The following is a 56,394-nucleotide window of genomic DNA, read 5'->3' on the forward strand; positions in this document are numbered from 1 at the left end:
GGCCCAGGGGGGCATCGTCCAGCGGTCGTCAGCGCGCAGATACACGAGCGTGCCCGAAGGCTCGCCGGTTCCCATGCTAGCGCGGGCACCGGTTAGCCTCTCGGCGCCGCGCTCCCCGCTGTCGGACGCATCACTCGTCCGGGGCACGCGGGCCCTGCCCGTCGAGCTCCAGGAGTTGCCGTGCCACCGGTGGAGAACACGGCCGTCGCCGACCTGCTCGGGGTGCTCGCCTACGCCGAGCTCACCGCGTTCGACCGGCTCGCCGAGGACGCCAGGATGGCACCGACGCTCGCCGGCCGGGCGGCGCTGGCCCGCATGGCGGCCGCCGAGATCGCCCACCACGTGCAGCTCACCGCCCGGCTGTCCGAACTGGGTGTGGACCCGGCCACGGCCATGGCGCCGTTCGTGTCGGCGCTGGACACCTTCCACGAGAGCACCCGGCCCAGCACCTGGCTGGAGGGCCTGGTGAAGGCCTACGTCGGTGACGGGTTGGCCGCCGACTTCTACCGTGAGATCGCGGGCTTCCTGCCCGAGCCCGACCGCGGTCTCGTGCTCGAGGTGCTCGCCGACACCGGCTACGCGGACTTCGCGGTCCGGGAGGTGCGCGCCGCGATCGCCGCCGACCGCACGGTCGCCGGCCGCCTGGCGCTGTGGGGCCGCCGGCTGGTCGGGGAGGCCATGACGCGCTCCCAGGCGGTCATCGCCGAGCACGACCGGCTGGCCGACCTCATCGTCTCCGGAACCGGGGACCTGTCCGGCGTCGGCCGGCTGATCGAGCGGATCACCACGGCCCACACCGAACGGATGAAGGCCCTCGGGCTGAACCCCTGAAGCGGTGACGTCGTCGGCCTCCGGCCGGACCGCGGGCAACGGCCGCCCCCGTGGTGCGTGGAGCGGGTCCGTCGTGCCTGCGCGGACGCCTCCGGGGCCCACTCGGCACGGCTCTGCAGACGACGACGGGGCGCCACCGCGAGTGCGGTGACGCCCCGTCTCGGAGCCTGGTGTCAGGAGCTGGTGCCGGCGATGAACCCGACGCGGCGCTGATCGGCCGCCGCGATCTCCACGTAGGCGATGCGGTCGACGGGGACGAGGACCTGGCGGCCCCGCTCGTCGACCAGGGTGAGCAGGCCGTCCTTGGTCGAGCCCGACATGGCCTTGGCCACCTCGGCCGCGATCTCGTCAGGGGTCTTGGGGCTGTCGATGACCAGCTCCCGGGGCGAGTGCTGGACGCCGATCTTGACTTCCACGTGGGCGATGCCTCCTCGTTCGCGACTGCCCCCAACGCTAGTGCAGGGACCGGTGGGCGGACCGGTCGAGTGGATGCGCCGTCAGCGAAACGGCCCGTCAGGGAGGCGGCGGGTCGCCGTCCACCCGGGGGAAGCCGGAGATGCCACGCCAGGCCAGGGAGGCCATGAGGGCGACCGCCTCGTCGCGGGACACCGTGCCCTTGCGCGGCAGCCACCACCGCGCGCTGCTCTCCGCCAGCCCGGACAGGCCGGAGGCCAGCAGCAGGGCGCGCTCGGGGTCGGCGCCGGTGTCCGCGGCGATGACGCCGGCGATCGCCTCGACGCAGACGGCCGTGCCGCGGTCGACGATGGCCCGGACGTCCTCGTCGTTGCGCAGGTCGGACTCGAAGACCAGCCGGAAGGCCTCGCCGTCGGCGTCGATGAAGTCGAAGTACGCCCCGACGGCGGCGTTCACCCGGGCGCGGTTGTCCGCGGTGCCGCCCATCGCCTGGCCGACCCGGTCGGCCAGCTCCGACACGTGCTCCTCGAGCAGCGCCAGGTACAGCTCCCGCTTGCCGGGGAAGTGCTGGTACAGCACCGGCTTGCTGACCCCCGCCCGCACGGCGATGTCGTCCATCGCCGCGGCGTGGAAACCCTGGGCCACGAAGACGTCCTGGGCGGCGCGCAGCAGCTGCAGGCGGCGGGCGCCGCGCGGCAGTCGGGCCGTGCGCCGGTTGGCTGCGGCGGGCGATGAGGGCTGCATGGCAGGGGGATGCTACCGGCGGGCTCCTGACCAGGAAGACCAGTGGCAGGCAGCGATACCGTCGCAGGCGATGTCCGACGCAGTCCTGTCCACCACCCCGCTGCCGACGACGGGCCGCGCGGTGCCGCCCTGGCCGGGGGAGGAGGTCGCCGTCCGTGGCGGAGCGGTCTTCGTCCGGCGCACCCCGTGGACGGGGCCGGTCGACCGCGACGACGCCGACGGGCACCGGCCGTCGGCCCCGGCCAGGGAGCGGGCGCTCTACGTCCACGGCCTGGGCGGCGCCTCCACCAACTGGACCGATCTCGCCGCGCTGCTCGCGGTGCGGTTCGACGGCTGGTCGGTGGACCTCCCCGGGTTCGGCCGGTCGCGGCCCCCGTCGCGCGGGCGGTACTCGATCCGGAGCCACGTGCGTGCCGTCGTCGACGTGCTGGAGCACGTCGCCGCGCAACCGGGGGAGGGCGCAGGCCGCCCCGTGCACCTGGTCGGCAACTCCCTCGGTGGGCTGGTCAGCCTCCTGGTGGCTGCGCTGCGGCCCGACCTGGTGGCCACGCTGACGCTCGTGTCGCCGGCCATGCCGGTGTACCGGGTGCCCCCGGCGTTCAGCCGGGCGCTGCTGCTCCTCCTGGTGCCCGGAGTACCGACGCTGGCCGAGCGCCGGCTGGCCGCCGTCCCCCCGGAGCAGAGCGTCCGGTCGATGGTGCGCATGTGCTTCGGGAACCCGGGCGCGGTGCCGCCCGAGCGCATCGAGCAGGCCGTGCGGGAGATGCACGAGCGGGCGGAGCAGCCGTGGGCCGACCGGGCGCTGGCCCGGAGCATGCGCGGCCTGATCACCTCCTACCTGCGCCTCGGCCCGGCGAACGCCTGGCGGGCGGCCCGCGGGCTGCGCATGCCCGTGCTGGTCGTCTGGGGCGGCCGCGACCGGCTGGTCGACCCGGCGCTGGCCCCGCGGCTGGCCGCGACCGTGCCCGACGGCCGGCTCCTCCTGCTCGACGGCGTCGGGCACGTGGCGATGCTGGAGGCGCCGGAGCCGACGGCCCGCGCGGTGCTCGGGATGGTCGAGGGCCGACCCGCCGGACCGAGCGCGGCGAACCCCGAGGCCGTCGCGGACGCGCCACGCAGCGTGAGACGCTGAGTCCACCGGGGGGCGGAGCGACGATCAGGAGGGCGGCCGGTGGGCGGACGTCTGACCGACCGCCGGCCCGCGTCGCGTCGAGGGCCGCTGGTCGCGCAGGAACGGCCCCGTCCGGCGCCCGGGCGTCGCGGCGCCGAGCGGTCCGGGAGCGGGCTGGCGCGGTTCGTGCGGCGGCACGGCTGGCGGGCCTATGCCATCCCCGTCCTCGCGCTCGCCACCCTCGCCGTCGTGGTCGACCTGGTGCTGAACCCGCCCGGCTCGGCGTCGACGGCCGCCGGTCCGGTCCCCGCGACGACGGCGCCCGCCGCCCCGTCGGCCGAGGCGCCGACCGGACCCTCGGTCGAGTCCGCAGCGCCCGCGGAGGGCGACGCCGGACCGGCCCAGACCCCCGCGCCGGTGACCGCCGAGCAGTACGTGGAGCAGGGGACGGGTGACCTCGTGCTGGTCGACGGCGGCTCGGACGTCCTCGGCACCGGTCCGCTGCAGCGCTTCGTCGTGGAGGTCGAGGACGGCATCGGGGTGGACGGCGTGGTCTTCGCCGAGGCCGTGACGACGACGCTGGCCGACCCACGGTCCTGGGGCAACGGTGGGCGGATGTCGTTCCAGCGCGTCGGGATCGGGGCCGAGCACGACTTCAGGGTCAGCCTGGTCAGCCCGGGGAGCATGGAGACGTACTGCCCCGGCGTCGGCACGGGCGGCTACACGTCCTGCCGGTACGGGGATCGCGCGGTCATCAACCTGGCCCGCTGGGCCACGGCCGTGCCGCACTACGACGGGGACCTGGCGACCTACCGCCGCTACGTGGTCAACCACGAGGTCGGCCACGTGCTCGGCAACGGGCACGAGCAGTGCCCCGGCCCCGGCCGGCTCGCCCCCGTCATGCAGCAGCAGACGCTCGACCTCGGCGACTGCGTGCGGAACGCGTGGCCCCATCCCTGACCCGGGGGCCGGCCGGGCCACGGGGACGGGTGGGAACACGGCGGCCTGGCACGCTGTTATGCCCACGATCGTCGGCCCCGGTGCGGGCCGCTGTCCGCGACCAAGAGGAGCAAGCGTGACCCTGCCACCCCTGGTGGAGCCTGCGACCGACCTGTCCATCGACGAGGTCCGCCGGTACAGCCGCCACCTGATCATCCCCGACGTCGGGATGGACGGGCAGAAGCGGCTCAAGAACGCCAAGGTGCTCGCCGTCGGCGCCGGAGGCCTCGGCTCGCCGGTGCTGATGTACCTCGCCGCGGCCGGTGTCGGAACCCTGGGCATCGTCGAGTTCGACACCGTCGACGAGTCCAACCTGCAGCGCCAGATCATCCACGGGCAGTCCGACGTCGGCCGGTCCAAGGCCGAGAGCGCGCGCGACTCCATCAAGGAGATCAACCCGCTGATCGACGTCCGGCTGCACGAGACGCGCCTGGACAGCGAGAACGTGCTCGACATCTTCCGCGAGTACGACCTCATCGTCGACGGCACCGACAACTTCGCCACCCGCTACCTGGTCAACGACGCCTGCGTGCTCCTGGACAAGCCCTACGTCTGGGGCTCGATCTACCGGTTCGACGGCCAGGTGTCGGTCTTCTGGAACGAGCACGGCCCGAACTACCGCGACCTCTACCCGGTTCCCCCGCCGCCCGGCATGGTGCCCTCGTGCGCCGAGGGCGGCGTGCTCGGTGTCCTGTGCGCCACCGTCGGGGCCATCCAGGCGACCGAGGCGGTCAAGCTGATCACCGGCATCGGCGAGACGCTGCTGGGCCGGCTCATGGTCTACGACGCCCTGGAGATGACCTTCCGCACGATCAAGGTGCGCAAGGACCCCGAGGGCGAGCCGATCACCGGCCTCATCGACTACGAGGCCTTCTGCGGCGTGGTTTCCGAGGAGGCGCAGCTGGCGGCCGCGGGCTCGACGATCACCGTCGACGAGCTCAAGGACATGATGGACGCCGGCAAGGACTTCGAGCTGATCGACGTCCGGGAGCCGAACGAGTACGAGATCGTCTCGATCCCCGGCGCCACGCTGATCCCCAAGGACGAGATCCTCTCCGGCCGGGCGCTGGCGTCGCTGCCGCAGGACAAGCCGATCGTGCTGCACTGCAAGACGGGTGTCCGCTCGGCCGAGGCGCTCGCCGCGGTCAAGAACGCCGGCTTCCGGGACGCCGTGCACGTCCAGGGCGGCGTGACGGCGTGGGCGACGCGGATCGACAAGGCGCTGCCCACCTACTGAGGCCACCCCGCCCCTCGCTCCGCTCGGGCCGGGCCCCTGCGATGGGGCCTCTCCAGCACGTCGCCGAGGGCCCGGTCCGCCTCTCCTCGGGGAGGCGGGCCGGGCCCTCGGCATGTTCACTGACGCCATGGCCGACTTCTCGCCCGTCGAGCTCCTGGAGCTCTTCCAGCGCGCTCAGAACCAGTTCACCGACCGGGTCGACGCGGTGGAGCCGGACCGCTGGGAGGACCAGGCGCTGCCCGGGTGGACGGTGTCCGACCTCGTCGCGCACCTGGTGAGCGAGCAGCTGTGGGTGCCGCCGCTGATGGCCGGGGAACCGTACGCGGAAGGACGCTTCCCCGACGGACGCAGCGACCTGCTGGGGGCCGACCCGCTGCTCGGCTGGGAGTCGGCCGCGGACGCGGCGCTGTCGGCGTTCGCCGAGGACGAGGGCCTGATCCGCACCGTGCACCTCTCCCGTGGTCCCACGCCCAGTGCCGAGTACATCCTCGAGATGACCGCCGACCTCACCGTGCACGCCTGGGACCTCGCGCAGGCCACGGACGGCGACACGGAGCTGGACGGCGAGCTGGTGACCGCCGCGCTGGTCTACGCCGAGCGGCTGCCGGAGGACGGCGTGCCCGGACTCTTCGACGCGCCTCTCGACGTCTCCGCGGCCGCACCGCCGCAGACCCGTCTGCTGGCCCGTTTCGGGCGCAAGGACTTCTGACCCGTCGGTCCGGGGAGTCACCATGAGCCGGTGACCGATGCCGCGCTCGACGTCGACGAGGCCGTCTTCGACGTGGTGGAGCGGATCCCGCGCGGGCGGGTGAGCACCTACGGCGCCATCGGCCGGCTGGTGGGCGTCGGCCCGCGCCGGGTGGCGCGGGCGCTGAGCTCCGGTGGAGGAGCGGTGCCCTGGTACCGGGTGGTGCGTGCCGACGGCTCGGCCGCCGAACCGGTGCGCGCCCGGCAGCTGGAGCTGCTGGCCGGCGAGGGCGTGCCGGTCCGCAACGGAAGGGTCCAGCTGGCAGCGGTCGGCTGGCCCGACTGATCCGGCGCAGCCGTCCGGCGCCGGTGTCCGGCGTGTGTCGATCCGACCCATGCGGACCATTTCCGCGCATCGCCTTCAGCTGCGGCGATCACGTGCCGATCCCAGGTGCATGAACACGATGGCGTGCCGGGCGGTCGCCCAGGCCGGGCTGGTCGCCGGAACCGCGTCGCTGGACCGCGAGCAGGCGTGGCCGCTGCTCCTGGTCGCCGGCTGGCTGACCACCGCGACCGACCTCATGCTCGAAGCGGCGCTGGCCGACTCCCTCGCCTGACCGGTCGGTCCTCCCACCCGTCACGCCCGTCCCCGGATCGTCGTACCCCCGTGATTCCATCGGGGGGTGGCACAGCGCGGGGGTGAGAGCGGTCCGGTCTACCGGCTGCTCCCGGGGGAGCCGCCACGCACCACGGCTCCGCGGCTCGACCCGACCCAGCAGGCGGTCGTCGACCACCCGGGCGGGCCGCTGCTGGTGCTCGCCGGCCCCGGTACGGGCAAGACCACGACGATCGTCGAGGCCGTCGCCCACCGGATCGACGCCGGGATCGACCCCGAGCAGATCCTCGTCCTCACCTTCAGCCGCAAGGCCGCGGCCGAGCTGCGCACCCGCATCACCTCGCGGGTGGCGCGCACCATCCGCGAACCACTGGCCCGCACCTTCCACTCCTACGCCTACGGCGTGCTGCGCCGCGCCGCCGTGCTGCGGGGCGACCCGCCGCCGCGGCTGCTCACCTCCGCGGAGCAGGACGCGGTCGTCGCCGAGCTGCTGCGCGGCGACGCCGAAGGCGTGGGCACCGTCCGCTGGCCCGACGACCTCACGCCGGCGCTGGGCACCGAGGGCTTCCGGGCGGAGCTGCGCGAGCTGCTGCTGCGCGCGACCGAGCGGGGTGTCGGTCCCGCGCGCCTGGCCGCCTGGGGCCGCGAGACCGGCCGTGACCACTGGGTGCACGCCGCCGCGTTCCAGCAGCAGTACGAGAACGTCAGCGACTTCTGGGTCGCCTCCCGCGGTGACGCCTCCGGTTACGACCCGGCGGAGCTGGTCCGCCAGGCCATCCTCGAGCTGAGCGAGGACCCGGAGCTGCTGCGCCAGGAGCGCGAGCGCGCCCGCTGGCTGTTCGTCGACGAGTACCAGGACACCGATCCGGCGCAGGTCGAGCTGCTCGCGCTGCTCGCCGGGGGTGGTGGGAACCTGGTCGCGGTCGGCGACCCGGACCAGTCCATCTACGCCTTCCGCGGCGCCGAGCCCCGCGGCATCGTGGAGTTCCCCGACCGGTTCCGGCACACCGACGGCCGCGCGGCCGGCCGGCTGTCGCTGGGCGTCTGCCGGCGGTCGGGGGAGGAGCTGCTGCGGATCAGCCGCGCGGTGGCCGAGGGGCTGCCCGGCCCCTGGGAGCACCGCCGGCTGACGGCGGGGGAGTCGGCACCCCCCGGCGAGGCGGAGGTGCACGTCTTCGGGTCTGCCGCGGTGGAGGCGGCCTACGTCGCCGACGTCCTACGCCGGGCGCACCTGCTCGACGGCGTCCCGTGGTCGCAGATGGCCGTCGTCGTGCGGACCACCGGGGTGCTCGGTCCGTTCCGCCGGGCGCTGGCCTCCGCCGGCGTGCCGGTCACCGTCTCCACCGACGACCTGCCGCTGGCCGCGCAGCCCGCCGTCGCCCCCTTCCTGCACGCGCTCTCCGCGCTGCTGCCGCGTCCCGACGGCGAGCCCACCGGTCTCGACGAGCCGGGAGCGGAGGCGCTGCTGGCCTCCCCGCTCGGCGGCGCGACGGTGCTCGACCTGCGCCGGCTGCGCCGGGCGGTACGGGTCGCCCTGGCCAAGCAGGGCATCGACGCCGCCGAACGGGGGACGCCGCTGGCCGACGCGCTCACCGACGAGGCGCTGCTGGAGGCGCTGCCCGAGCACCTGGCCCGCCCGGCCGCCCGGGTCGGCGCGGTCATGGCCGCCGGCCGGCTGGCGCTCGCGCAGGACGGCACCGCCGAGGACGTGCTGTGGGCGATGTGGCAGCGCAGCGGGCTCGGCCCCCGCTGGGCCCGGGCCAGCGCCGCCGGCGGCCCGCCGGGAGCTGTCGCCGACCGCGACCTGGACGCCGTCGTCGCGCTGTTCGACGCCGCCGCGGGGTTCGTCGACCGGCTGCCGTCGGCCGACGTCCGGGCGTTCGTCGCCCACCTGTCGGCGCAGCAGCTGCCGGGCGACACCGGCGCCGCCCGGACGGCCACCGGCGAGACGGTCCGGCTGCTGACCGCGCACGCCGCCAAGGGCCTGGAGTGGGACGTGGTCTGCGTGTCCGGCGTGCAGGAGGGCGTCTGGCCGGACCTGCGGGAGCGGGCGTCGCTGCTCGGTGCGGAGGTGCTGGTCGAGAAGGCCGCGGGTGTCGACGCCGCGGGCACCGACCGGCGCGCGCTGGCGCTGGCCGAGGAGCGGCGGCTGTTCTACGTCGCCACCACCCGCGCCCGCCGGCGGCTCGTCGTCACCGCCATCGAGGGCGCACTGGACGGCGCGGACGCGGGCGCCACCGCCTCCCGGTTCCTCGACCTGGTCGAGCCACCCCCCGCCGACGGTCGTCCGCTCACCGAGCTGCCCCGGGCGCTCACCCTGCCGGCGCTGGTCGCCGAGCTGCGCCGGGCGGTCACCGATCCGCACACGTCCCCCGCCCGCCGCTCGGCAGCGGCGGCGCTGCTCCGCCGACTGGCCGACGAGGGCGTGGCCGGTGCCGCGCCCGCCCGCTGGTGGGGGCTCGCGCCCCTGTCGGACGACGCGCCGCTGGTGCCCGCGGAGGAGCCGGTGCGGGTGCGGCCCTCGGCCATCGAGACCTTCCAGCGCTGCCCGCTGCGCTGGGTCCTGGGTGCGGTCGGCGCCGAGGCCTCGCCCGACGCCACCCGCACCGTCGGGACGGCGGTGCACGCGGTCGCCCAGCAGGTCGCCGAGGGGTTGCCGCCGGTCGATGCGCGCCCGGTGCTCGATGCCGAGCTGGACCAACTCGACCTCGGCCCCGGCTGGGCCGACCAGCGGCAGCGCCTCCAGGCCCACGACATGCTCGACCGCTTTCTCCGCTGGCACGCCGCCAACGGCCGGGAGCTGCTCTCCGCGGAGGGCAACGTCGACGTCGTGGTCGGCCGGGCGCGCATCCGCGGTCAGGTGGACCGGCTGGAGCGGGACGCCGAGGGCCGCCTGGTCGTCGTCGACCTCAAGACGGGGAAGACAGCGGCCAAGAACACCGAGGAGCACGGCCAGCTGGCCGCCTACCAGGTGGCGATCGCCGCCGGCGGGTTCGCCGAGCACGGCACGGTGCCCGGCGGTGCGGCCCTGCTCCAGGTCGGCACCGGGGCGAAGGCCAAGGAGCAGCACCAGGAGCCGCTGCCCGCCGACGTGCCGCTGGACCAGACGTGGGCCGGACAGCTGGTGGCCGAGGTCGGGAACGGGATGGGCGCCGGCACGTTCGAGGTGCGCACCGGCGCCCACTGCTCGCGGTGCCCGGCCCGGCGCAGCTGCCCGCTGCAGGAGCGCGGACGGCAGGTGACCGGATGAGCCACGACGGGCAGCTCTCCTTCGACGACCTCCTGGCGGAGGCCCCGGCACTGCAGCAGGCGCCGCGCCGCCTGCTGACGCCGGCGGAGGTGGCCGAGCGCTGCGGGCTGTCCTACGCCCCCTCCGACGAGCAGGCGGGCGTCGTCCGCGCCCCCACGGACCGACCGCTGGTGGTGGTCGCCGGCGCCGGCTCGGGCAAGACCGAGACGATGGCCGCCCGGGTGTCCTACCTGGTCGCCAACCGGATCGTGGAGCCCGAGGCCGTCCTCGGTCTCACCTTCACCCGCAAGGCCGCCAGCGAGCTGAACGAGCGGATCCGGCTCCGCCTGGGCGCACTGGCCCGGCACCCGGAGACCGAGGACGACCTCCGCGAGCGTCTCGCCATCGCCCAGCCGACGGTCTCGACCTACCACGGGTACGCCGCGTCACTGGTCGCCGAGCACGGGCTGCGGATCGGTGTGGAACCCGGCGCGGGGGTGCTCGGGCCGGCCATGTGCTGGGGGCAGGCGGCGACGGTGGTGGCGGCCTGGACCGGCGACATGTCCGACGTGCCGCTGACGCTGCTCACCACGGTGGAGGACGTGCTCGCCCTCGCCGGCGAGATGGGGGAGCACGACGTCACCCCGGCTGCGCTGCGCACCTGGACGGCGCGGCTGGAGGCGCAGATCGCCGGGTATCCGGACGCGCCCAAGAAGAAGGGGCCCTACGCCGCGGTCACCGAGATGCTCGCCCGGCAGCGGGCGCGGGTGGCCCTGCTGCCGCTGGTCGAGGCGTTCGAGGCCCGCAAACGGGCGATGGGCTCCATCGACTACGCCGACCAGGTGTCCTATGCCGCGCGGATCGCCGTCGCCTCGCCCGAGGTGGGCCGCCGCGAGCGGGCGCGGTGGCAGGTGGTGCTGCTGGACGAGTACCAGGACACCAGCGTCGGGCAGCTGCGCATGCTGGAGGCGCTCTTCGGTGGTGACACCGGCCACCCCGTGCTGGCCGTCGGCGACCCGCGCCAGTCGATCTACGGCTGGCGCGGCGCGTCCGCCGGCACGATCGAGCGGTTCGCCCGCACGTTCCCGGGGCGTCCCGGCCGCGGTGCCGAGCGGCTGACGCTGGCCACCAGCTGGCGCAACGACGAGGCGGTGCTCGCCGTCGCCAACGCCGTCTCGGCGATGCTGCCCGAGCCCGCCCAGCCGCTGCCCGATCTGACCCCCGCACCCACGGCCGGCCGCGGCGCGGTCACCGTCGGGCTGTACGACACGGTCGCCGACGAGACGACGGCGCTGGCCGACCGCCTGGCCGCGGCCTGGTACGGCAAACGGCTCGAGACCGGTCGTCCCGAGTGGGCCCCGGAGGGGTCCGCGCAGGGACGACGCATCGGCTCCGCCGAGCAGGGGGACGGCAACGGGTCGCGGGGTCGTCCGGAGGACGACGAGGCGCACCGCCCGCCGTCGATGGCGGTGCTCGTGCGCACCCGCAAGCAGCTGCCGGGCATCGCCGCCGCGCTGCGCGAGCGCGGGCTGCCCGTCGAGGTCGTCGGGCTGGGCGGGCTGCTGGAGGTGCCCGAGGTCTCCGACGTCGTCGCGACCCTCACCGTGCTGGTCGACCCCACCGCGGGAGACGCGATGGGCCGGCTGCTCACCGGTGCCCGCTGGCGGATCGGCCCACGCGACCTCGCCGCGTTGGAGGCCCGCGCCCGGGCGCTCGTGCACTCGCGCCGCCCGGCGCGCCCGGACGACAGCCAGCAGCCGGCCGAGGGGCCGGGCGCCGTCGAGCCCCCGCAGGAGCGCGGCAGCATCGTCGAGGCGCTGGACGACCTCGGCGATGCCACCCAGTACTCGCCGACCGGCTACCGGCGGCTGCGCCGGCTGGGTGGCGAGCTCGCCCATCTGCGCACGCGGATCGGCGACTCGCTGCCCGACCTGGTCGACGAGGTGGCCCGCACCCTCGGGCTGGAGACCGAGCTCGCCAGCGCGCCCGGGGTCAGCCCGGCCGGTGCGCGGGCGCACCTGGACGCGCTGCACGGCGTCGCCGCGGAGTTCACCGAGCTGGCCGAGTTGCCGTCGCTACCGGCGTTCCTGGGCTACCTGCGCGACGCAGAGGAGCGCGAGCGAGGGCTGGAACCCGGTGAGGTGGCGGTCAATCACGAAGCGGTGCAGCTGCTCACCGGCCACTCGGCGAAGGGGCTGGAGTGGGACGTCGTCGCCGTGCCCGGGATGACCGTCGACCAGTTCCCCGCGCGCAGCAACGCCAGCGACTCCTGGATCAAGGATCCCGGCGCCGTTCCGGTCGACCTGCGGCTCACCGACCGCGCCGAGCTGCCCCGCCTGAAGCTGCCCGTGCCCGGATCCGGCGACCAGGCGGTGGTCCGGGATGCCTTGGAGGAGTACGTCCAGGACTGGAAGGACTTCGGCCGCGACGAGGAGATCCGGCTCGGCTACGTCGCCGTCACCCGCGCCAAGCGGCTGCTGCTGTGCTCGGGCAGCTGGTGGCGCGACGGCATCAGGCCGTGCGGGCCGTCGTCCCTGCTGCACACCGCCAAGGAGGCGTGCGAGGCCGGCGCCGGCACCGTCCTGCACTGGGCCCCCGCACCGGAGGACGGCGCCACCAACCCGGCGCTCGAGGAGTGGCCGGTCGGGGTGTGGCCGGCCGATCCGCTGTCGGAGCCGCGCCGACGCGCGCTGACCGCCGCCGCCCAGCTGGTCGAGGGAGCTGCGCCGCACCCGCTGAACCCTGATCGCAGCCTGGGCGAGGCCGACGAGCTGGTCGAGCAGTGGGTCCGCGACGCCGACCTGCTGCTCCGCGAGCGCGCCGCTGCGGCCAGCCCGACCGTCGAGGTGCCGCTGCCCTCGCACCTGTCGGTGTCGGCGCTGGTCACGCTCCGCCGCGACCCGGCTGAGCTGGCCCGCCGGCTGCGCCGCCCGATGCCGGCCGCGCCGGCGCCGCAGGCCCGCCGGGGGACCGCCTTCCACGCCTGGCTGGAGGAGCGCTTCGGAGCCGCGCGCCTGGTCGACCTGGACGAGTTGCCCGGCTCCGGTGACGAGCTCGCCGTGCCCGACGACCAGCTCGAGGAGCTGCGCCAGGCCTTCCTCGCCAGCGAGTGGGCCGACCGGCAGCCGGTCGAGGTCGAGGTGCCGTTCGAGACCCCGCTGGGCCCGCTGACCCTGCGGGGGCGGATCGACGCGGTGTTCCAGCGCGAGGACGGCGGCTACGAGGTGATCGACTGGAAGACCGGTCCTCCGCCGTCCGGCGCGGAGCTGGCCGCGGTCGGCGTGCAGCTGGCCGCCTACCGGCTCGGCTGGTCACGGCTGACCGGGGTGCCGGTGCAGCGGGTCAGCGCCGGCTTCCACCACGTGGCCGCCAAGGAGACGATCCGTCCGGTGGACCTGCTCGACGAGGCCGGACTGCTCGCCCTCGTCACCGGGACGGGCTGACCGCTCCCGGCCTCCCGGGGAGGGAGGAACCGGTCAGCCCTGCGGCGGGGCCGGAGGTGGTGGGGCCGGGGGCGGCGCGGCCGCCGCGGGCGTTCCTCGCCGCGCCCGGCGGACCGGCACCAGGACCGCTCCGGCCACCAGCGCGGCGACGGCCCCCCATGGGAGGAGGATGCCGAGGACGACGACGATGGAACCCGCGGTGGACGCCAGGGCCCGCCATCCGGTACCCAGTCCGTCGAGGAAGCCGTCGGGTCCACCGGGCGGCGCCACGCCGAACGGCTCCAGGATGACGCGCAGCGTCGACAGCTCCACCCGGTCGGCCAGGAGCGCCCGCCGGGACAGCAGCGACTCCAGCTCCTCCTGCCGCTCGGAGAGGGCCTCCTCGGCCGCCAGCAGGGCCTCGGTGCTGGCGGCGTCGTCCATCAGGGCCTGCAGCCGCGCCACCGCGGTCCGCAGCGCCGAGATCCGCGCGTCCAGATCCACCGCCGTGGTCGTCACGTCGGAGTGGGACACCGACACGTTCGCGACGTCGCCGAGATCCTCCAGGTCGGTCAGGACGCCGGTGAGCGCGGCCGCCGGCACGCGCACCACGAGCTCGGCGACGGCGCCCTCGACCCCGTCCGCCCCGGACGCGGCCTGCTCGGTGCGCTCCTCGACCCGCCCACCGACGGATTCCACCAGCTCGCTCACCCGCTGGGCGCCCTCGGCCGGGTCCTCGACGGCGAGGGCTGCGGTGGCGGTCGTGACCACCTGCCGGTCGGCGCCGGTGGCGTCGTCGGCCGGCGCGGCCCCAGGAGTGGCGAACTCGGGAACGACCGCGCCGCCGCCGGCACCGCCGTCCGCGCTCCCGGACTCCGCGCCCGACGAGCCCGTGCAGCCGACCAGCAGCGCCAGGGCCAGCGTCGCGGCTGCCGTGCCGAGGAAGCGGCTCACGGCGCGGACAGTAGGCCGTTGGGTCGCCGCCGACCAGCGGCGATGCCCGATCGTGACGCCGATGGGTGGTACGACGCTCGCGCGTGCCCGTCGTCCGATCATGCCGGTCTGGTCCTTCCGCTGGGTGCCTCCCCGAAGGGATGACGGCACGGCGCGCCCGGCACGTTCCCACGGGAGCGTGCCGGGCGACCGGCTCCTGGGCGGAGAGCGGAGGGGGAGCCGGTACCACTGCCGACATGTCGACTCATCGACGAGTCGACATGTCGGCAGAGGGCGCGCTCGGGCCAGCGTCGGGCCGGATCCCTGGACAGGAGCGCGGTCGGGGGACGGTGCAGTCGGTCGGCGTCATGAAGAGTCACCACCACCGCCACCGGCGGGGGCCCGGTGAACGACGTGCCCGCGGGTCGTCGAGCAGCTCGCCTCAGTCGCCGGCGTCCTCGGCCACCGGAACACGCAGCCGCGGGCCCGGCGCGCTCACGACGAGGCGACGCGGTCCAGGACCGCCGCGGCCAGCTGCTCGGGTGCCTGCTCGGGGACCCAGTGGGTCACGCCGGGCAGCTCCACGAATCGGTAGTCCCCGGTCACGAACTCCGCGCAGGCCTCTGCGGCGGTCCGGCCGATGGCGACGTCACCGTCGCTCCAGACGTAGGTGGTGGGCACCTCGACCTTGTCCACCCGGATGTCGGAGCTCATCGCGCGGTACCAGTTGAGCGCCGCGGTGAGCGCTCCCGGCGCCGAGAGCACCGCCACGTACTCGGCGGCGGCCTCCGGGGAGACGCCCGTGTCGCCCTCGGTGCCCAGCAGCATCCGGCGCAGCCGACGCCCGTCGTCGGCCAGCAGCACCTCCTCGGCCTTGCCGGGCTGCCAGAACAGCCGGATGTACGCCGAGCGCTCCTTCTGCTCCGGGTCGATGCGGAAGGCCGCGGTGTAGGCGGCCGGGTGCGGCACCGACACCGCCGTCAGCGACCGCACCCGGTCGCTGTGCCAGGCGGCGAGGGTCCACGCCACGTTCGCGCCCCAGTCGTGCCCGACGACGTCGGCGACCGGGATCTCCAGCGCCGTCATGAGGTCCGCCGTCACCTGCGCCAGGTTCTGCATGGCGTAGGCCTCGACCTCGGCAGGCCGAGCGCCGGGGGAGTAGCCGAGCTGGTCGGGTGCGTAGGTGCGCAGCCCCGCCTGCGTGAGCAGCGGTGTCACCGCCGCCCACGAGGCGGACGTCTGCGGGAAGCCGTGCAGCAGCAGCACCGGGCGGCCGTCCTCGGGGCCGTCGACGCGCACGTCGAAGGTCAGGTCGCCGACGTCGGTCCGCAGCAGCTCTCCGGGCATGACCCGGACGCTAGCCGGGCCGGGGGCGCCGCGCTGACGGCACTACCGTCGATGCCGTGACCAGCGCCGAACGGAACTTCGTCCTCGACCACCTCGACGACCTGCACGCCGATCTGGACGCCTGGCTGCGCATCCCGTCGATCTCGGCCGACCCCGCGCACGCGCGCGACGTCGCCGCGAGCGCCACGTGGCTGGCCGACGCGCTGCGCCGCGTCGGCTTCCCGACCGTGGAGATCTGGCCGACCGCCGGCGCGCCCGCGGTCTTCGCCGAGTGGCCCTCGGCCGACGCCCACGCCCCCGTCGCCCTGGTCTACGGCCACCACGACGTCCAGCCGGTCGACCCCCTGGAGCTGTGGGAGCACCCGCCGTTCGAGCCGACCCGGGTGCAGGGCCCCGACGGGCCGGAGCTGCACGCCCGGGGCGCGATCGACGACAAGGGCAACGTCGCCTTCCACCTGCTCGGCATCCGCGCGCACCTCGCCGCGACCGGCCGGGACACCCCCGCGGTCACCGTCAAGCTGCTGGTCGAGGGCGAGGAGGAGTCGGGGTCGCCGCACTTCCGCCGGCTGCTGGAGGACCGGCGGGACCGGCTGGCCTGCGACGTCGTCGTGGTCAGCGACACCGGCATGGCCGCACCCGACGTGCCCAGCGTCGTGACGGCGATGCGCGGTCTGGCCGACGCCGAGATCACCCTGCGCGGCCCGGCGGTGGACCTGCACTCCGGCTCGTTCGGCGGCGCCGTTCCCAATCCGCTGCACGCCCTCGCCGAGCTGGTGGCGGAGCTGCACGACGAGCGGGGCCGGGTGACCCTGCCCGGGTTCTACGACCAGGTGCGGCCCCTGACCGACCGCGAGCGCGAGCTGATGAGCCGGGTCCCGTTCGACGAACAGGCGTGGCTGGCCGGACCGGCCGCCTCTCGCGCGACGTACGGCGAGGCGGGCTTCAGCACGCTGGAGCGCACCGGTGCCCGGCCCACCGCCGAGGTCAACGGCATGTGGGGCGGTTACACCGGCCCCGGCCACAAGACGATCATCCCGGCCGAGGCGCACGCCAAGATCACCTTCCGGCTGGTCTCCGACCAGCGCCCGGAGGACATCGGGCCGAGGCTGCGCGACTGGGTGGCGGCCCACATGCCCGACGGCATCGAGGCCGAGGTGCACACCCCGCCCGGTGGCGTCGCGCCCTGCGCCAGCGACCTGGACTCCCCGGCGATGGATGCGCTGCTGGCGGCGATCGGCCAGGCCTTCGACACCGCGCCGGAGGACGTGCTGTTCACCCGGGAGGGCGGCAGCGGCCCGGAGGCCGACCTCGTCGAGGCGCTCGGGGCCCCGTTGCTGTTCCTGGGCGCCGGCCTGCCCACCGACCGCATCCACTCGCCGAACGAGCGGGTGCTGCTGCCGATGCTGTACCGCGGCGCAGAGGCCGCCGCGCACCTGTGGCGCGAGCTGGCGACCGCGCGGCTGCGTTAGGGGAGCCTGCCGACGACGACGGTGCCGCCGAGGTCGTCGTCGATCACCGGCCGGGCTGCCAGGCCCGCCGCCGTGACGACGTCGACGGCCGCTCCGGTCTGGCCCTCGCCGCACTCGAAGAGCACCGCGCCACCCCGGGCGAGCCAGGCCGGGGCGTCGGCGACCACGCGGCGGACGAGTGCGAGCCCGTCCTCGCCGCCGTCGAGGGCGGTTCGCGGCTCGTGGTCGCGCGCCTCCGGCGGCATCAGCGGGATCGCCGCGGTGGGCACGTACGGCACGTTGGCGGTGAGGACGGCGATCCGCCCGGCGAGCGCCCCGGGGAGCGCGGCGAACAGGTCACCCTCGTGCACCGCCACACCCGGCAGGTTCCGCCGCGCGCAGCGCACCGCCGCGGGGTCGACGTCGGCGGCGTGCAGGTCGATCCCCGGAACGGCGGTGGCCAGCGCCGCCCCCACCGCGCCGGTGCCGCAGCACAGGTCGACGACGACGTCGCCCCGACGGGCCAGCGCGACCGCCTCGCGGACCACCAGCCCGGTCCGCCGGCGGGGGACGAAGACGCCGGGCGCCACCACGATCCGCAGCCCGCAGAACTCCGCCCACCCCACCAGTTGCTCCAGCGGGGTCCCGGCCACCCGCCGGTCGACCAGCAGGGAGAGCTCCTCGGCGTCGCGGGCCGCCGCCGCGAGGAGGGCGGCCTCCTCCTCGGCGAACACGCACCCGGCGCCGCGCAGCCGCCCGACGACCCCCTGGCCCGGCGGTGCTGCTCCCGGGCGCACGGCGACCTCCTGGACGGCCACCGCTTGCGGTGACGGGGACGGGGGACGCCCTAGGCTGCGGGCGTGACCGGAGTGGAGCAGGGCGCCGCCCCGGGGTGGTACCCCGACCCGAGCGGCGTCCCGGACACGGTCCGCTGGTGGAACGGCGCGGGCTGGTCCGACGTCATGATGCCCGCCGGTCCCGGCGTCACCGTGCACCGCGCTCCCACCGGCCCGGACACGGAGCGGCCGGCAGCGGTCGTCCCGCCCGTGGCGCCGGCCGCGGCGCGCCCGTGGTTCCGCCCGCTGGTGGCGGCCGGCTCGGTGGTCGCGCTCGTCGTGGCCGTCGTCGTCGCCGTGCTGGTGCTGCGCCCGGACGACGGCCGGGGGACCGCCACGACCACCGCGCAGGACCTGGGGGCGGGGCCGCCACCGGCCGCCGGGCGGGCATTCCCACCGGGCACCGTCCGGATCGTCGACGAGGCCTCGGGCATCTCCTACCCCTATCTGGGCGAGGGCTGGTCGGAGTTCGACCTCGGCCTCCAGCTGGAGACGACGACGACCGCCGGCCAGTACTTCACCACCCAGGAGGGCACGCCCGACGGCGGCATCTTCATCTCCCAGTGCACCTCCGGCCCGGTGGCGGAGGGGTACGGCTGGGCCGGCCCGTCGACCCTGCAGACGACGACGCGGGCGCTGGCCGAGAGCGTGCGGGCCAACTACTACCCCGGCCCGAACGAACGCGAGGTGCTGCGCGACGAGCCCCGCACGGTCGACGGGCACGCCGCCCACCTCTACGAGTTCGCGCTGAGCTGGGACGTCGAGGGGTACGACGCCTCGGGGGAGCGTGCCGCGCTGCTGCTCGTCGACGTCGGCCGCCCGGCGCCCGCGCTGCTCTACGTGTCGATCCCCAACACCCACGCCGAGCTCTACGGCGTCATCGACCAGGTGCTCGACGCCGTCGACGTCCTGGAGTGACCAGGGACGCGGCGGCAGGGCTCACCACGGGTGGGGACGGCCAGTGGCCGCGGTGTCACCCGGCGGGTGACGTCGTCGTAGTGTCGGGCGCGTGACTGCAGCTGGGACCGAACTGACCCTGCGGCACCCGATCGAACGATTCACGCTGGACAACGGTCTGCGGGTGGTCCTCGCCCCCGACCGCAGCGTGCCCGTGGTGGCGGTGAGCGTCTACTACGACGTCGGGATGCGCAACGAACCCGAGGGGCGGACCGGCTTCGCCCACCTCTTCGAGCACATGATGTTCCAGGGGTCGGCCAACGTCGCGAAGATGGAGCACGCCCGGCTGGTGCAGGCCGCGGGCGGCACCTTCAACGGCTCGACCCACCAGGACTACACGAACTACTTCCAGGCGCTGCCCGCCGAGGCGCTGGAGCGCGCGCTGTTCCTCGAGGCCGACCGGATGGCCGCCCCGGCGATCACCGAGGAGAACCTCCGCAACCAGATCGACGTGGTGAAGGAGGAGATCCGGGTCAACGTGCTGAACCGGCCCTACGGCGCCTTTCCCTGGCTGCAGCTGCCGCAGGTCGCCTTCGAGACCTTCGCCAACACCCACGACGGGTACGGCTCCTTCGTCGACCTGGAGTCCTCCACGGTCGACGACGCCACCGACTTCTTCTCCCGCTACTACGCGCCCGGCAACGCCGTGCTGTGCATCGGCGGGGACCTCGACGTCGCCGAGACCGAGCAGCTGGTGCGCCGCTGGTTCGGGCCGGTCCCGGCCCGCGACGTCCCGCCGCTGCCGTACACCGGGGAGCCGTCGCCCGCCACGGTGCGCTCGGCGGTCGTCGAGGACGCCCTGGCCCCGGCGCCCGCGCTGGCCATCGGCTGGCGGGTCCCCGACCCGGTCGGTGACTTCGACACCTACCTGGGCAGCGTGCTGCTGGCCGAGCTGCTCAGCGAGGGCGACGCCTCCCGGCTCGAGCGCCGGCTGGTGCACGACGACCGGATCGCCATCGCGCAGAGCAGCTACGTGGGCCTGTTCGGCGACCCCTTCGACGTCCGCGACGCGACGCTGCTGACCACCCAGGTGCACCACCCGGCCGCGGTGCCGGCCGACCGGGTGATGGCCGCGGTGCACGAGGAGATCGGCCGCGTCGCCGAGGACGGCGTCGACGCCGCCGAGCTGCGCCGGGTGCAGGCCCGCGTCGAGGCCCAGCTGCTCCAGCAGGCCGACTCCGTGCTCGGCCGCACGCTCGCCTTCGCCGCCGCCGAGCTGGTCCACGGGCGCGCCGAGCTCGCCGGCGAGCTGGCCGCGCGCCTCGCCGCCGTGACGCCCGAGGCGGTCCAGGTGGCAGCGCGCGGGCTCGACCCGGGCACCGCCGCGGTGCTGGAGCTGCGACCGGCGGGGGGCGCCCGATGACCACGATCCAGGAGAGCCCGTTGATCCCGCCGCTGGGCGAGCCCCGGCCGCACCCGACGCCGGTCGCGGAGGAGACCACGCTGGCCAACGGGCTGCGCGTGGTCGTCGTGCCCCGGCCCGGCGTCCCGCTGGTGGAGCTGCGGCTGCGGGTGCCGTTCGCCGCGCCCAGCGCCCGCAACGCCGGCGTGCACGCCGCGCGGGGCGCGGTCCTGTCCGGTGCGGTGCTGCTCGGCACTGCGCGGCACGACCAGACCGCCATCGCCCAGCTGCTGCAGACCCACGGCGCCGAGCTGTCGGTGAGCACCGACGCCGACCGGCTGCTGTTCGGCACCACGCTGCTGCCCGGTGGGCTCGGCCCGGTGCTGGAGCTGGTCGCCGAGCTGCTGACCGGCGCGAGCTACCCGGCCGGCCAGGTCGACGGCGAACGCGACCGGCTGGCCGAGCGGATCGCGATCGCGCGCACCCAGCCGGGCACGATCGCCCGCACGGCGCTGGCCGCCCGGCGGTACGGCACCCATCCGTACGCCATCCAGCTGCCCGACGCCGGGCTGGTCTCCGCCGTCCGCGCGCCGGCGCTGCGCCGGCTGCACCGCGAGCGCGTGCTGCCGGCCGGCAGCATCCTCGTGCTCGTCGGCGACCTCGACCCGCGGGCCGCGGTCGACACCGTGGCCGCCGCCCTCGAGAGGTGGGACGGCACGGGCAAGGCGGTGGAGGCCCCGCCGGTCGCCGAGCAGCGCGCCGACGGCATCGAGCTGGTCGACCGGCCGGGCGCGGTGCAGTCGAACCTCCGCCTGGGCGGGCCGGCGCCCAGCCGCACCGACCCCGACCTGCCCGCGGCCCGGCTGGCCGCGATGGTCTACGGCGGCTACTTCTCCTCCCGGCTGGTCGAGAACATCCGCGAGCGCCGCGGCTACAGCTACAGCCCCCGAAGCGGCATCGAGCACCAGCGGGCGTCGTCGTCGTTCCTGGTCGAGGCCGACGTCGCCACGGAGGTCACCGGTCCGGCGCTGCTGGAGACCCTCTACGAGCTGGGGCGCATGGCGCTGACGCCGGTGACCGAGGCGGAGCTCGACGCCGCCCGGCGGTACATCCTGGGCAGCATGGCGCTGTCGACGTCCACCCACGCGGGCCTGGCCAGCACCCTCTCGGCCCTGCTGGGCACCGGCCTGCCGGCCGACTGGCTGACCACCCACCAACGCGACCTCACCGCCGTCACGGCCGACGAGGTGCAGGCCGCGGCCGCGCGCTACCTGGCGCCCGAGGCGCTGACCGCCGTCGTCGTCGGCGACGCCGGCCGGGTGGCCGCCGAGCTCGGCGTCCTGGCGCCGGTTACCGTCAACCGGAGCGGCGAGCAGGCATGACCTCCGGTTCCCGCGCCGGCGACGACAGCCGCCCGGTCCTCTCCCGAAGCGGGCACGACCGGGCGCACCTGGCCCGGCTGCTGCCCGACCCGACGGGTGGCCGTCCGGTGCGGGTCCTGACCGTCGACGCCCAGCGCGCGGTACCGGTGCAGGAAGGCCCGTGGGGTCCGGTCCTGGTCTGGGACGAGCGCCCCGGGCTGCCCCCGGGCGCGGTCTACCTCGGCGAGGACGGCGGCGTGCCCTACGCCGCCGTCCGCGGTGAGCGGTCGCTGACGGTGAACGGCCGCCCGGTCGACCGGTGGGCCGGCCTGCGCGACCTCGGCACCGCGCTCGGCGACCTGGACGCCGGCCTCCTCGTCGAGGCCATCGGCATCCTGGAGTGGCACGAGCGGCACCGCTTCAGCCCGCTCACCGGTGCCGCCACGACCGTGGAGCGGGCCGGCTGGACGCAGCGCGACCCGACCACCGGCGTCGAGTTCTTCCCGCGCGTCGACCCGGCCGTGATCATGCTGGTGCACGACGGGGCCGACCGCGTGGTGCTCGGCCGGCAGGCGGCCTGGCCGCCCGGGCGGTTCTCCATCCTGGCCGGCTTCGTCGAGCCGGGGGAGTCGGCCGAGGCGGCGGTCGCGCGCGAGGTGGAGGAGGAGGTGGGCCTGCGGGTCACCGACGTCCGCTACGTCGCCAGCCAGCCGTGGCCGTTCCCGCAGTCGCTGATGCTGGGCTTCGTGGCCCGGGTCCACGGCGACCAGGAGATCCGCGTCGATCCCACCGAGATCGAGGAGGCGCGCTGGTTCACCCGGGAGGAGCTCCGGACGCCGGAGGGGCAGCTCGCGGTGCCGCCGTCGATCTCGATCGCCCGCCACATCCTCGACCGGTGGATCAAGGACGAGTTTCCCCCCACCCCTCGCTGAGAGGGCCCGACTGCCCCCCACCACTCGCAGGCTCGCGGCGGGACCGTGCAGGCCGGCCGCTAAGCCCAGCGGCCGCCGAGCACCAGCGCCGGGCGGTCGGCGTGATCGGCCAGCACGACGGCGTCGGCGAGCGCCGCGGGGTCCACCTCGTCGTCGTAGCGGTCGTAGGCCGGTAACGCCCACGCCTCGTCGGGCGGGGTGCGCCGCCGCCGCGCGGCGGGGGCCACCCGGAGGTGCACCACGACGTCCAAGGCCAGGCCGGCGCCCTGCAGGAGCGCGCCGGCGACCAGCAGCACGGCACCGGCCGGCACCGGCCGTCGCGGGGCCCGAGCGGCGCGGTCCCGCTCCAGGTCCCAGAGCACCGGCAGGTACTCGCCCGACCCGCCGGGCCCGACCGGGGCGAGGACCTCGCGGTTGAGCGCGCCCACGTCGAGCCAGTCGGTGTAGCGGGCATCCGGATCCGTCCGGCCGTGCTCCAGCCGCAGCGAGGCGGGCCGGTAGAAGCCTGTGGCGGGCACGACGACGGCCCCGCGGCCCAGCGCCGGCAGGCGATCGGCGACCGCGGCGGCGAGCGCCTCGGGCGCGGCGAGCTCGGGTCCGTCCACGGCCACCCGCAGCGCGGTGGCGCCCGGCTCGGCGGGCACGTCCGCCAGCAGCGCGGCGAGGCGGTCGGCGAGGGCGTCGGGGGAGAGCGGCTCCGGCTGGGTCAGGGCCGACCGTCCGCGGTGGCGACGGCACCGGTGGGCACCGGGACCGGACGCGGGGCGGGCGCGGGCGCCGCGGTGACCGGGGCGGAGGCGGCGGGGGCATCGGGCGCCAGGCCGTCGAGCACCTCGCGGGCGAGCTCGACGACGGGCCGGCCCTGCGTGCGCGCGTCGCGGCGCAGCCCCTCGAACGCCGTCCGGAGGCTGGTGCCGTGCCGTTCGGCGAGGACGCCGATGGCGCGCTCGGTGGACACCCGGGAAGCCAGCGCGTGTTCCAGCTGGGCGACGGTGCGCTCCAGGGCGGCGATCCGCGCGTCCACCGGGCCCGTCCCAGCGGGCGCGCCGGCCGGGCCGCGCGCCGAACGCCGGGCGGTGCGGTCGGGCTCGGGCAGGGCGCCCAGCTCGTCGGCCACGAGGTCGGCCAGGGTCATGCCCTCGACGAGACCGTCGACCGGGTCACCGGCGACCGCCCCGGCGGACAGCGGGACGACGACCCAGCCGCGGGTGACCCGGGTCAGGGCTATCCGGGGCCGGTCGTCGTCCAGCGGGCCCCCGGCGCCGCCCGCACGGAGGGGTGCCGCACCGGGGCGCACGGGCCCGTCGAGTTCGTCGGAGTGCCGGGGGCCGGGGACCACGGAGCTCACGCCTCCGGAAGCCGTGCGAGCTGGGCCTTGACCGCGTCGATGCTGGGGTTGGTCAGCGCGCTGCCGTCGGGAAAGACCAGCGTGGGAACCGTGCGGTTGCCCCCGTTGGCCTGCATGACCAGATCCGCGGCCTGCGGATCGGTCTCGATGTCGACCTCGGCGAACTCGATGCCCTCGCGCTGCATCAGCTTCTTGAGGCGCACGCAGTACCCGCACCACGTGGTGGTGTACATGGTGACGGCGGTGCCGGGGGTCGTGGTCATCGCGGGGAGTCTCCCTGTTCGTGCCTGGCGGGTCCAGCCCCGGGACGGGGTGGCGCGTGCGTGGGTGTCAACGAGTGGCTCCTGGGGATGCTTCCCGCCGCCGTCGACGCCGGCTGGGAGGATCGTGGCCGGGGGCCGACGGCTCCTGCGGGACGGGTGGGCGAGGAACGCGGAGGGACGCCGGCGATGGCGCATGCGGACGCGGAGGCCGTGCTCGACGGCCTCGACGACGAGCAGCGCACGGCGGCGCAGGCGGTGTCCGGGCCGGTCTGCATCCTGGCCGGTGCCGGTACGGGGAAGACCCGCACCATCACCCACCGCATCGCCTACGGCGTGCACACCGGCACCTACGTCCCCGAGCAGGTGCTGGCGGTGACCTTCACCGCCCGGGCGGCCGGTGAGCTGCGCGCCCGACTGGCCGCGCTCGCGGTGGGTGGGGTCCAGGCCCGCACCTTCCACGCCGCCGCGATGCGGCAGCTGCGCTACTTCGCCCCCCGGGTGCTCGGCGGCCCGATGCCCGGGCTCATCGAGAACAAGCTGCGGGTGGTCGCCTCGGCCGCCACGCGCAACCGGCTCACCACCGACCGGGCCAGCCTCCGCGACCTCGCCAGCGAGATCGAGTGGGCGAAGACCACCCTCGCCACGCCCGAGGACTACCCGGCCCGCGCGAAGGCGGCCGGCCGCGAGGCGCCGTTCGAGCCCGCCGCCGTCGCCGCCGTCTACGCCAGCTACGAGCAGGCCAAGCAGCGCGACGGGGCGCTGGACTTCGAGGACCTGCTGCTGGTCACCGCCTACGCCCTCGAGGAGCACCCGGACGTCGCCCGGCAGGTGCGTGCGCAGTACCGGCACTTCGTCGTCGACGAGTACCAGGACGTCAACCCGTTGCAGCAGCGGCTGCTCGACGCCTGGCTGGGCGGCCGGGCCGAGATCTGCGTGGTGGGCGACCCCAACCAGACCATCTACTCCTTCACCGGCGCCGACCCCGACTACCTGCTGGGGTTCGCCGACCGCTACGGCGACGCCGCCGTGGTGAAGCTCGAGCGGGACTACCGCTCCACCCCGCAGGTCGTGGGCCTGGCCAACCGGCTGATCGGTCAGGCGCCGCCGCGCAAGGGCCTGCCGGGGCTCCGCCTGCTGGGGCAGCGGCCCCAGGGCCCCGAGCCGGCGTTCGTCGAGCACCCCGACGAGCCGGCCGAGGCCGCCGCGGTCGCCGCACGGTGCAAGTCCCTGATCGGCGACGGGACGCCCGCCGCCGAGATCGCCGTGCTGTTCCGGATCAACGCGCAGTCGCAGGTGTACGAGTCGGCGCTGGCCGACGCCGGGGTGCCCTACGTGCTCAAGGGTGGCGAGCGCTTCTTCGAGCGGCCCGAGGTCCGCGAGGCGGTGCTGCTGCTCCGCGGGGCCGCGGCAGGGGGGAACGAGCCGGGCATGCTGGTGCCCGCCGTCCGTGACGTGCTGGCCTCCACGGGCTGGGTGGAGCACCGGCCGCCGGCTGGGGGAGCGGCGCGGGACCGTTGGCAGTCCCTCGCCGCGCTGGTCGACCTCGCCGTCGACCTGGTCGCCGAGAACCCGTCGCTGGACCTCGCCGGCTTCGTCACCCACCTCGCCGAGCGGGCCGACGCCCAGCACGCACCCACCGTCCAGGGCGTCACCCTCGCGTCGATGCACGCGGCCAAGGGGCTGGAGTGGGACGCCGTCTTCGTCGTCGGCCTGGTCGACGGCGTGCTGCCGATCGCGCAGTCGCTGAGCCGGCCGGTCGCCGTCGAGGAGGAGCGGCGGCTGCTGTACGTCGCCGTCACCCGTGCCCGCGAGCAGCTCACCCTGTCCTGGTCGCTGGCCCGCAACCCCGGCGGCCGGCGCTCGCGGCCGCGCAGCCGGTTCCTCGACGGCCTCGCGCCGGATTCCGGCCCCACCGCGCCGCCGGCCCGCCGCGCGGCCAAGCGCCCCAAGGTGGTCCTGGAGGGCGAGGCCGGCGAGCTGTTCGAGCGGTTGCGCGCGTGGCGCAGCCAGGCCGCCCAGTCGGCGTCGGTGCCGGCCTACGTGGTCTTCACCGACGCCACGCTGCAGGCCATCGCCGAGACCCGCCCCGCCAGCCTGCGGGAGCTCTCCGGGCTGCCCGGCATCGGGGCCCGGAAGCTGGAGCTCTACGGCGAGGACGTGCTCGCCGCCGTCACCGGCTGATCCGGTGAGGATGCCGTCGCCGAGGGCGACGGCAGGCGGTTCCGACACCGGCGGGAACTCCGTTCGGAGACACCACGATCAATTCGATTGACCCCGGTTCCGGCGGGGTCCTAGTGTCCCGTCGCACACGAGCTGCACCCCGTTGCGCGCCCGGCCGACCGGCCGGGGCGCGGGCCCAGGAAGGAGGGGGAGCTTCGATGACCAGCATGGCCTGGGCCGCCGCCTCCGACCTCCTCGTGCGGGGTGGCGCCGACGTGCGCGAGGGTGGCCTGAGCACGACCGGTGCCACCCTCCTCATCCAGGGCACCGGTCCGTCCGTCGCCGCCGGCACCCGCGGGAACGTGGCCACCGGCCTGATCGGGTCGACCGCCGGCACGGGCCCGTCCCGCGTCGCCCCGGTCGCCATCCGGCGCCCCGCGTCGCAGCACGTCGTCGAGCGCTTTCTCGCACCCACGTACCTGCCCCAGAACGACGCCACCACCCCCGGGCTCCGAGTCCCCGGGAGACCGCTGAGCTAGCCGCTCACCGGTCCTCCTCGAGGCCGCGGAACCCGAACCCCGGGATCCGCGGCCTTCTTCTTTCCTCCGCGGCTCCCGGCCCCGACGTCGGTCGGCGGACCCCCGCCGGCCGTGCCCGACGAGTACGAGGAGGAGCGGCAGTGCAGCAGACGATCGACCCCCCGACGTCCCACCGCCGGCCCGGGCTCCCCTGGACCGACGGCGCCACGCCGACCGGTTCCCGCCCACCCCACCGGCGGCGGCCACGCCCACCGCTGCCACCCGCGCCGGTCCGGCGTCCGCTGCCCTGCCGGGTGGAGGACCCCGAGCTGTGGTTCGCCGAGGCACCGGCCCAGCTGGAGCTCGCCAAGAGCTTCTGCGGGGACTGCCCGGTCCGGGAGTCCTGCCTGGCCGGCGCGCTGTCGCGCGCCGAGCCGTGGGGCGTCTGGGGCGGCGAGATCTTCGAGCGGGGGGCTGTCATCGCCCGGAAGCGGCCCCGCGGCCGCCCCCGCAAGGTGGTCGCCGCATGAGCCCCGCGGCGTCCGTCAGCAGCACCACGACATCCAGCATCCCGGCGGCCAGACCGCCGACTCCGTCGAAGGAAGCAGCCGTGTACATGCTCGAACACGAGATGGCCCGCAGCCGCATGCACGAGCTCCGGGCCGAGGCGATGGCCGCCAGCCGCGCCCGTCGTCTCTACCTGGCGCGCCGGGCCGCCCGTCGCGCCGAGCGTGCGGTCCGCCGGGCCGCCCGCGCCAGCGCCGCCGTGCACTGAGCACATCGCGGTCCTCCCGACCGCCCCGCGGCCCGGGCCCGCCAAGGTGCCCGGGCCGCGCCGTCACTCCGCGAAGCCGGGGAGCCACTCCTCCAGGATGGCCCGCCAGTCGGCCGCTGCGTCCAGCTGGCAGAGCACGCCGATGGAACCCATCGAGACCCGGTGGATGAGCAGGTAGGCCGGTGGCAGGTTCAGCTGCCGGCCCAGGCGGTTGGCCTCGGTCCGCGGGTCCCCGATCCGCATCGCCTGCTCCTGCATCCAGGCGCGGGTGAAGCGGAAGTGATGGCCGGTGACCGGCTCCAGCAGGGGGCGCAGGTAGTCGAGCACCGCCTCGGGATCGACGTCCACCCCCGGCCGCACGAACCCCTCCGTGCGCAGGTCGGCGAGCACCTCCGCCGCGCGACCGGCCAGCGCCCAGTTCAGCAGCCGCCCGATCGGCTCGGGATGCCCGTCGGGCAGCCGGGCGACCGCGCCGAAGTCGATGACGCCCAGCCGGCCGTCGGGCAGGATCCGGAAGTTGCCCGGGTGCGGATCGGCGTGCAGCAACCCGGCGCGCTGCGGCGCGGAGAAGTGCAGCGTGGCCAGCAGCCGACCGGCGCGGTCGCGCTCCTCCCGGCTCCCTGCGGCGATGATCCGCGACAGGGGGTTGCCCTCGATCCACTCGGAGACGACGACCTTGGGGGCGCTGGCCACCACCCGGGGGACGGCGATCTCCGGGTCGCCGGCGTAGGCGGCGGCGAACGCCCGCTGGGCGTCGGCCTCGAGCCCGTAGTCGAGCTCCTCGACCACGCGGGCCTTGAGCTCGGCGATGAGCGGCTTGACGTCCAGGCCGGGGAAGACCGCCGCGAACAGGCGGGCGAACCGGGCCAGCTGGTTGAGGTCGCTCATCAGCGCCGTCGCCGCGCCCGGGTACTGGATCTTGACCGCGACGTCGCGGCCGTCCCGCCACGTGGCCCGGTGCACCTGCCCGATGCTGGCCGCCGCGGCCGGCGCGTCGTCGAACTCGGCGAAGCGCTGCCGCCACGTGCCGCCCAGCTGCTGGGCCAGCACCCCGTGCACGGTCCGCACCGGCATCGGCGGCGCCGCCTCCTGCAGCTTGGTGAGGGCCTCCCGATAGGGCGCCGCCATCTCCTCGGGCACGGCCGCCTCGAACACCGAGAGCGTCTGGCCGAGCTTCATGGCGCCGCCCTTGAGCTGCCCCAGCACGGCGAAGAGCTGCTCGGCGGTGCGCTGCTGCAGCTCGGCGTTCACCGTGTCGGCGGACTGGCCCGACAAGCGTCTGCCGAAACCCAGCGTGGCTCGGCCGGCGGCGCCCAGGGGCAGGGACGCCAGGCGCGCGGTCCGCGCGACCGACCCCCGTGGCATCACCGGTCGCTCGTCACTCACGCATCCTCCTCGCCGGCGCCAGGTCGTGGCGGCGCCGTGTCGTGCCCGGTGAGCCCGTGAGCTCGCTCAGCGGCCATTGTCGCCTGTTCCACCGGGGTCCTGCCGGGGAGAGGGCCGAACGTCGTGCCCGGAGGGGGAGCCGTCGGCAGCGGCAGCGCCGCAGGCGCAGGCCGGGTGGGGCGGCCATCGCCGCAGGCGGGGGAGCAGATCGGGTGGCCGCAGCTCGAGGGTGGCGCCGAGCGTCACCGGCGCACCGGAGTCGTCGAGGAAGGCCAGTACCTGACCGGCGGCCAGGAGCGCGGTCAGCAGGCAGGTGAGGGTGGCGCCGCTCGGGGGTGGCTCCGTGGCGGTCAGCTGGGCGGCGAGGCGGGGCCAGCGCGCGTCGGCGTCCCGGCGGTGGAGGTCGGCGCAGCGCAGGCAGCTGGTGGAGCCCGGCACGACCAGCGGTCCGACGACGCCCGTCTCGCCCCGCACGGTGGCGACCAGGTGAGGCCCGTCGACGACGGCGACCAGCGGGTCGGAGGCGGCCCACGGCCGGGTGAGGACGGTCAGGTCGGGCAGCAGTCCGGCGGGCAGAGGCCCGAGGTCGGTCAGCGGGCTGGCCCGGCGGATCGCGTCGGCGGCTGCGACCGACCGGGGCCGGCCCTCGTCGGCGGCGGTCAGCCCGCCCACCACCGCGTCGGCCGCCCTGACCACGCCGGGGTCCCGGACGACGACCCGGCCGATGCCGCTAGCGGCCAGGATCGCCGCGAGCGGGGTGCCGGCGCGGGTCGCACCCTCGACCACCACGGTGGCCAGCCGCCGGGCCCGCCACGCCGAGGAGCGGGGGGCAGCGGCCGCCGACGGCAGCTCCACCGCTGCGCGCGCGGCCGCCGCGGGGCCCGCACCCATCGCGATCAGGTCGGCCGCGTCCAGGTCGGTCAGCAGGCCGCCGGCACGCAGGGCGTCCAGCACCGCGTCCACGAGGCCGGGGTCCAGGCCGTCGCGCACGGCGTCGGCCCGGACGGCCCGCTGCGAGCGACGCCCGTCGAGGCCGCGCAGCAACGGCGCCATTCCCGCGGCCGGCTCCAGGAGCAGCCCGTCGGTGGAGTCGACGCCGCCCACCTGCACGCTCGCGCCGTCGCCGAGGAGCAGGGGTGTCGCCGGGGGCAGGAGGGGATGGGCGTTGTCGCTCACCCCGGCAGGGTCGCAGCCGGGCGGCGCTCGCGGGTCCGTCGTCCACAGGACGACGAACGGCGGCGCCCCCGAGGGGACGCCGCCGTGGTGACGTGCCGGTGGTCCTAGGCCTTGCCGAGGATCCGGTTCATCTTGGTGCCGCACACGGGGCAGGTGCCCTGCGCCATGCGGCGGCCCGACTCGCTGACCTTGACCTCGCCGTCGAAGTCGCGCTTCTCCTTGCACTTCACGCAGTAGCCGTTGTAGCTCTCCGCCACGGGATCTCCTCGTCTCCGGGGCGCCTCGGCTCGCACGCCGGGCGCCGTTGCGCGAGAACGCTACCCGCGCGGGCGTCCCGTGACGCCGTCGGCGGGCGCCGGGAGGCGCGGAGCGGCGGCCGGCCACCCACAGCTGTGGACAACCCTGTGGACCCCATGGGGACGACCAGGCGTGTCGCTGTGCGGAACCGGGGGACGGGTCGGGGACGCCGCACCCGATGTGGTTGCCCGCACGGCTGCGAGCTGGGCGGATGCTCTCGTCCGGGTGTGGACGGCGCACCGCTCGCGGGCCTCGTCACCGGGTGGAGCGGCCGCCATGTCCACCGTCCGTGCGACCTGCACCCGAGCGGGTGCCTCCGGGCAGGCGCCACGTCGGGACGGTGTCCTACCGTCTCCCTCGTGCCCGGAACGACTCGCGATGCGACCGCCCTTCCCGAGCCGGCGGACGACGGCGTCGTGGAGGTCCGCCGGAGCACGCGCCGCCGCCGCACGGTCACCGCCTACCGGGAGATGGGCCGCACCGTGGTGCTCATCCCGGCGGCCTTCAGCCCGGCCGAGGAGCAGCGCTGGGTCGCCCAGATGGTCGCCAAGCTGCGCACCCGGGAGGAGCGGCGGAAGCGGTCCCTCGGCGGCGACACCGAACTGCTGGCGCGGGCCCGTGCGCTCTCGGCCGCGCACCTCGACGGGCTCGCCGAACCGGCCAGCGTCCGGTGGGTGGAGAACCAGCACCGTCGCTGGGGGTCCTGCACGCCGGCCGACCGCACCATCCGGCTGTCCAGCCGGCTGCGGTCGATGCCCGAGTACGTCGTCGACTACGTGCTGGTGCACGAGTTGGTGCACCTGCTCGAGCCCGGCCACGACGAGCGCTTCTGGGCGCTGGTCGCCCGGTACCCGCGGGCCGAGCGGGCCCGCGGGTTCCTCGAGGGCGTCGAGCTGGCCAGCACCGCCGGTGCGGCCGGCGAGGGCCCGGCGCCCGACCTCGTGGACTAGCCGCGCCGGTCCTCGCCGGGACCGTCGCCGGGTTCGTCGGAGGGCTCGTCGTCGGTCGACGGCTCCTCGGTCGCCGGGCGGTCGGCGTCGTCGGCGGTCAGCGCGGCGAGCTCGTCGTCGAGCCCCTGGCGGGCGACGAAGTCCAGCGGCTCGTCGAGGTCCTCCGACGTCGGCAGCAGGTCCGGGTGCGACCACAGCCGGTCCCGGTCGGCGCTGCCGTGCTGCTGACCCATCGCACCCCAGACGGTGGCGGCGTCGCGCAGCCGGCGAGGCCGCAGCTGCAGCCCCACGAGGGTGGCGAAGGTCTGCTCGGCGGGCCCGCCGGAGGCCCGGCGGCGGCGCATCGTCTCGGCGAGGGCGGCGTGCCCGGGCAGCCGGTCGGCCGCGGCCGCCGCCACGACGGCGTCCACCCAGCCCTCGACGAGGGCCAGCAGGGTCTCCAGGCGGCGCAGCGCCATCTGCTGCTCGGGGGTCTCCTCGGGCTCGAGGACGCCGCTGCCGAGCAGGCGCTGGATGCTCTCGGGGTCGCTGGGGTCCAGCCCGGCGCCCATGCCGCCGGACATCGCCTCGTTGATGCCCCGCTCGATCGCCTCGCGGTCGATGGTGATGCCGCGGGCGTAGGCGTGCACGGCGTCCTGGAGCTGCTGGCGCAGCCAGGGGACGTGCGCGAACAGCCGCTGCGAGGCGGCCTCGCGCAGCGCCACGAACAGCCGCACCTCGTCGGCGGGGCGGTCGAGCCCCTCGGCGAACGAGGCGAGGTTCTGCGGCACGAGCACCCCGGTGCCGGCGGGGGCCAGCGGAAGGCCCACGTCGGTGCTGGTCAGCACCTCCTCGGCCAGCCTGCCCAGCGCCTGCCCCACCTGGGCGCCGAACATCATCCCGCCCATGCGGCCCATGATCCCGGCGATCGGCCCGAAGGACATGGCCGCCTCCTCGGGGAGGGCGCTGGTCATGGCCGCAACCACGCGCTCGGCGAGCGGGTCGATCAGCGCGCCCCACGCCGGCTGCGTCTGCTCCACCCACTCGACCCGGGACCACGCCGCGGTCCGCTCGATGCCGGAGGGCAGCTCGGTCACCTGGTCCAGCCACAGGTCGGCGAGCCGGAGGGCCTCGGCGGTCGCCGAGCGCTCCTGCTCCGACGACGGCTGGTGCCCGGCCGCGAGCTGGCTGATGGCGCCCTGGCGGGCGAGGTCCCAGTTGACCGGCCCGCCCGACCAGTTCATGAGCTTCTGCAGCTCGGCGAACAGCGGCATCTTGCCGAGCACGTCCTCGGGCGAGCCCCCGCCGGTCATGCCGCCGAAGAGGGCGCCGAGACCGAACGGGTCGCCGCCCTGGTCGCCGCGGCCGGGGTCGCGGCGCTCGGGGTCACGGTCGGGAGGGCCGAAGCCGAACGGCACGTCGCTCATGCGTCCACGGTAGACGCGCGATCTTCGGCCGGGGGCATGCGTTCGCTCGGAGTGGACGGCTCCCTGCAGGGGCCGCCGTGCGCGTGCGAGCGGTGGGGGGCGGGGGGCCTTCACCTAGGCTCGCCCCTCGTGACCCGTCGGAGCGCCGTCCTCAGCGTCGGCGCCGTGCTGCTGCTGCTGTTCGGCCTCCTGGGCACGAGCGTGCCGGTGCCCTACGTCGCGCAGGTGCCCGGCCCGACCTTCGACACCCTGGGCGAGATCGACGGTGAGCCGATCATCGCGGTCGAGGGCAGGGAGCGCAACGAGGTCGAGGGTGCCCTGAACCTGACCACCGTGGGTGTCAGCCGCGGCGGGCTCAGCCTCGTCCAGGCCGTGCGGGGGTGGTTCGACGACGAGGTCAGCGTCGTCCCCGAGGAGTCGGTGTACCCGCCCGACCGCAGCGAGGAGGAGACGCGGCAGGTCAACCGCCAGGCGTTCCTCACCTCGGAGCAGGCGGCCGAGAGCCTGGCGCTCGGCGAGCTCGGCTACCCGCAGAAGGTGGTCGTGCGCGAGGTGCCGGAGGGGTCGCAGTCGGAGGGGCGGCTCGAGGAGGGCGACGCGCTGGAGTCGGTCGACGGGCAGCCCGTTCCGAACACCGACGTGCTGGCCGACGTCCTGACCGGCATCCCGGCCGGCACCTCGGTCCCGGTCACCTACACCCGGCTCGGCGAGCCGGGCACGACCGAGGTGACCACCGGGGCCGCGGAGGGCCGGGAGGGATCACTGCTCGGGATCTCCGTGCTCGACCAGCCCGCGGCGCCGTTCGACGTGGACATCCAGGTCGCCGACGTGGGCGGGCCCTCGGCCGGCCTGATGCTCACCCTCGGGATCCTCGATCTCGTGGGGGAGGAGGACCTCACCGGCGGCGCCGTCATCGCCGGCACCGGCACGATCGACCTCGAGGGCGACGTCGGGCCGATCGGCGGCATCGCGCTGAAGATGGTGGCGGCGCGCGACATCGGCGCCGAGGTCTTCCTGGTCCCCGAGGGCAACTGCGCCGAGGCCGTGGCGGCGCCCGACACCGGCGTCCCGACGGCCAGGGTCGCGACCCTGGACGACGCCCTGGAGGCCCTCGCCGACGTGCGCGCCGGCCGGACCCCGGAGAGCTGCTGATCCCACCCGGACCCCTCTGACCGGCGTTACGGTGCCGCCGGGAACCCCGCGCCGTCCGGTGCGTTGTCCTTGAGGCCGGGCCTCGCCCCGGCGCCGCACCACCCGACCTCCCGGTCGGTCGTCCCGTGGTCTGCGAGGCCACGCCTGCAAATCGAAGGAGCCCGCTCGTGGCCATGCGGCCCCCCGTGCCGGTACCGACCATGTCGCGGCGCGCGAAGCTGGTCATCGGCGCCATCGCCGTGCTGCTGGTGCTGTTCACCGTCGTCGGGACGCTCACCAACGTCTACGTCGACTACTTGTGGTTCGACTCCACCGGGTTCACCGAGGTCTTCTGGACCGAGCTGCAGACCCGTGCCCTGCTCTTCGCCGTCGCCGGCGTGGCCACCGGCGGCCTGACCGCGCTGGCCATGTACCTGGCCTACCGGTTCCGGCCGACGTTCCGGCCCATGTCGCTGGAGCAGCAGAACCTCGAGCGCTACCGCCAGTCGCTGGAGCCGCGCCGCGGCCTGGTGCTGACCGGCATCGCGGTCGTGCTCGGCCTGTTCGCCGGGTTCACCGCGCAGAGCAGCTGGGAGACCTGGCTGTCGTTCCGCAACAGCACCGACTTCCGCCGGACCGACCCGCAGTTCGGCATCGATCTGTCGTTCTTCGTCTTCGACTACCCCTTCTACCGGCTGCTGCTCGGCTTCGGGTTCGCGATCGTCATCCTCGCGCTGATCGGCTCGCTCCTGACGCACTACGTGTTCGGCGGGCTGCGGCTGCAGACCCCTGGCCAGAAGCTGACCGCCGCCGCGCGGGTGCAGCTGTCGGTGCTGCTGGGCGTCTTCCTGGCACTCAAGGCCGTCGCCTACTGGCTGGACCGGTACGGGCTGGTCTACTCCAACCGCGGCGACGTGTTCACCGGTGCCAGCTACACCGACGTCAACGCGCTGCTGACCCCCAAGACGATCCTGGTCTTCGTCGCTGCCGTGTGCGCGCTGGCGTTCTTCGCCAACATCGTCGTCCGCAACTTCCTGCTGCCGGCGGCGGCCCTGGTGCTGCTGCTGGTCTCCAGCCTGGTCATCGGCGTCGCCTACCCGGCGATCGTGCAGCAGTTCGTCGTCGGTCCCAGCGCGAACGAGAAGGAGGCGCCCTACATCGAGCGGGCGATCGCGGCGACGCGGGACGCCTACGACCTCGCCGACATCGACTACGTGAACTACGCGCAGGACACCACGGGCGACGAGGTCGACCCCGAGGCCGCGCTGGCCGACCTGCGGCAGGACTCCGAGACGATCCCGAACGCCCGCTTGCTGGACCCGAACGTCCTCTCGGACACGTTCACCGCTCGGCAGCAGATCCGCAACGTGTACGGCTTCCCCGAGAAGCTGGACATCGACCGGTACACGATCGACGGCGAGACCCGCGACTACGTGGTGGCGGTCCGGGAGCTCAACAGCGCCGGTCTGTCGGAGAACCAGGACACCTGGATCAACCGGCACACCGTCTACACCCACGGCAACGGGTTCGTGGCGGCGCCGGCGAACGAGGTCGTCGCCGGCCAGGAGGGCGGCGAGCCGCGGTTCACCACCCGCGACCTGCCCACCCGCGGAACCATCGACGTCGACCAGAGCCGGATCTACTACGGCGAGCTGATCCAGGACCGGACCGGGCAGGACGTCTACTCCGTGGTCGGGGCGCCGGAGGGCGCCGCGCCGCGTGAGTTCGACCTGCCCGAGGGCGGCTCCGACGAGCGGCAGGTCAACAACACCTACGACGGCGAGGGCGGCGTCGCGATCGGCAGCTTCTTCCGGCAGCTGACCTACGCGATCCACTACCGGGAGCGGAACTTCCTGCTCTCCAGCGCGGTCAACGAGGAGTCCAAGGTCCTCTACGTCCGCAACCCGAGGGACCGCGTGGAGAAGGTGGCGCCGTTCCTCGAGATCGACGGCGACCCGTACCCGGCGGTCATCGACGGCGAGATCACGTGGATCCTCGACGGCTACACCACGTCGAACGCATACCCCTACGCCGAGCAGACCCAGCTGGGCGAGGTCGCAGCCGACGCGCTGACCGGGACGGGCACGACGGCGCTGCCGAACGAGACCGTCAACTACATCCGCAACTCGGTGAAGGCCACCGTCGACGCCTACGACGGCACGGTGACGCTGTACGCCTGGGACGAGGAGGACCCGGTTCTCCAGACCTTCATGAAGGCGTTCCCCGGCGTCGTGCAGCCGCAGAGCGCGATGTCCGACGAGCTGGTCAGCCACGTCCGCTACCCCGAGGACCTGTTCAAGGTGCAGCGGGACATCCTGACCCGCTACCACGTGGACGAGCCGATCACGTTCTACGAGGGCAGCGACCGGTGGCAGGTGCCGGACGACCCGACGCAGAACACCGACCAGCCCCAGCCGGCGTACTACATCCTCGCCGAGCGGCCTGGTGAGGAGGGCGCCTCGTTCCAGCTGACGAGCGCGCTGAACGCCTTCAACCGGCAGAACCTCTCGGCCTTCGTGTCGGCGTCCAGCGATGCGGACACCTACGGGCAGCTGCAGGTGCTCACGCTCCCGGGGAACACACCGTTCCGCGGCCCGCAGCAGGTGCAGCAGTCGTTCAACACCAACGACGAGGTCGCCCGCGACCTGAACCTGTTCCGGAGCGCGGACTCCACGCCGGTGTTCGGCAACCTGCTCACCCTGCCGATCGGTGACGGTGGCCTGCTCTACGTCGAGCCGCTCTACGTCGAGGGCACCGGCGAGAACTCGTTCCCGCTGCTGCGGAAGGTGCTGGTCAACTACGGCGACCGGGTGGGTTACGCCGACACGCTCGCCGAGGCGCTCGACCAGGTCTTCGGGCCGGGTGCTGGCGAGTCGGCCGTCGACAACGACGACACCGGTGCCGACGGCGACGCGTCCGCGGACCTGCCGGAGACGGCGGATCCGGAGATTCCGGCACCGACGGCCCCCCCTGCAGACGGCGGCGGGGACTCCTCCGAGGCGCTCGGGCTCGAGCAGGCGGTCGCCGACATGAACGCGGCGCTGGCGGCGCTCGCGGACGCGCAGCGGGCGGGCGACTTCGCCGCCCAGGGGCAGGCGCTGGCCGACCTGCAGGAGGCCGTGACGGCCTACCAGCAGGCTCAGCAGGCGGCCGCCGGGGGCGACTGACCGGAGTTCCGCGGGCGGGCGGGGCCGACCCCGGCGTCCACCCGCCCGCGGAGCTGCTATGCTGGTCCTACCGACGCGGGGTGGAGCAGCTCGGTAGCTCGCTGGGCTCATAACCCAGAGGTCGCAGGTTCGAATCCTGTCCCCGCTACCACCACGAAGGCCCGGCCCCTCAGGGGCCGGGCCTTCGTCGTTCGCGGGTGGTCGTGCACCGGAGCGGCGCGCTGCCCGTCCGTGGTGCAGGCGTGCGGCGCAGGCTCAGCGCGAGCTCAGCCCCTCCCGGCAGCGCGTGCGTCGGTCCGGTCGCGCGACCACTCGTCGGCCTGCCGGGGCGTCCGCCGGTACGGCGTGGGACGCAGTCCCGCCGGCGCTGCCGCCGGGTGCGTGTGTGCCGTCGGCAGGGGGCGCAGCTCCGCCGCCGGGGGAGGGGTCACCGCGTGCGCGGGCGGCCGTGGCCGGCTGGTGTGGGCAGCGAGCAGCGTGTGCGGTCGCGTGCGGTCCTCCTCCGGCACGGTGTCCCCGGCCACGGTCGGCCGGGCAGGCGGCGCGGGGAAGGGCTCCCGCCGGGGAGGGTGCGCCGGGTCGGGCAGCCGGAGCTCGGTGAGGTCCTTCCACGTCGAGTGCCGCAGCCCGTCGATGGTGCACCGCACGCGGGCCGAGACGCGGCCTCCGTCGGTGTGTCGCCAGCCGAGGAGCTCTCCGGAGTACCAGATGCCGCCGTGGTGGATCTCCACCGGCTGCGGGGCACCGACGAACCTGCTCACCGCCACGTCCCCCGCCACGAAACGGACTGTAGGTCGGCCGGCAGGGCCGTCCGGGAAGGCGCGCTCCGGTGCAGACCGTCCGTGGTCCGGTGCGTCACACGCTCCCCACGGGCACGTGCCGACGCCACCGGCCGGCGCCGGTCACACCCGCGCGGCGCTCCGCCGGCTCCGGCGGTCGGGCCGCGCCTGCAGCAGGCCGGTGAGCCGGCGCTCCGCCGGGACCGCGCTGCGGCGCAGCGCCTGGCCGACGTACTCGCCCAGCAGCGCACCGGCGGCCAGGGCCAGCCCGACCGTCGCCGCGGTGCCCAGGAGCGTGATGCCCCCGAGCGTGTCGCCCTCGGTCAGCTGGCGCAGCCCGCGGTAGATGGCGAGCCCGGGCAGCAGCGGAATGATGCCCGCGGACACGTAGACCACGGCGGGCACCTGCTGCTGACGGGCCAGGGCGTAGCTGCCCAGGCCGATGACCACGGCGGCGGTCGCCGACGCCAGGGTCGGGGACAGCCGCAGGCCGTCGTCGAGCCCGAGCAGGACCCCCCAGCCGAGGGCGCCCGCGGCGGCGGCGGGCAGCAGGGTCCGCCGCGGAGCGTGGTTGGACACCGCGAAGGCGGCCGACGCGAGGGCGGCGCCGAGGAGCTGCAGCGGGACGTCGTCCAGGCCGCCGACCGGCCGATCCCACATGCGCACCGGGATGCCCAGGCGCACGCCGACCGACAGGGCCACGGCGACGCCGCTGATGATCCCGGCCGTGAGCAGGAGCGTCTCGAACGCCCGGGCGCTCGCCGTCACGTAGAAGCCGGTGATCGCGTCGTGCACCGCGCCGACCAGGGTGACCCCGGGCAGCAGCAGCACGATGCCGCCGGCGACCACGAGCGAGGGGCGCACGCCGAGGTCGGCGGCGACGAGCGCCAGCGCCACCGACGTGGCGACGAACCCGCCCGCGGCGTTCTGGAAGAAGGCCGGCAGCCCACGGCGGTCCAGCGCGTCGAGGGCCGAGCCGACCAGGACGGTGGCCCCGAACGCGGCGGCCGTGACCAGCGGGCCGGCGCCCAGCAGGAGGGCCACCGCGGCGGCGAGCACCGCCCGGGCAGCGGTGACGACCGCGCGGCGGTAGGTGTGCCGGGCCCGCGACACGGCTAGCAGGCGGTCGTCTGCCTCGGCCGGGGTGATCCGGCCCTCGCTCAGCGCGCCGACGACGTCGTGCACGGCCGTCGCGCGGGAGTAGTCGAGCGCTCGCTGCTGCACCAGCCGCAGGCCGCTGACCGGACCTGCGTCGTCGGCCGCGTGCCCGGAGACGGTGATCGAGGTGAAGGTGATGTCGCACTGGACCCGGCGCAGGCCGCCGGCGCGGGCGGCGGCGATGCATGTCGCGGTCACCTCGGCAGCGCTCGCCCCGGCCGACAGGAGCAGCTCGCCGGCCTCCAGGGCGAGCTCCAGGGCGCGGTAGGCGTCCAGCGGTCCGGTGGGCGGGGTCGGCACGCGACCACCATCCCCGACCGGGAACGGCGCCAGCGCGTGGGTCTTCTCACCCCGTGCGACGTGCGCTCCGCAGGGTCACCCTGCATGCTGGGGAGTCGGTTCGAGGGCTGTCCGCCCTCCGTCTCGTCGTGCCCGGCACCGCCGGCCACTCCCAACAGGAGGACTCGCTCACCCGTGCGCAGGACATCCGCTGTCTTCTGGGCCTCATTGGCCGTCGTGCTCCCGTTCGTGGTCTGGGGTGCGGTCGCCCCCGATGCGCTCGCCTCCGCCGCCGCCGCCACGCAGTCGTTCGTCGTCGACCGGTTCGGCTGGTTCTACCTGCTGACCGCGACCACGGTCCTGGTGGCGGTGATCGCCGTGGCCGCATCCCGCTGGGGCCGGGTCCGGCTCGGCCGGGACGGCGACGTGCCGGAGTACAGCACGACGGCCTGGTTCGCCATGCTCTTCAGCGCCGGGATGGGTATCGGGCTGGTGTTCTGGGGCGTGGCCGAGCCGGTGTCGCACTTCCTGTCGCCCCCCACGGCCGACCCCGCCAGCACCGAGGCGGCCCGCGACGCGCTGCGCTACTCGTTCTTCCACTGGGGGCTGCACCCCTGGGGCATCTACGCGGTTCTCGCGCTGGCGCTGGCCTACGCCCGCTTCCGGCGCGGCTGGAAGGCCACGATCAGCGGCGCGCTCCGGCCGGTGCTGGGTGACCGCGTCGACGGTCCGCTGGGTGTCGTGGTCGACACCGTCGCCGTGGTCGCCACCGTGTTCGGCGTGGCGACGTCCCTCGGCCTGGGCGCCGCGCAGATCAACGGCGGCCTGGCCGCGCTCGACGGCGGCATCGCGATCGGCCCGGGCGTGCAGCTCGGCATCATCGCGGTGGTCACGGTCCTCTTCCTCGTCTCCGCGCTCTCGGGCATCCACCGCGGGATCAAGTGGCTGTCGACGGCCAACGTCGTGCTCGCGGTGGGGCTCTTCGCCTTCGTGCTGCTCACGGCCTCGTCGGGCCGGCTGGTGGGTGCCTTCACCACCACGCTGGGCAGCTACCTCACCGAGCTGCCCACGATGAGCCTGCAGACCGGGCCCTTCGACACCCAGCGCGCCGAGTGGATCAACGGCTGGACGGTCTTCTACTGGGCCTGGTGGATCTCCTGGTCGCCGTTCGTGGCCACCTTCATCGCCCGCATCTCGCGTGGGCGCACCATCCGCGAGTTCGTCGTCGGCGTGCTCGGCGTTCCGACGCTGGTCAGCGGCCTGTGGTTCTCGGTCTTCGGCGGCGCGGGCATCGTCGCCGAGCAGGACGGGGCCGGGCTGGCGGACCAGCCGACGGAGTCCCAGCTCTTCGCCCTGCTCGACACGCTGCCGGGCGGCCTGGTGGCCGCCGTCGGCGCGATGATCCTCATCGTCACGTTCTTCATCACCAGTGCCGACTCCGCCACCTTCGTGCTCGGGTCGCTCAGCACCCGTGAGGGGCAGGACCCGGCGCGCGTGGTGAGCGTGACGTGGGGCCTGGTGATCTCGGCGTCGGCGGCGGTGCTGCTGGTCAGCGGTGGGCTGGCCGGGGTGCAGACCGCATCGATCGTGGCGGCGTTCCCGTTCGCGATCGTGCTGCTGCTGGTGCTGGTGTCGCTGGTGAAGGGCCTTCGGCAGGAACCGCGGGTTCCCGTGCCGTCGGCGGCCGGCCAGCCGGAGCGGTCGGACGACGGGGTGGGCGGCGCAACCCGCGTCGAGAGTGGTACGGTGGTTTCACCGACGCGGGGTGGAGCAGCTCGGTAGCTCGCTGGGCTCATAACCCAGAGGTCGCAGGTTCGAATCCTGTCCCCGCTACCACGACGAAGGCCCGGTCACGGATGTGACCGGGCCTTCGTGCTTCCGTCCCGGCGATATCGCCGCGGTGTGTTGTGCGGCACCACCGACCTCTCTAACGTGCGGAGCACGACCGCCGCTCAGGGAGGACCGGACGTGTCCGTCGACGCCGAACCAGCACCGGAGACCGTTCCGCCGCGCACGGTGGGCGCCGCCGACCTCGGCATCGACCTGTCCGACCGGGACATGGCCCGCCGGGAGCCGGCGGTGACCTTTCCCGAGGTCTTCGAGCAACCGCCCGGCCTGGAGATCCCCGGCCCGCCGGCTCGCCTCCGGTCGTCGTCCGGCGACGGGCTCACGCGGCTCCCGGCCCGGCTCACGGGCGCCCGGTGAGCCGGCTGGAGGCCGACCTCGAGCGCTGCATGGGGGCGGGGGCCTGCGAGGCGTTGGCACCGGACCTGTTCGAGGTGGGCGACGAGGGGACGGTCGTGGTGCTGCGCCCCCACCCGGAGGGCGGCGACGTGCGCGACGCCGAGGAGGCGGTCCAGCAGTGCCCGACGAAGGCCCTCCGGCTGGTACCGGAACAGTCGGCTCCCGCGGCCGGTTGACCCGTTTCATGGAGACCACCGTCACCGACGTCCCCGAGTCCGACCGCTTCGAGATCCGCGACGGCGACCGCGTGCTGGGCGTGGCCGCCTACGAGCGTCGCGGCGACACACTGGTGTTCACCCACACCGAGGTCGACCCCGACGCCGGCCAGTCGGGGCTCGGCAGCACGCTGGTGCGGGCCGCCCTCGACGAGGTGCGTTCGCGCGGCGGGTCCGTCGTCCCGCGCTGCTCGTTCGTCGCGGGCTGGCTCGAGCGGCACCCCGACTACGCCGACCTCGTCGCCGACACCGACCGCTGAGCCCGGCACCGGTGGGGCGGCCCGGCGCCCCACCGGTCCGCGTCACAGGACCTTCGAGCCGTACATCTCCCCGAGCGGGTCGGCGATCAGCTCGATCCGGGCGCCGTCGGGATCGCGAAAGTAGACCGAGACGCCGCTGTGCACCTCGTGCGCGACGCCGGCCTCGATCAGCCGCTGCACCAGTTGCTCCCACCGCTGGGGATCCACGCTGATCGCCATGTGGTGCAGGCCGCCGAGCACCTCCGCGTACGGACCGACGTCCAGGCCCGGGAAGTCGAAGAAGGCCAGCAGGTTGCCGTTGCCGATGTCGAAGAAGAAGTGCGAGGAGCCGGGGTAGTCGCGGTTCTCGATCAGCTCGGTCAGCGGGAAGCCGAGGACGTCCTGGTAGAAGCGCACCGTCCGCTCGACGTCGCTGCTGATCAGGGCGGTGTGGTGCAGCCCCCGTGCGGTCGAGGCCGGCCGCTGCCCGGTCGGGCGCAGGTGCGCCTCCCGGATGCGGGCGCGCGCCGCCTCCAGCGCGCTCAGGTCACGGTCGTTCTCGGTGGTGCTCACGGCTGGGCATCCTCCTGGCTCGGGGCGTCTCCCGGCGGCAACCGGCGAGACGCGCGTCTCGTTCCCTGCGCATGCCCGCCGCACGCCCGGCTGCCAAGGTGGGGACCATGCGGGTTCTCGTGGCCGGGTGGTTCAGCTTCGACGAGGTGATCGCCACCGTCGGCGACGAGCTGGGGGCCGACGCCGTGGTGGGCTGGCTCACCGAGCTGGGCATCGACCACGACGTCGCCTGGGCGCCGTACCTGCACCGGGGCGTGCACTGGCGCGACGTCGACCCGGCCGACTACACGCACCTGGTGTTCACCACGGGGCCGGTCGGTGACCTGCCGCCCCTGCCCGAGCTGACCTCCGCGTTCGCCGGTGCGCAACGCTGGGCGGTGAACGTCTCCGTCGTCGACGACCTCGCCGGGACGATGTTCGACGCCGTCCTGGAGCGGGATGCGCCGGGCGTGACGCGGCCGGACCTGGCGATCGAGGGGCCGGCGCCGGAGGCCCCGGTCCTGGCCGTCACCTTCGCGCCGGTGCAGGGGGAGTACGGCGACCGCAGCCGGGCCGACCGGGTCCGCGGCGTGATCGAGGAGTGGCTGGCCGCGCGGGCCCTGCCGTGGTTCCCGATCGACACCGACCTGTTCGACAAGCCCCATCCGCGTCGTCCGGCGCAGGTGGAGGCCCTGCTGCGGCGGTCCGACGCCGTGGTGACCATGCGACTGCACGGATTGGTCCTCGGGCTCAAGCACGACCGCCCGGTCATCGCCTGCGACCCGGTCGAGGGCGGCGCGAAGGTCACCGCTCAGGCGCGGGCGCTGGAGTGGCCGCTGGTGCTCTCCGCGGGCGAGGTGACGTCCGAGGCGCTCGACGCCGCCCTGGCGCGCTGCCTCGACGGCGAGCTCGTCGGCGCGGTCACCCGGGCCCGCAAGCGCGGCGCGGCCGGCAACGACAGCGCGCGCCGGTGGTTCACCCGGCAGCTGGGGCGTTGAGCGGTCGCTGCGCCAGCGCGAACCGGCGCTCGACGTCGGCCGGGACGGGCCGCCGCTCGCGCAGCGCGGCCGGCAGCCGGACGGCGCAGCCGCGCAGCGCCGCCCGCGCCGCGGGATCGGACAGGGATCGGCGGGCCAGGTGCCAAGTGGCGGTCAGCGCGAGTCGCAGCGGCCGGCGCAGCCAGTCGACCAGCAGGTCGTTGCGGGTCTGCAGCGCCCACCGTTCCGGCGCCACGGTCGCCGGGCCGGCCGGGTCGTGCCAGGCGACGACGTCGTCGGCGTAGACCTGCTGCCATCCGGCTACGGCCAGGTCGAGGGCCAGCAGGTGCTCCTCGCCGGCGAAGAACAGCAGCGGCGAGAAGCCGCCGACGGACTGGTATGCGTCCCGGCGGAGCACCGTGGCGAAGGCCGGGTAGCTGAGCACGTCCGGCCCGGGGCTCCCCGGCGTCGCTCCGAGGACGGCGGCCCGGTGCTTGCGCGTGACGGCGTCGACCGAGCCGTCGGCGGCCATCCGCACCCGGCCGGCGAGCAGGGCGACCCCGGGGTGGGCGTCGAGCAGGTCGGCGGCCCGCCCCAGGGCGCCGGGCTCCCACCAGGAGTCGTCGTCGGCAAAGGCGACGTACGGCGTGCCCGCGCGCTGCACACCGACGGTCCGGGCCACCGCCCCGCGGTTGCCGGGCAGCTCCACCACGGAGACGTCGGGGTGCTCCGCTCGGACGGCGGCCGGGGTGCCGTCCGAGGAGCCGTTGTCCACCACGATCACCGGCGGCGCGCCCGGGCCGGTCAGGTGGCCGAGGCTGCGCAGCAGCGACTCGCGGCGGTCGCGGGTGGCGACGACGACGGTCACGCGAGGAGGGGCCACCTGGTCCCCGTACCGTGCGCGGGGGGTCCTCGAACACGCACTGCGCGCCGTCCGGCCGGGGGAGCAGCGGCCTTGGATCGGGTGCTACGCACCGCTCCCGGTCGCCGCGCGCTTCCCGCAGCAACCCGTCCACCCGGCGGCCGCGCTCGCGCTGCTCGGGCTCAGCGGCGGTCGCACCATGGCCGTGATAATCACCGGGACATCACCACCGGAAGGACCGAGATGATCGAGTTGCGCACGCCGGGGGAGATCGACGCCATGCGTGCCGCCGGCGCGGTGGTGGCCGACATGCACGCCGCGGTGCGGGCGCTCGCGGCGCCGGGCGTGCGGCTGACCCAGCTGGACGCCGTCGCCCGTGACGTGCTGGCCGACGCCGGCGCCACGTCGCCGTTCCTCGGCTACGCACCCCTGACCACCACCCCGCCGTTCCCCGGGGTGCTGTGCCTGTCGGTGAACGACGTCGCGCTGCACGGCATCCCGACGCCGGACGTCCTCGTCGACGGCGACCTGCTCAGCGTGGACGCCGGCGCGGTGCTCGACGGCTGGGTCGGTGATGCGGCGATCACCTTTCCGGTGGGCACCCCGCGGCCGGAGGATCTCGAGCTCGTGGCCACCACGGAGCGCGCGCTCGCGGCGGGTATCGCGGCGGCCGTCGTGGGCAACCGGATCGGCGACATCTCCGCGGCGATCGGCGCGGTCGGCCGGGCCGGCGGGTGCGGCATCAACACCGACCAGGGCGGCCACGGGGTGGGGCGCGCCATGCACGAGGCGCCGTCGGTGCCCAACGAGGGCCGCGCCGGCCGCGGGGTGCGGCTGCGGCCCGGCCTGGTCATCGCGATCGAGCCGTGGTTCCTCGCCGGTGGCTCCGACGACTACACGGTGGATGTCGACGGCTGGACCCTGCGCAGCGCCGACGGCAGCCGCGCCGCGCACGTCGAGCACACGGTCGCGGTGACCGAGGACGGCCCGAGAATCCTCACCATGCCGCGTTGACCGGCCCTGTCCAGAGGCTCGCCCCGAGCGCGCGCGAGGGTGAGGCGGACAGGGTCCTTCCGCTGACGCTGCGCGGTGAGCTAACCCAGGGCGCTCGCGAGGTCGGCGAGCAGGTCGTCGGCGTCCTCGATGCCCACCGACAGCCGCACGAGGTCGGCCGGCACCTCCAGTGGCGAGCCGGCGGCGCTGGCGTGGGTCATCCGGCCCGGGTGCTCGATGAGCGACTCCACGCCGCCCAGCGACTCGGCCAGCGTGAACAGCCGGGTGCGCTCGCAGACCTGCAGCGCCGCCTCCTCGCCGCCGCGCAGGCGGAAGGAGAGCATCCCGCCGAAGCCGGACATCTGCCGCGCGGCGATGTCGTGCCCCGGGTGCTCGGGCCATCCCGGGTAGAGCACCGAGGCGACGGCGGGGTGGTCGAGCAGGAACGTGGCGATCCGCTCGGCGTTGGCGCAGTGCCGGTCCATCCGGACGCCGAGGGTCTTGATGCCGCGCATCAGCAGCCAGGCGTCGAAGGGGCCGTTGACCGCACCCATCGCGTTCTGGTTGTAGGTGAGCCGCTCGGCCAGCTCCGGATCGCGGGTGACCAGGGCCCCGCCGACCACGTCGGAGTGCCCGCCCAGGTACTTCGTCGTCGAGTGCACGACGACGTCGGCGCCCAGCGTCAGCGGCTGCTGGAGGTAGGGCGAGGCGAAGGTGTTGTCGACGACGAGCACGGTGCCGGTCTCGTGCGCGATCTGCGCCAGCGCGGCGATGTCGGCGATGTTGAGCAGCGGGTTGGTGGGCGTCTCGCACCAGATGACCCGCGTGGTTCCCGGGGCGACGGCCTCCCGGACGGCGTCGAGATCGCCGAGGTCCAGCGGCCGGTAGCCGACACCCCACGGCTCGAGCACCCGGGAGATGAGCCGGAACGTCCCGCCGTAGGCGTCGCCGCCCAGGACGACGGAGTCGCCGGGCCGGCAGAGGGTGCGCAGCAGGGTGTCCTCCGCGGCCAGGCCGGAGGCGAACGCGAGCGCCGTCGTGCCGTGCTCCAGGGCCGCGAGCTGCTGCTGCAGCGCGTTCCGGGTCGGGTTGCCGCTGCGGCTGTACTCGTAGCCGCCGCGCAGCCCACCCACCCCGTCCTGCTTGTAGGTGGTGGTGAGGTGCAGCGGCGGGATGACCGCGCCGGTCGCCGGGTCGGGGTCCTGGCCTGCGTGGACGGCGCGGGTGTTGAAGCCGGTCACCGGGCCACCTGCCCGACGCCGGCGAGGTGACCGAGCACGTCCTGGCGGGTGACCACGCCGGCGGGCTTGCCGTCGACGTGCACCAGCAGGGCGTCGGCCGAGCCGAGCTGGGCGACCGCGGCGCTCACCGCCTCGCCGGAGCCGACGATCGGCAGCGGGGGCGACATGTGCTTCTCCACCCGGTCCGACAGCGAGGCCTGACCGGCGAACAGCGCGTCGAGCAGCGTCTTCTCGTCGATCGAGCCGACCACCTCGCCCGCGGTCACCGGCGGCTCCGCGCGCACGACCGGCAGTTGGCTGACGCCGTACTCGCGCAGGATGTCGATGGCGTCGCGCACGGTCTCGTTCGGGTGGGTGTGCACCAGCGTCGGCGTCTCCCCGCGCTTGGTGTGCAGGAGCTCGCCGACGGTCTCACCGCCGGTCGCCTCCAGGAAGCCGTAGTCGGCCATCCAGGCGTCGTTGAAGATCTTGTTCAGGTAGCCGCGGCCGCCGTCGGGCAGCAGCACCACCAGGACGTCCTCCTTCGCGAGCCGCTCGGCCACCCGCAGCGCTGCCACCACCGCCATCCCGCAGGAGCCCCCGACCAGCAGCCCCTCCTCGCGGGCCAGTCGGCGGGTCATGGCGAAGGAGTCGCCGTCGGACACCGCGACGATCTCGTCGGCGACATCCCGGTCGTAGGTGGTCGGCCAGAAGTCCTCGCCCACGCCCTCGACCAGGTAGGGACGCCCCGTGCCGCCGGAGTACACCGAGCCCTCCGGGTCGGCGCCGATGACCTGCACCCGGCCGTCGGAGGCCTCCTTGAGGTAGCGCCCGACCCCGCTGATCGTCCCGCCCGTCCCGGCGCCGGTGACGAAGTGGGTGATCCGGCCGTCGGTCTGCGCCCAGATCTCCGGACCCGTCGTCTCGTAGTGCGAGCGCGGGTTGAACGGGTTCGAGTACTGGTCGGGCTTCCAGGCGCCGGGGGTCTCGCGGCTGAGCCGGTCGGAGACCGAGTAGTACGAGCGCGGATCGGCGGGCTCGACCGCGGTCGGGCAGACGACCACCTCGGCGCCGTAGGCCTTGAGCACGTTGATCTTCTCCTGCCCGACCTTGTCGGGGCAGACGAAGATGCAGCGGTAGCCGCGCTGCTGGGCGACCAGGGCCAGGCCGATGCCGGTGTTGCCGCTGGTCGGCTCGACGATCGTGCCGCCCGGCGCCAGCTCACCGGCGGCCTCGGCGGCGTCGACCATCCGGACGGCGATCCGGTCCTTCACCGAGCCGCCGGGGTTGAGGTACTCGACCTTGGCCAGCACCAGCGGGGCGTCGGGGCCCAGGTCGCGGGTCACCGACGAGAGCCGCACCAGCGGGGTGTTCCCCACCAGGTCGACGACGGACTCGGCGTACTGCACGGGGCGTCCTCCTGGACCGGGTTCGGTGCGGGTCAGGGCTTGAGGACGACCTTGTTGCTGCGGTCCTCCTTGTCGCGGAACATCCGGTACGCCTCCGGGGCCTGCGCCAGCGGCAGCGTGTGCGAGACGACGAAGCTCGGGTCGATCTCACCGTTGCGGATGCGCTCGTACAGCGGCTTCAGGTAGCGCTGGACGTGGGTCTGGCCGGTCTTGACGGTCAGTGACCGGTTCATCAGCGAGCCGATCGGGAACTTGTCCATGAGCCCGCCGTAGACGCCGACGATGGAGACGGTGCCACCGTTCTTCACGGCGAGGATCGCCTCGCGCAGGGCGTGCGGCCGCTCGGTCTCCGACATCGTGGCCTGCTTGGCGCGGTCGTAGGCGTGGATGGCGGCGTTCGGGTGATGGGCCTCCATGCCGACGCAGTCGACGGCGGCGTCCGGCCCGCGGCCCGCGGTCAGCTCCTGGAGGGCGTCGAGGACGTCGACCTGCTCGTAGTCGAGGACGTCGGTGGCGCCGGCCTCCTTCGCCTTGTCCAGCCGGTAGTCGAACCGGTCGATGGCGATGATCCGCTCGGCCCCCAGCAGCTTCGCGCTGGCGACGGCGAACTGGCCCACCGCGCCCATGCCCCACACCGCGACGACGTCGCCGGGGGAGATGTCGCAGGCCTCCACGCCCATGTACCCGGTCGGGAACACGTCGGTGAGGAACAGGACCTGCTCGTCGGTGAGGTCGGCGTCGATCGCCAACGGCCCGACATCGGCGAAGGGCACCCGCGCGTACTCGGCCTGGCCGCCGGGGTAGCCGCCCATCATGTGCGAGTAGCCGAAGATGCCGCAGGGCGAGTGGCCCATGAACTTCTCGGCGATGCGGGCGTTCGGGTTGGAGTTCTCGCAGACGGAGAACAGCCCCTTCTGGCAGGCGACGCAGTTCCCGCAGGCGATCGGGAACGGGACGACGACCCGGTCGCCGACGCGCAGGTTGCCCACCCCGCGGCCGACCTCGACCACCTCGCCCATGAACTCGTGGCCGAGGATGTCGCCCTTGCGCATCGTCGGGACGAAGCCGTCGTAGAGGTGCAGGTCGGAGCCGCAGATCGCGGTCGAGGTGACCTTCACGATGGCGTCGCGGTCGTTCAGGATCTGCGGGTCGGGGACCTCGTTGACCTCGACGTGGTTCTTACCCATCCACTGGGTGGCGCGCACGGGGTGTCCTTCCGGAGACGGGGCGGGTCAGGAGCGGGGAGCCGCGGGGCGCTGGGCGGCGAGCCGGCCGGCCCTGAGGCCCTCGGGGGTGGCCTCGGAGCGGACGACCTGGCCGGTCTCGACCACCTGCTTGAAACGGGTCAGGTCGTCGCGCACCTGCTGCTCGGGCGACTGGCCGAACATGCCGGCGACGACCTTGCCGAGCCGGCCGCCGGGCTGGGCGTAGGCCAGCCGCACCCGCACCTCGGTGCCCCGGTCGCCCGGTGCCGGGCGGAACTCCACCCAGCCGGCGTTCTCGATGCCGCCGCCGGCCAGCGAGCGCCACCGGATGCGCTCGCCCGGCGAGTCCTCGACCACCTCGGCGTCCCACTCGACGGTCCGCCGGCCGGGCGCCTCGGCGACCCAGTGCGAGCGCGTTCCGCCGTCGAGCGTGCGCACCTCGCGCACGTGGGCCATGAACTCCGGCAGCCGGGAGAAGTCCCGCCAGCGGTCGTAGACCTCCTGCGGGCTCCTGTTCACCGTCGTGGCCGACGAGACGTCGATGGCGCCCTTCCACGGGGCCGAGGAGGGCAGCAGCTCCCGCGCCGGCCCGCGGCTGCCCGGACGGCGGGAGCGCGTGGCGGTGAGCAGGTCGAGAGCGGCCAGGCCGGCGACGGCGACCGTGGCGTTGCGCACCCGGCGTCCGCGCTCTCCGTCCCGGTGGGAGAGGGCGATGCCCAGGGCGGCGAGGTCCACCGCGTCGCCGGCGACCCGGGTCCAGGCCCAGCCGGGGCGGCCGGCCAGTAGCGGCAGTGCGTGCAGGAGTTCGCGCGCGCCCACGACGGGGATCACCGAGAGCGCGGTGGCCGAGTCGTCGACGCCGGCGACCCGTGCGACGCCCTGCGGGTCGCGCAGCATGGCCACCCCGAGGCCGGTGCTGGCCAGACCCAGGACGCGAGCGGTGCGGCGCAGGCCGGGACGGTTGCGGCTGGAGCTCATCAGGTCCTCCGGTTCGATCGGTGCCCCGACCGGCTACCCGGCGGCCCGGTGCGGAAACGGCCGGTGGCGGGCGCGACCGCGGGCGGGCGAGGATGCACACCATGGCTTCCTCGTTCCCGTCGTCCGTCGGCACCCGCACGCTCGGCCGGGAGGGGCTGGTGGTGTCCGCCCTCGGGCTGGGCTGCATGGGGATGAGCCAGATGTACGGCCCGGCCGACCGGGACGAGTCGATCGCCACCGTGCGCCGGGCCCTGGACCTCGGCGTCACGTTCCTCGACACCTCCGACGTCTACGGCAGCGGGCACAACGAGGAGCTCGTCGGCGAGGCCATCGCCGGCCGCCGCGACGAGGTCCAGCTGGCGACGAAGTTCTCGCTGTCCCGCAACGACTCGGGCGGGGTGGACATCGACGGCCGCCCGGAGAACGTGCGCGCCTGCGCCGAGGCCAGCCTGCGTCGGCTCGGCGTGGACACCATCGACCTCTACTACCAGCACCGGGTCGACCCGCGGGTGCCGATCGAGGACACCGTCGGGGCCATGGTGGGGCTGGTCGAGCAGGGCAAGGTGCGGTACCTCGGGCTGTCGGAGGCCAGCGCCGCCTCGATCCGCCGCGCGGTCGCCGTGCACCCGATCGCCGCCCTGCAGAGCGAGTGGTCGCTGTGGACGCGCGATCTCGAAGTGGCCGGGGGCGGTGGGCCGGGCGGGGACACCGTCCTCGCCGTGGCCCGCGAGCACGGGATCGGGATCGTGCCGTTCAGCCCCCTCGGCCGCGGATTCCTCACCGGAGCGATCCGCAGCCCGGAGGACTTCGGCGAGGACGACTGGCGCCACGGCCACCCACGGTTCACCGGAGAGGCGTTCGCGGCGAACCTCCGGCTCGTGGATGCGGTCCGCGACCTGGCCGCCGCCAAGGGGGTGTCGCCCGGCCAGCTGGCCCTGGCGTGGGTGCTGGCCCAGGGCGACGACGTCGTCCCGATCCCCGGCACCAAGCGCCGCTCCTACCTCGAGGAGAACGTCGGCGCCGCCGCCGTCGCGCTCACCGCCGACGAACTCGCCCGCCTGGACCGCATCGCCCCGCCGGGAGTGGCCGTGGGCGGCCGCTACGTCGACAGCTCCTACGCCTACGGGGACAGCCCGGAGAGATCCGCATAAGCGGGTTCCCCACCGCAGGCCGGGAGGACGACGCCCCTCCGTGACCGCGGACCTGTCGCAGCGGCCGCAGGACCCCCGGTGTCCCGCGGAATCCGGTGGCGCGCGCGGAACCGGGCGGCCGGCGGCACCGTTGACCGGTCAGCAGAGCCGGATCGCGGCTCCCGGCGAGGAAAGGGGCGAGCACACCATGGCGTCGCTGTTCAGCAAGGCCGTCCAGTTCGCCAACAGCCCGAAGGGCAAGCAGGTCCTCCGGCAGGCCACCGACAGGGCCCAGCAGCTGGCGAAGGACCCCAAGACGAAGGCGAAGATCGACGACGTGCGCCGCCGCATCCAGGGCGGCGGCCGGGGTGCGGGCTCCGGCCCGGCGCACTGATCCGGCGGGCCGGCCCCTCCCCGTCAGGCGGGGGCGGGCCGGCTGCCGGTCCGCAGCCGATCCAGGGCGGCGTCGTGCAGCTTGCCGTTGGTGGCCAGGGCGCTGCCGCCGGCCGGGCCGGGGGCGCCGGTGACGTCGGTGAAGCGGCCGCCGGCCTCCCGCACGATCACGTCCAGGGCGGCGAGGTCCCAGATCGACACCTCGGGCTCGCACGCGATGTCCACCGCGCCCTCGGCGAGGAGCACGTAGCTCCAGAAGTCGCCGTAGGCGCGGGTTCGCCACACCGAGCGGGTGAGGCCGAGGAATCCGTCGAGCCCGCCCCGCTCCTCCCACCCGGAGAGGCTCGAGTAGCTGAGGCTGGCGTCACCGAGCTGCGCGACCTCCGACACGTGGCACCGGGTGGCCGACTCCAGTCGGCGCCCGGTCCAGGCGCCGACGTCCTTGGCCGCCCACCAGCGCCGGTTGAGCGCAGGCGCCGACACCAGCCCGACCACCGGCTCGTCACCGTCGAACAGCGCGATCAGCGTGGCCCAGACGGGGACGCCCCGCACGAAGTTCTTCGTGCCGTCGATCGGGTCGAGCACCCAGCGGCGGGATCCGTGACCAGTCGTCCCGAACTCCTCGCCGAGCACGGCGTCGCGGGTGCGCGCCCGGCTCAGCGTGATCCGCAGCATCTCCTCGACCGCCCGGTCGGCGTCCGTGACCGGCGTCAGGTCCGGCTTGGTCTCGACCGTCAGGTCCTGGGCCTTGAACCGTTCCATGCTGATCGAGTCGGCCTGGTCGGCCAGCACGTGTGCCAGCCGCATGTCCTCTGAGTAGCCCCGACCCGACGTCATGGGCACCCAACCTAGCGGGGCGTCAGTCGAAGACGGCGGAACTGACCCCGCTCGGGCCCTCGTACTCGCGGTCCTCGATTCCCTTGAGGGCGTCGAGGACCTCCTTGTCGCCGCCGTGCGACTCGGCGTGCTCGACGATCTCGTCCTTGCCCGCGGGGTAGTCCATGCCGGACAGGGCCTTCTGGATGTCGATGGGGCTCACCATGATCGGGTCCCTACCCGCCGGCCGTGCACCGATGCACGGATACCGTCGGTCGCGTGGACGCAGCGACGATCGCGGGACTGCTGGCCGATCCCGTGCGGCTGAAGGTGGTGGCCGCGCTGGCGCTCGGTGCCACGACCATCGAGGAGGTGGCCGCGGCCTCCGGGGCGTCGCTGAAGGACGTCGCGCTCGCCGCCCGGCGGCTGGCCCGCGCCGGGCTGGTCGCCCGCGACGGGCACTCCCTGGCGCTGCACACCGAGCGGTTCGGGGCGGCCGCCCGCGCGGCGGCGGAGGCCGCGCCGCCACCGGAGCCGATCTCCGACGACCCCGCCGCCGATGCCATCCTGTCGGCGTTCGTCCGCGACGGCCGGCTGGTGTCGATCCCCGCCCAGCGCAGCAAGCGGCTCCTGGTCCTCGACCACCTCGTGCGCGTGTTCGAGCCGGGCGTCCGCTATCCCGAGCGCGAGGTGAACGCGCTGCTGGCCGTCTGGCACCCCGACGTCGCCGCGCTGCGCCGCTACCTGGTGGACGAGGGGCTGCTCAGCCGGGACGCCGGGGTCTACTGGCGCAGCGGTGGCTACGTGGAGGTCTGAGGCCCCGCCGGGTGTCGGCTCGTGGTGGTGCCCCGGCCGGCCGACACCGCGACGAGCCGACAGGTCGTGACGTCGACAAGTCGCTCGCCCGCGCAGCGGCCGGGCGGCACACTCGCCGCGTGCCCACCCCGTCGGCCGACGCCTTCGCCGCCCTCGCCCGGTCCTCGCCGTGGCGCTGGTCGACCCTGCGCTTCACCGTGTCGTGGCCGGGTGACCCGTGGAAGACCGGCGAGCTGCGGGCGTGGCTGCGCCGGCCTGACGTGCTGCGCGTGGAGACGGCCGGGGGCGCGCTGCTGCAGGTCGTCCGGGAGCCGCCGAGGAACGCCGCGCCGGAGCCCGGGCTCCGGCCGGACGGCCTGGTCGCGGAGCGGCGGTCGTCGTGGGACCACTCGCTCGACGACCCGATGCACCAGGACTACCACTGGGTGGCGATGCTCGACCCGGTGGAGCTGGGCGACGGACGCGATCCGGACACCGATGCCCTGGTGCCGGCGCTGGAGCTGGAGTCCGTGGCGGAGGTCGAGCACGCCGGGCGGCCGGCGTGGCAGGCCCTCGTCCGGCCGACCGACGCCTACGAGCCGCGGTGCGGCTGCTGCCCGCTGCTGCGTACGAGGCCCGTCGACCTGGCCGAGTGCGGCGCCGACGGCCGGCACCTGCTCGATGCGTACCCCGACGCGTTCCGGGTCCGGCTGGACGCGGAGACGGGGGTCTGCGTGCTGACCGAGGCGGTCGGGGGCGACATCGCGGGACGGGGCCACGACCTGCGGATCGAGGCGGTCGACGAGCCGATGGACGACGACCTCTTCGTCCAGCCTCGTCGGCGCTGGTGACGTGCTGGAACGGCCCCCCCCCGTGCAGGGACCCGCGGTGAGCGTGCGAGCCGTGGGGGCAGGGCGTCCTTCTAGTAGCCGGGACCGACCTGGCCGACCGCGCCGAGCAGGACCCGCAGGGCGCTGAGCTGCTGCTGCCGGCGCGGCGGGCCGGCAGCCGCCCAGGCGTCGAGGGCGCAGTCGGGGTCGTCGGCGGTGTGCCCGCAGCCGGGCGGGCAGTCGGTGGCGGCCTCGGCGATGTCCTCGAAGGCGGAGAGGACGTCGTCGGCGGTGACGTGGGCGAGGCCGAACGAGCGGATGCCGGGGGTGTCGATGACCGTGCCGCCGCCGGGGAGGTCGAACAGCACGGCCGACGACGACGTGTGCCGGCCCTTGCCGATCTTGCTGACGTCGCCGGTCGCCCGGAGGGCATCGGGCACCAGCCGGTTGACCAGCGTCGACTTGCCGACGCCGGACTGGCCGACGAAGACGCTCATCCGGTCGCGGAGCCGGCCGACCAGGTCCTCGAGCGGGAGCTCGCGGGACATCGGCACCGCGTCCAGGCTCAGCCCGGCGTAGCGGTCCAGCAGCGGCTGCGCCGACGCGAGATCGGTCTTGGTGAGGCACAGCAACGGCTCGAGCCCGCCGGCGTAGGCGGCGACCAGGCACCGGTCGAGGAAGCCCAGCGCGGGCTCGGGGTCGGTCACGGCGGTGACGATGACGAGCAGGTCGGCGTTGGCGACGACGACCCGCTCGGTGGGGTCGGTGTCGTCGGCGGTGCGGCGCAGCGACGTCGCGCGCTCCTCGATGACCACGATCCGGGCGAGGGTGTCCGTACGGCCGCTGGTGTCGCCCACGAGCCGCACCCGGTCGCCGACGACGACGCCGTGTCGGCCCAGCTCCCGCGCCCGCATCGCGGTCACGTCGACCGGCCCGCCGTCGGGCCCCTCGACGCGGACGGTCATCCGCCCGCGGTCGACGGCGATCACCAGCCCGGGGACGGCGTCGGCGTGCGTGGGGCGGGTCCGCGTGCGGGGCCGTGAGCCGCGGCGGCTCGGCCGGACCCGGACGTCGTCCTCGTCCATGCGCCGGGACCCTCGCTGGTTGCCGCTCAGCGCGCGCCCCCTCGCTCTCCGAGGAGGCCCGCCCACCGCTCCCGGAAGTCGGGAAGCGTCTTGGTGACCGCCCCGGGATCGGCCACCCGCACGCCGTCGATCGCGAGCCCGAGAACCGCGGCGGCCATCACCATGCGGTGGTCGGCGTAGGAGCCCAGCACGGCCGGGCGCCGGGGGCCCGGCTCGATCTCCAGTCCGTCGGGGAGCTGGCGGACGCGGGCCCCGACTGCCGTGAGCACCTCGTCGAGGGCCTGCAGCCGGTCGGTCTCGTGCCCGCGGAGGTGCGCGATACCGGTCAGCCGGGAGGTGCCGTCGGCCAGCGCGCACAGCGCGGCCAGCACCGGCGTCAGCTCGCCGACCTCGCCGAGGTCGGCGACGAGCGGTTGCAGGGTGCTGCCGCCGGAGACCCGCAGTCCGCCGTCGGGCGTGCGGGAGACGTCGGCGCCCATCTCCGGCAGCAGCCGGTCCAGCTGGGCGCCCGGCTGCGTGGTGACCTCCGGCCAGTCCCGCACGGTCACCGTTCCGCCGGTCACCAGCGCCGCGGCGAGGAACGGGGCGGCGTTGGACAGGTCGGGCTCCACCACGCGGTCGACGGCGCCGATGGGGCCGGGGGAGACCCGCCACCCCCGGTCGGTCGCGGCCACCGCCACCCCGTGCTCCCGCAGGGTCGTGACGGTCATGTCCACGTGCGGGAGGGACGGGACGCCACCGGCCAGCGCCAGGTCCAGCCCGTCGTCGAAGCGGGCGGCGGCCAGCAGCAGTCCCGAGACGATCTGCGACGACTCGCTCGCGTCGACGGTCACCGCGCCGCCGCGCACCCGGCCGGTGCCGTGCACGGTGAACGGCGCCCGCCCGCGGCCGGCGTCGTCCACCTCGACACCGAGGGCCCGCAGCGCGGCGATGAGCCCCGCGTTGGGCCGCTCGTGCAGCCGGGGGTCGCCATCGAGCCGCACCGGCCCGTCGGCCAGCGCCGCCACCGGCGGCAGGAAGCGCAGGATCGTGCCGGCCAGCCCGGCATCGACGGCGGCCGGCCCGCGCAGCGGGCCGGGGGTGACGACGGCGTCCTCGCCGTCGTCGTCGATCCGCACCCCGAGGGCGCGGAGCGCCCCGGCCATGAGATCGGTGTCGCGCGCCCGCAGGGGCCGGACCAGCCGGCTCGGGCCGTCCGCCAGCGCCGCCAGC

55 protein-coding genes and 2 tRNA genes (1 of these 57 running past the window's edge) are annotated in these 56,394 nt (G+C 75.0%); 33 read left to right on the top strand and 24 right to left on the bottom strand.

Going from position 1 to position 56,394, the window contains the following annotated elements; all coding sequences use genetic code 11:
* Positions 1-180: 180 nt before the first annotated feature.
* The gene (locus ACI791_RS08855) at positions 181-831 is read left to right on the top strand and encodes a ferritin-like fold-containing protein (protein ID WP_456585723.1); all 651 of its coding nucleotides are present in this window, start codon (positions 181-183) and stop codon (positions 829-831) included.
* A gap of 173 nt (positions 832-1,004) precedes the next feature.
* Here the strand turns inward: ACI791_RS08855 and ACI791_RS08860 are convergent, their stop codons facing one another.
* Positions 1,005-1,247 (bottom strand): DUF3107 domain-containing protein, encoded by a 243-nt coding sequence (locus ACI791_RS08860; protein ID WP_347057834.1) that lies wholly within the window; start codon positions 1,245-1,247, stop codon positions 1,005-1,007.
* Positions 1,248-1,344: 97 nt separating this feature from the next.
* Positions 1,345-1,989, bottom strand: a complete 645-nt coding sequence (locus tag ACI791_RS08865) for a TetR/AcrR family transcriptional regulator (protein ID WP_347057833.1) — start codon at positions 1,987-1,989, stop codon at positions 1,345-1,347.
* Between the two features lie 70 nt (positions 1,990-2,059).
* Between ACI791_RS08865 and ACI791_RS08870 the strand changes: the two genes are divergently transcribed.
* The 8 genes from ACI791_RS08870 (at position 2,060) to ACI791_RS08905 (ending at position 13,311) form a co-directional block, all read left to right on the top strand.
* Positions 2,060-3,121 carry an alpha/beta fold hydrolase gene (locus ACI791_RS08870; protein WP_456585724.1) on the top strand — a complete coding sequence of 354 codons (1,062 nt, stop codon included), beginning with the start codon at positions 2,060-2,062 and terminating at the stop codon, positions 3,119-3,121.
* 39 nt (positions 3,122-3,160) lie between these two features.
* Positions 3,161-4,060: a DUF3152 domain-containing protein gene (locus tag ACI791_RS08875; RefSeq protein WP_456585725.1), complete on the top strand. Its 900-nt coding sequence runs from the start codon at positions 3,161-3,163 to the stop codon at positions 4,058-4,060.
* Positions 4,061-4,175: 115 nt separating this feature from the next.
* The gene (gene moeZ / locus ACI791_RS08880) at positions 4,176-5,336 is read left to right on the top strand and encodes an adenylyltransferase/sulfurtransferase MoeZ (protein WP_347057829.1); all 1,161 of its coding nucleotides are present in this window, start codon (positions 4,176-4,178) and stop codon (positions 5,334-5,336) included.
* 127 nt (positions 5,337-5,463) lie between these two features.
* The gene (locus tag ACI791_RS08885) at positions 5,464-6,045 is read left to right on the top strand and encodes a TIGR03086 family metal-binding protein (protein WP_456585726.1); all 582 of its coding nucleotides are present in this window, start codon (positions 5,464-5,466) and stop codon (positions 6,043-6,045) included.
* 30 nt (positions 6,046-6,075) lie between these two features.
* Positions 6,076-6,369: an MGMT family protein gene (locus ACI791_RS08890; RefSeq protein ID WP_456585727.1), complete on the top strand. Its 294-nt coding sequence runs from the start codon at positions 6,076-6,078 to the stop codon at positions 6,367-6,369.
* Between the two features lie 109 nt (positions 6,370-6,478).
* Complete coding sequence (locus ACI791_RS08895) at positions 6,479-6,640, top strand: hypothetical protein (RefSeq protein WP_347057826.1); 162 nt, start codon at positions 6,479-6,481, stop codon at positions 6,638-6,640.
* Positions 6,641-6,706: 66 nt separating this feature from the next.
* Positions 6,707-9,889: an ATP-dependent helicase gene (locus ACI791_RS08900; RefSeq protein WP_456585728.1), complete on the top strand. Its 3,183-nt coding sequence runs from the start codon at positions 6,707-6,709 to the stop codon at positions 9,887-9,889.
* Positions 9,886-13,311 (top strand): ATP-dependent helicase, encoded by a 3,426-nt coding sequence (locus ACI791_RS08905; protein ID WP_456585729.1) that lies wholly within the window; start codon positions 9,886-9,888, stop codon positions 13,309-13,311. Before ACI791_RS08900 ends, ACI791_RS08905 begins: the two co-directional genes overlap by 4 nt.
* Positions 13,312-13,344: 33 nt before the next feature.
* Here the strand turns inward: ACI791_RS08905 and ACI791_RS08910 are convergent, their stop codons facing one another.
* Positions 13,345-14,244 (bottom strand): DUF4349 domain-containing protein, encoded by a 900-nt coding sequence (locus ACI791_RS08910; RefSeq protein WP_456585730.1) that lies wholly within the window; start codon positions 14,242-14,244, stop codon positions 13,345-13,347.
* 474 nt (positions 14,245-14,718) lie between these two features.
* Positions 14,719-15,570: an alpha/beta fold hydrolase gene (locus ACI791_RS08915; protein ID WP_456585731.1), complete on the bottom strand. Its 852-nt coding sequence runs from the start codon at positions 15,568-15,570 to the stop codon at positions 14,719-14,721.
* Between the two features lie 56 nt (positions 15,571-15,626).
* Here ACI791_RS08915 and ACI791_RS08920 point away from each other — a divergent pair, with 56 nt between their 5' ends.
* Complete coding sequence (locus ACI791_RS08920; protein ID WP_456585732.1) at positions 15,627-17,039, top strand: dipeptidase; 1,413 nt, start codon at positions 15,627-15,629, stop codon at positions 17,037-17,039.
* Here ACI791_RS08920 and ACI791_RS08925 read toward each other — a convergent pair.
* Entirely contained in the window at positions 17,036-17,815 is a 780-nt protein-coding gene (locus ACI791_RS08925; protein ID WP_456585733.1) for a putative protein N(5)-glutamine methyltransferase, read from the bottom strand. The two genes, ACI791_RS08920 and ACI791_RS08925, sit on opposite strands and share 4 nt — an antisense overlap.
* 63 nt (positions 17,816-17,878) lie before the next feature.
* Between ACI791_RS08925 and ACI791_RS08930 the strand changes: the two genes are divergently transcribed.
* From ACI791_RS08930 to nudC, 4 genes are all read left to right on the top strand, one after another.
* Complete coding sequence (locus tag ACI791_RS08930) at positions 17,879-18,772, top strand: DUF2510 domain-containing protein (protein WP_456585734.1); 894 nt, start codon at positions 17,879-17,881, stop codon at positions 18,770-18,772.
* Positions 18,773-18,863: 91 nt separating this feature from the next.
* Entirely contained in the window at positions 18,864-20,174 is a 1,311-nt protein-coding gene (locus ACI791_RS08935; RefSeq protein ID WP_456585735.1) for a M16 family metallopeptidase, read from the top strand.
* Positions 20,171-21,535, top strand: coding sequence for a M16 family metallopeptidase (locus ACI791_RS08940; RefSeq protein WP_456585736.1), 1,365 nt, complete (start codon positions 20,171-20,173; stop codon positions 21,533-21,535). The genes ACI791_RS08935 and ACI791_RS08940 overlap by 4 nt, the downstream gene beginning before the upstream one ends.
* Complete coding sequence (gene nudC / locus ACI791_RS08945) at positions 21,532-22,446, top strand: NAD(+) diphosphatase (RefSeq protein WP_456585737.1); 915 nt, start codon at positions 21,532-21,534, stop codon at positions 22,444-22,446. The genes ACI791_RS08940 and nudC overlap by 4 nt, the downstream gene beginning before the upstream one ends.
* A 59-nt stretch (positions 22,447-22,505) precedes the next feature.
* Here the strand turns inward: nudC and ACI791_RS08950 are convergent, their stop codons facing one another.
* The 3 genes from ACI791_RS08950 to ACI791_RS08960 all read right to left on the bottom strand — a co-directional run bounded on the left by ACI791_RS08950 (position 22,506) and on the right by ACI791_RS08960 (position 24,057).
* A complete protein-coding gene (locus tag ACI791_RS08950; RefSeq protein WP_456585738.1) occupies positions 22,506-23,090 on the bottom strand; it encodes a uridine kinase in 585 nt (194 codons plus the stop codon).
* 62 nt (positions 23,091-23,152) lie between these two features.
* A complete protein-coding gene (locus tag ACI791_RS08955) occupies positions 23,153-23,794 on the bottom strand; it encodes an ANTAR domain-containing protein (RefSeq protein WP_456585739.1) in 642 nt (213 codons plus the stop codon).
* Complete coding sequence (locus ACI791_RS08960) at positions 23,791-24,057, bottom strand: mycoredoxin (RefSeq protein WP_456585740.1); 267 nt, start codon at positions 24,055-24,057, stop codon at positions 23,791-23,793. Before ACI791_RS08960 ends, ACI791_RS08955 begins: the two co-directional genes overlap by 4 nt.
* 186 nt (positions 24,058-24,243) lie before the next feature.
* Here ACI791_RS08960 and ACI791_RS08965 point away from each other — a divergent pair, with 186 nt between their 5' ends.
* The 4 genes from ACI791_RS08965 (at position 24,244) to ACI791_RS08980 (ending at position 27,510) form a co-directional block, all read left to right on the top strand.
* The gene (locus ACI791_RS08965; protein ID WP_456585741.1) at positions 24,244-26,238 is read left to right on the top strand and encodes an ATP-dependent helicase; all 1,995 of its coding nucleotides are present in this window, start codon (positions 24,244-24,246) and stop codon (positions 26,236-26,238) included.
* A gap of 197 nt (positions 26,239-26,435) precedes the next feature.
* Entirely contained in the window at positions 26,436-26,756 is a 321-nt protein-coding gene (locus ACI791_RS08970; RefSeq protein ID WP_456585742.1) for a hypothetical protein, read from the top strand.
* A gap of 293 nt (positions 26,757-27,049) precedes the next feature.
* Positions 27,050-27,265, top strand: coding sequence for a WhiB family transcriptional regulator (locus tag ACI791_RS08975; protein WP_456585743.1), 216 nt, complete (start codon positions 27,050-27,052; stop codon positions 27,263-27,265).
* A gap of 80 nt (positions 27,266-27,345) precedes the next feature.
* Positions 27,346-27,510 carry a hypothetical protein gene (locus ACI791_RS08980; RefSeq protein WP_347057809.1) on the top strand — a complete coding sequence of 55 codons (165 nt, stop codon included), beginning with the start codon at positions 27,346-27,348 and terminating at the stop codon, positions 27,508-27,510.
* A gap of 63 nt (positions 27,511-27,573) precedes the next feature.
* Here ACI791_RS08980 and ACI791_RS08985 read toward each other — a convergent pair whose 3' ends face one another.
* The 3 genes from ACI791_RS08985 to ACI791_RS08995 form a co-directional block, all read right to left on the bottom strand.
* On the bottom strand, positions 27,574-28,896 hold the full coding sequence (locus ACI791_RS08985) for an ABC1 kinase family protein (RefSeq protein WP_456585744.1): 1,323 nt from the start codon (positions 28,894-28,896) through the stop codon (positions 27,574-27,576).
* 66 nt (positions 28,897-28,962) lie between these two features.
* Positions 28,963-30,072, bottom strand: coding sequence for a ThiF family adenylyltransferase (locus ACI791_RS08990; protein ID WP_456585745.1), 1,110 nt, complete (start codon positions 30,070-30,072; stop codon positions 28,963-28,965).
* Positions 30,073-30,176: 104 nt separating this feature from the next.
* Positions 30,177-30,329 carry a DUF5679 domain-containing protein gene (locus tag ACI791_RS08995; protein ID WP_012950213.1) on the bottom strand — a complete coding sequence of 51 codons (153 nt, stop codon included), beginning with the start codon at positions 30,327-30,329 and terminating at the stop codon, positions 30,177-30,179.
* Between the two features lie 399 nt (positions 30,330-30,728).
* On the opposite strand from ACI791_RS08995, the gene ACI791_RS09000 reads away from it, so the two are divergent.
* Entirely contained in the window at positions 30,729-31,319 is a 591-nt protein-coding gene (locus ACI791_RS09000; protein WP_456585746.1) for a M48 metallopeptidase family protein, read from the top strand.
* Here the strand turns inward: ACI791_RS09000 and ACI791_RS09005 are convergent.
* Complete coding sequence (locus tag ACI791_RS09005) at positions 31,316-32,725, bottom strand: zinc-dependent metalloprotease (protein ID WP_456585747.1); 1,410 nt, start codon at positions 32,723-32,725, stop codon at positions 31,316-31,318. The two genes, ACI791_RS09000 and ACI791_RS09005, sit on opposite strands and share 4 nt — an antisense overlap.
* A 129-nt stretch (positions 32,726-32,854) precedes the next feature.
* Here ACI791_RS09005 and ACI791_RS09010 point away from each other — a divergent pair, with 129 nt between their 5' ends.
* The 3 genes from ACI791_RS09010 (at position 32,855) to ACI791_RS09020 (ending at position 37,174) form a co-directional block, all read left to right on the top strand.
* Positions 32,855-33,877: a YlbL family protein gene (locus ACI791_RS09010; RefSeq protein ID WP_456585748.1), complete on the top strand. Its 1,023-nt coding sequence runs from the start codon at positions 32,855-32,857 to the stop codon at positions 33,875-33,877.
* A gap of 173 nt (positions 33,878-34,050) precedes the next feature.
* Positions 34,051-37,023 (top strand): UPF0182 family membrane protein, encoded by a 2,973-nt coding sequence (locus ACI791_RS09015; RefSeq protein ID WP_456585947.1) that lies wholly within the window; start codon positions 34,051-34,053, stop codon positions 37,021-37,023.
* A 74-nt stretch (positions 37,024-37,097) separates the two neighbouring features.
* Positions 37,098-37,174: transfer RNA gene (locus ACI791_RS09020), tRNA-Met, on the top strand.
* A 115-nt stretch (positions 37,175-37,289) separates the two neighbouring features.
* On the opposite strand, the gene ACI791_RS09025 is transcribed toward ACI791_RS09020, so the two are convergent.
* Positions 37,290-37,802, bottom strand: coding sequence for a hypothetical protein (locus ACI791_RS09025; RefSeq protein WP_456585749.1), 513 nt, complete (start codon positions 37,800-37,802; stop codon positions 37,290-37,292).
* A gap of 123 nt (positions 37,803-37,925) precedes the next feature.
* Positions 37,926-39,260: a threonine/serine ThrE exporter family protein gene (locus ACI791_RS09030; protein ID WP_456585750.1), complete on the bottom strand. Its 1,335-nt coding sequence runs from the start codon at positions 39,258-39,260 to the stop codon at positions 37,926-37,928.
* Positions 39,261-39,434: 174 nt separating this feature from the next.
* Between ACI791_RS09030 and ACI791_RS09035 the strand changes: the two genes are divergently transcribed.
* The 5 genes from ACI791_RS09035 to ACI791_RS09055 all read left to right on the top strand — a co-directional run bounded on the left by ACI791_RS09035 (position 39,435) and on the right by ACI791_RS09055 (position 41,958).
* Complete coding sequence (locus tag ACI791_RS09035) at positions 39,435-41,021, top strand: BCCT family transporter (protein WP_456585751.1); 1,587 nt, start codon at positions 39,435-39,437, stop codon at positions 41,019-41,021.
* Positions 40,999-41,075 (top strand) — tRNA-Met (locus tag ACI791_RS09040). The genes ACI791_RS09035 and ACI791_RS09040 overlap by 23 nt, the downstream gene beginning before the upstream one ends.
* A 132-nt stretch (positions 41,076-41,207) precedes the next feature.
* Positions 41,208-41,444, top strand: coding sequence for a hypothetical protein (locus ACI791_RS09045; RefSeq protein WP_456585752.1), 237 nt, complete (start codon positions 41,208-41,210; stop codon positions 41,442-41,444).
* Positions 41,441-41,659, top strand: a complete 219-nt coding sequence (locus tag ACI791_RS09050; RefSeq protein WP_456585753.1) for a ferredoxin — start codon at positions 41,441-41,443, stop codon at positions 41,657-41,659. The genes ACI791_RS09045 and ACI791_RS09050 overlap by 4 nt, the downstream gene beginning before the upstream one ends.
* Before the next feature lie 8 nt (positions 41,660-41,667).
* Positions 41,668-41,958: a GNAT family N-acetyltransferase gene (locus ACI791_RS09055; RefSeq protein WP_456585754.1), complete on the top strand. Its 291-nt coding sequence runs from the start codon at positions 41,668-41,670 to the stop codon at positions 41,956-41,958.
* Between the two features lie 42 nt (positions 41,959-42,000).
* On the opposite strand, the gene ACI791_RS09060 is transcribed toward ACI791_RS09055, so the two are convergent.
* Positions 42,001-42,510, bottom strand: a complete 510-nt coding sequence (locus ACI791_RS09060; RefSeq protein WP_456585755.1) for a VOC family protein — start codon at positions 42,508-42,510, stop codon at positions 42,001-42,003.
* Between the two features lie 107 nt (positions 42,511-42,617).
* On the opposite strand from ACI791_RS09060, the gene ACI791_RS09065 reads away from it, so the two are divergent.
* Entirely contained in the window at positions 42,618-43,487 is an 870-nt protein-coding gene (locus tag ACI791_RS09065; protein ID WP_456585756.1) for a polysaccharide pyruvyl transferase family protein, read from the top strand.
* On the opposite strand, the gene ACI791_RS09070 is transcribed toward ACI791_RS09065, so the two are convergent.
* Positions 43,465-44,349, bottom strand: coding sequence for a glycosyltransferase family 2 protein (locus ACI791_RS09070; RefSeq protein WP_456585757.1), 885 nt, complete (start codon positions 44,347-44,349; stop codon positions 43,465-43,467). The two genes, ACI791_RS09065 and ACI791_RS09070, sit on opposite strands and share 23 nt — an antisense overlap.
* Before the next feature lie 222 nt (positions 44,350-44,571).
* On the opposite strand from ACI791_RS09070, the gene map reads away from it, so the two are divergent.
* Positions 44,572-45,342, top strand: coding sequence for a type I methionyl aminopeptidase (gene map / locus ACI791_RS09075; protein WP_347057792.1), 771 nt, complete (start codon positions 44,572-44,574; stop codon positions 45,340-45,342).
* An 80-nt stretch (positions 45,343-45,422) separates the two neighbouring features.
* Here the strand turns inward: map and ACI791_RS09080 are convergent, their stop codons facing one another.
* The 4 genes from ACI791_RS09080 to ACI791_RS09095 are packed head-to-tail and all read right to left on the bottom strand — an operon-like array spanning position 45,423 to position 50,133.
* Complete coding sequence (locus ACI791_RS09080) at positions 45,423-46,562, bottom strand: cystathionine gamma-synthase (protein ID WP_456585758.1); 1,140 nt, start codon at positions 46,560-46,562, stop codon at positions 45,423-45,425.
* The gene (locus ACI791_RS09085) at positions 46,559-47,950 is read right to left on the bottom strand and encodes a cystathionine beta-synthase (protein WP_456585759.1); all 1,392 of its coding nucleotides are present in this window, start codon (positions 47,948-47,950) and stop codon (positions 46,559-46,561) included. Before ACI791_RS09085 ends, ACI791_RS09080 begins: the two co-directional genes overlap by 4 nt.
* 32 nt (positions 47,951-47,982) lie before the next feature.
* Entirely contained in the window at positions 47,983-49,155 is a 1,173-nt protein-coding gene (locus tag ACI791_RS09090; RefSeq protein ID WP_456585760.1) for a zinc-dependent alcohol dehydrogenase, read from the bottom strand.
* A gap of 27 nt (positions 49,156-49,182) precedes the next feature.
* Positions 49,183-50,133 (bottom strand): SRPBCC family protein, encoded by a 951-nt coding sequence (locus ACI791_RS09095; protein WP_456585761.1) that lies wholly within the window; start codon positions 50,131-50,133, stop codon positions 49,183-49,185.
* Between the two features lie 101 nt (positions 50,134-50,234).
* Between ACI791_RS09095 and ACI791_RS09100 the strand changes: the two genes are divergently transcribed.
* Together ACI791_RS09100 and ACI791_RS09105 are read left to right on the top strand one after the other, a co-directional pair.
* Positions 50,235-51,284: an aldo/keto reductase gene (locus ACI791_RS09100; protein WP_456585762.1), complete on the top strand. Its 1,050-nt coding sequence runs from the start codon at positions 50,235-50,237 to the stop codon at positions 51,282-51,284.
* A 130-nt stretch (positions 51,285-51,414) separates the two neighbouring features.
* Positions 51,415-51,657, top strand: coding sequence for a hypothetical protein (locus tag ACI791_RS09105; protein ID WP_456585763.1), 243 nt, complete (start codon positions 51,415-51,417; stop codon positions 51,655-51,657).
* Between the two features lie 23 nt (positions 51,658-51,680).
* Here the strand turns inward: ACI791_RS09105 and hisN are convergent, their stop codons facing one another.
* The gene (hisN, locus tag ACI791_RS09110) at positions 51,681-52,493 is read right to left on the bottom strand and encodes a histidinol-phosphatase (RefSeq protein WP_456585764.1); all 813 of its coding nucleotides are present in this window, start codon (positions 52,491-52,493) and stop codon (positions 51,681-51,683) included.
* 22 nt (positions 52,494-52,515) lie between these two features.
* On the bottom strand, positions 52,516-52,698 hold the full coding sequence (locus tag ACI791_RS09115) for a DUF2795 domain-containing protein (protein WP_456585765.1): 183 nt from the start codon (positions 52,696-52,698) through the stop codon (positions 52,516-52,518).
* 53 nt (positions 52,699-52,751) lie between these two features.
* Here ACI791_RS09115 and ACI791_RS09120 point away from each other — a divergent pair, with 53 nt between their 5' ends.
* Entirely contained in the window at positions 52,752-53,288 is a 537-nt protein-coding gene (locus tag ACI791_RS09120; RefSeq protein WP_456585766.1) for a DUF2087 domain-containing protein, read from the top strand.
* A 119-nt stretch (positions 53,289-53,407) separates the two neighbouring features.
* Positions 53,408-54,118 carry a hypothetical protein gene (locus tag ACI791_RS09125; protein WP_456585767.1) on the top strand — a complete coding sequence of 237 codons (711 nt, stop codon included), beginning with the start codon at positions 53,408-53,410 and terminating at the stop codon, positions 54,116-54,118.
* A 71-nt stretch (positions 54,119-54,189) separates the two neighbouring features.
* On the opposite strand, the gene rsgA is transcribed toward ACI791_RS09125, so the two are convergent.
* Positions 54,190-55,182 (bottom strand): ribosome small subunit-dependent GTPase A, encoded by a 993-nt coding sequence (rsgA, locus tag ACI791_RS09130; protein ID WP_456585768.1) that lies wholly within the window; start codon positions 55,180-55,182, stop codon positions 54,190-54,192.
* Between the two features lie 26 nt (positions 55,183-55,208).
* On the bottom strand, positions 55,209-56,394 hold the 3' portion of the coding sequence (aroA, locus tag ACI791_RS09135) for a 3-phosphoshikimate 1-carboxyvinyltransferase (RefSeq protein WP_456585769.1). It continues 95 nt past the right edge of the window; the window shows 1,186 of its 1,281 coding nt (coding positions 96-1,281); its start codon lies off the right edge, out of view; the stop codon is at positions 55,209-55,211.

Source organism: Blastococcus sp. SYSU DS0973 (assembly GCF_054051055.1).

Coding starts and splice junctions, on each gene's coding strand:
- ACI791_RS08865 (WP_347057833.1), bottom strand. CDS start 1,989: ATGCAGCCCTCATCGCCCGCCGCAGCCAACCGGCGCACGGCCCGACTG.
- ACI791_RS08870 (WP_456585724.1), top strand. CDS start 2,060: ATGTCCGACGCAGTCCTGTCCACCACCCCGCTGCCGACGACGGGCCGC.
- ACI791_RS08885 (WP_456585726.1), top strand. CDS start 5,464: ATGGCCGACTTCTCGCCCGTCGAGCTCCTGGAGCTCTTCCAGCGCGCT.
- ACI791_RS08895 (WP_347057826.1), top strand. CDS start 6,479: ATGAACACGATGGCGTGCCGGGCGGTCGCCCAGGCCGGGCTGGTCGCC.
- ACI791_RS08905 (WP_456585729.1), top strand. CDS start 9,886: ATGAGCCACGACGGGCAGCTCTCCTTCGACGACCTCCTGGCGGAGGCC.
- ACI791_RS08915 (WP_456585731.1), bottom strand. CDS start 15,570: ATGCCCGGAGAGCTGCTGCGGACCGACGTCGGCGACCTGACCTTCGAC.
- ACI791_RS08940 (WP_456585736.1), top strand. CDS start 20,171: ATGACCACGATCCAGGAGAGCCCGTTGATCCCGCCGCTGGGCGAGCCC.
- nudC (WP_456585737.1), top strand. CDS start 21,532: ATGACCTCCGGTTCCCGCGCCGGCGACGACAGCCGCCCGGTCCTCTCC.
- ACI791_RS08960 (WP_456585740.1), bottom strand. CDS start 24,057: ATGACCACGACCCCCGGCACCGCCGTCACCATGTACACCACCACGTGG.
- ACI791_RS08965 (WP_456585741.1), top strand. CDS start 24,244: ATGGCGCATGCGGACGCGGAGGCCGTGCTCGACGGCCTCGACGACGAG.
- ACI791_RS08970 (WP_456585742.1), top strand. CDS start 26,436: ATGACCAGCATGGCCTGGGCCGCCGCCTCCGACCTCCTCGTGCGGGGT.
- ACI791_RS09005 (WP_456585747.1), bottom strand. CDS start 32,725: ATGAGCGACGTGCCGTTCGGCTTCGGCCCTCCCGACCGTGACCCCGAG.
- ACI791_RS09015 (WP_456585947.1), top strand. CDS start 34,051: ATGCGGCCCCCCGTGCCGGTACCGACCATGTCGCGGCGCGCGAAGCTG.
- ACI791_RS09055 (WP_456585754.1), top strand. CDS start 41,668: ATGGAGACCACCGTCACCGACGTCCCCGAGTCCGACCGCTTCGAGATC.
- ACI791_RS09065 (WP_456585756.1), top strand. CDS start 42,618: ATGCGGGTTCTCGTGGCCGGGTGGTTCAGCTTCGACGAGGTGATCGCC.
- map (WP_347057792.1), top strand. CDS start 44,572: ATGATCGAGTTGCGCACGCCGGGGGAGATCGACGCCATGCGTGCCGCC.
- ACI791_RS09095 (WP_456585761.1), bottom strand. CDS start 50,133: ATGAGCTCCAGCCGCAACCGTCCCGGCCTGCGCCGCACCGCTCGCGTC.
- ACI791_RS09100 (WP_456585762.1), top strand. CDS start 50,235: ATGGCTTCCTCGTTCCCGTCGTCCGTCGGCACCCGCACGCTCGGCCGG.
- hisN (WP_456585764.1), bottom strand. CDS start 52,493: ATGACGTCGGGTCGGGGCTACTCAGAGGACATGCGGCTGGCACACGTG.
- ACI791_RS09115 (WP_456585765.1), bottom strand. CDS start 52,698: ATGGTGAGCCCCATCGACATCCAGAAGGCCCTGTCCGGCATGGACTAC.
- rsgA (WP_456585768.1), bottom strand. CDS start 55,182: ATGGACGAGGACGACGTCCGGGTCCGGCCGAGCCGCCGCGGCTCACGG.